Raw genomic sequence first — 57671 nt, forward strand, 5'->3', positions numbered from 1 at the left:
GAGGGGTATCGCGGGTACCGCCCAAAGCGGAACGGCTTGCCGGGGGCAGTCGGTCCCGGGTTCCGCTCGTTCCCGAGCGGCGCTCCGCCAACCCTCCTGCGGCTGCCCTTTTAACCGGTCAAGCCGTGCGCGAACGGGCGCCGGCGCGGACGCGCCCTCGCCTGGTATGCTCATTGTTTGGAGGAGCGTCCTTGCCGTGGCAGGCAGGGCGTCGACACGAGAATTCGACCGGCCAGGAGCAGCGCATGTCGATCGCTGCCATCGCTAAAACACCGGCTCTCGACGAAGGCAGGATCGGCCTGAGCACTCAATGGGATCTGTCGACCGGTATGTGCAGGAAAGCTCCCGCCTTTTCGGCGGCTGCTCGCAAGTGCTTGTCTCTTGTCCACAGCGTTGCTCGCTGCTCCAGGAGGATCGACGCCAACAAGTGGGCATCCGTGTAGCCAATACCCATGCTGAAAATGCCATGTCGATCGATCATTGTCATGACTTCGTCATGCGTGGCGACGATTGCTTTGCGCTGGGCCGCAAGAAAAGCTAGGACGCTGCGGCGATTCCGCAGGCTGCCAAGAGCCATTTCGCCGATGACGCTCGGGTGCAAAGTAGTCGTCATCTTCGATCACGCAGCGCAGCTCGGCATTCATATGGCGGAAGTGATCAATCCAAATCGAGGTGTCCGCGAGTATCACTTAGACGCCGGGCTCCGGCGGCGCGGAGCTGCCTCGGCGTCGGGCATGGTTCCTCCCAGCGCAATGAGGCGTTTTCCCGATTCCACGCGAACAAGTGTCTCCAACGCTTGGCGGATAAGCGCTGCGGTCTCCTTGGTGCCGGTCAAGGACCTTGCTTTGTCCAAGAGTGTGTCGTCGAGATTGATCGTTGATCGCATCATCCGCCTCCGTGACAGAGCACACAAAGTGGCACCATTTGATGATAAAATCTATGCATGGGAGCAGCCAAGGCGCGCGTCGGCCGTTCGCAGAAGGATGACGTCCTTGCCCTGGTCAATTCCAGTGGTCTCGTCGAGCCGAGGGACAGTGGACAGCCTACATCCCGCGTCAGCGCCTGCACGTGATTGGAACGCGCCGGCTGGGCGTCTGCGCCGTGGTAGCATCCGGTCCTGTTTCAAGGGCGGCGGGAAGCAACTCAATGAGCAGATGCGCTGAGGGCTGCTTTTGCCGTTGCCAGCGAGCTTGGCGCACCGGATCGACCGGCACGCCAGGCTCAAAGGTTCGTTTCACTTATTCAGCGCATCTTTTAAAGCCTTGGCCGGCGTAAACGCCAGCTTCTTGGCCGCGGCGACCTTGATGGTCGCGCCAGTTGCCGGATTGCGCGCCTCGCGCTCCGGCGTTGCTTTCACTTTGAACTTCCCAAATCCTGGCAGCGAGGTTTCGTTACCGTCCATCGCAGCTTGAGTGATCGAGGCAATCACGGCCTCGACGATCGCCTTGCCCTGTGCCTTCGTCAGGCTGTGGTCGCCTGCAATCTTGTCTGCGATTTCATTCGTGGTGGTCATTGTGCTTCTCCGCATCATTGTTCCTGCGGAATCCCTGACAGCGGATTGAGCATCTGTCATTGAGGCACTGCGGCATCGTGTGTTGAATTGCCCGGATTTCCACAGTTTCCGAACGTCGCCAGCCTAGCCCGCCTTATCCGTGCCGCTTCCAGGAAAGGAAGCGCAGCTTCCGTCCACCGCGGACACCTGTTCCTTCTCTGCGCCCGCTTTCCAATTCTGCCCGCGCAACTCTTAGCATCGCAGGAATGAGCGCGTTGATCGAATTCGTCTCGAAGCAAAACGTCTGGCGGCCTATACTATTGCCGATCTCGGAAATCAGCAGTCGCCTTGGCTTTGACGAAGCGACTAATTTGTAAAATTCTTTCGGCGAGAGACAGGTTCAACTCCGCGCATACTTCGCTGAGAGGCTATCCGAAACGCCGGATCTTTGACCTGTCGGACGCGTTGCATCGAGGCCGCAGGTGTCCATGCTGCCACACTGTCGGGCTGCGCTACGTCTAGCTCTCTGCCTTTAAGGCATGCTTGACGCGGAGGATGGTAATCACAACAGATCCTACAACCACCGGAACAGCGACGAGCATGATCATCGGATCGAAATGGAATCCTGCGTGGTCTGCTGTCTCAAATATAAATTTCAGCAAGCTCAGCAAGTAGTAGCTAATCGCGATCATCGAAAAGCCTTCGACCGCGCGCTGGATCTTGACCTGCGTCGCGGCCCGATCAGCCATCGCCTGGATCTGTGTAGAGTTCTGGAACTCAATCTCGACCTGGATTCGGGTTTGTAGCAGGTCGAGCAGGTGCATCGCAGCCCTTGATAGGTGCTCAAGCCTCAACGCGGTTGCTTCGCAGGTACGCACCGCAGGCTTGAACCGGCGCTCCACGAAGGTTCCGAAACGTTGAAAGCCGGGGACATGGGTTTCCCGTAAAAGCGCGATCCTTTCTTCAACGATTTTGGCATAGGCAGCGGTTGCGCCAAACCTGTTTCTGGTCTCCGCGGTGGCTGAAATGATATGCGAGGAGAGAACAGTAATTTCCTCGAGCAATTGTTTGTGCTGATGTGCAGGCGTACTCAAGTTTCGATTGGTCAGCCGAACGAGCTCCGCGTCATATCCGCCCAGAAGCGGGGCAAGACGACGCGCCTCCGGCAATCCGAGCAGCGCCATTGACCTATAGGTTTCGATCTCAAAGATCCGCCGTACCATGCGCCCCAGCCGATGTGCATTCAGGTCCTTGTTGAACAGGATGATCCTGCTTGAATTGTCCCCTCGAACGCGAAAATCGGAGCAAACTTGCGCCGCCCCGCCGCCGATTGATGACGCGGCGGTGTCGCCGAAGTCGAGGGATTTTAGAACCGTTCCCAGCTGGTCCGGAGGGTTTCCGAGGACAAGGATACTCACGTGGCAAACGAGGAGAGGAGAGCTCAACCCTGCTAGCCGCGCAAAATCACCTTCACAAAGGTCAGTTTCCGGCCAATCCTCGGGCTCGCTGGCCAATTTTCGGACCCGCGTGACAGTCACGAACTCAGTGTGCCGTTCCACTCTGACGGAAATTCCACCATCAGCTTGGAGACTATCGTGGAACTCCTTGATCACGCCATCCGACGGCATGAAAGCAAAGTGTTCGACGATCGCCGGACCGGTGAAATAAATCGACGGTCGAGCGTGAAGCTCCGAGTTGAAGTCTGCGGGCTTCTGTTCAAAAGCAGCTGGACGAGACACCTGTGGTGCGGAAGCAGACCCCGTTGGGAAGAATGCTTCCTCTGCGCCCTTTGAATTCATGTCTGTCTTCCCCATTGCCGAAAGCACACCAATCGGCAAGCCTATATGAAGCCAATGCAGTCAACTTGAAAAGCCCTGCGTGAGTGCAAATGATTTGGCGCCCTCGTCGAGGTGCGAGCTGTAGCGGTCGACTTGTGCGGCAAGCCAGGGGCGTTGCTTTCCTGTTAACAGGACTAGACACTCGGTCGGCTGACGCCGAGCGTGCCCCCATGCACACCTCCGAGCTTTTGAACGGACATACGGGAGGTAAGGCCGATAACACCTTCGTCAGGTCCGACGAACCGTTTCCTTGTTAACACGCGTCTTAAGCAACCATTCAGACGACATGCATTGTCATCTTCTAGTCTTTCCAGGCATCCTGCTCGGGCAGCTCAAAATGGCCGCAACATTGTGACGCGAGGTGAAGTTATGCTGACCGAACGCGAGGATCAGTTTTACATTGGTGGGAAATGGCAGGAATCTGGGGACGCAAACCGTCTGCCTGTTGTGAATCCCGCGTCGGAACGTGTTGTCGGGCATATTGCTGCGGGCGGTGCTGATCACGTCGATCTCGCGGTTGCTGCTGCGCGCGACGCGTTCCCAGCCTTTTCTCAAACAACGGTGGCTGAACGGCTCGGTCTGCTCGGCAGGATGCATTCTCTCCTGAAAGAAAGAGCAGAGACGTTCGCGGAGGCGCTTGTTATGGAAATGGGGGCGGCGATCAGCTTCGCGCGGGCTTCCCAGGTTCCTTTTGCTTCCGCGCACATCCGTGTCCAGATGGAAACTCTCGAGAAGTATCGCTTCGTAACGATTGATGGGCGTACCGCGACCGCCAAGGAGGCGATCGGGGTTTGTGCGCTGATCACCCCCTGGAACTGGCCACTTTACCAGATCACTGCGAAAGTCGCTCCCGCGATTGCGGCAGGCTGTACCGTCGTCCTCAAGCCCAGTGAACTATCACCTTAAAGAGGCGCCGGGCTGTTGCCGTTACAGCCGCGCAGCAAAAGCGGCCCTCGTCGCACTGGACAGACAGATCATATGTTTGGCATTCGCGACGGCAGCACGAGCCACGGATATCAGAAGCGCGGGCGCAAGCCGGGTAAAAGGAAGGATTTCATGAGCGATCCGGACTTGATTGCTAAGCGACAGAAAGCTCTGGCTCGTATGGAGGCTGCAGAATGAATGGTGGCGAGCATATCTCAAAGCTAAAGCCGAAGGCATCTCATCAGCCCCCGCTCCTCCCTAGCAACCCGGCCTAGCCGGTCGGATCGGGGGCTGATCCGAGGAACAAGTGTCGCGTTTCTAATTGGCTGGAACCGTCGCGGCTCTAACCAGCTTTGACAAGTCGAAATAGTGGGTCCGGCGTTCTGATCCTTTCAAGAGCACTAACGGGCGGGGCCTCGGCTCAGTCGCACCGATTTACAACGATTGCTTCGAGTCTTTCTCGCAACACCTGAGCGGGAACTGTAATCTTGGACAGATTTGGCTGGATTAGAGTGATTCAGTTACGGTATCCGTCGGACTGCGAAGCGATTTGCGCGAGCGGGACAGCGAGAGAAGGCACGTCCGCATCTCCTAAAGCAGGACCTTGATGAACGCGGATATGATAGTCGCCTGGGCGGTGGAAAATGGATTCCATGCGATGGATTCCGGGAATTATCGTCGCCATGACAATGCGGGCGTGATCACGATCGAGATAAAGAGGATGCCTCTCGCACTGTCCTCCAGCTCCTGAACCGGATGAGGCTGGACTTTGCCGTTTGTAGAGCGCCCCATTCTAACATTTTGGTGCCGACGCTTGGGAGCCTTTCAAGCGATCATCGCGCGATTGTGGATGCCATCCCACGCCTGCCATTCGCGCATGGTGAAAAAGGTTAGGCGCTTGTGGTAATCCCCGTTGACGATCTCACCAATCGCGCACCTTATCACGCTTTGATAGCGCAACGATACCGGAGCCAGTTCTTGATTGGACAGCCAGCTCCGATTACGAGTCCGATGGCGACTTGCAATAAAAAGGTAGCGATGTCACCAAATGAACCAGCAAAAGCCTAGAGCAACGCTACGAACCGTTGCCCAGCACCTACTTCGGCTTTCTGTTTGCGGCGGTCGTGATCTCCAGCCTGCCGCTGCTCGTCCTCTACCTTCTGTTCAGAAAGCACCTTCAGGCCGGGTTCTCCATGGGCGCGGTCAAGGGCCAGGCTCAGCCCGTGTCGTCACTAATTTGCAAAAGCAGGAGTAACGAACATTCTTTGTGTAGAAATCCTTGGACCGCGTCAGGCGCAGGTCTCCCAACGGCCGGAACCGCAAGCCTCCGGTGATATAGTCAAGATCCAGGTCCTGATCGCGCCCATGTGCACGGAATGGCAATCTTGGCGTTCTGGCAAGCTTTCGTGTGAGCTCGGTCATGAGGCGGTCGGCGTTGTTGTCGATGCCGCACAATCAAAGCGCCTGAAGGTCGGCGACCGCGTCATCGTCATGCCGCATGCCGGCTGTGGCGTCTGCCCGGCTTGCCGCTCGGGGGAACATATCCACTGCGCCTCGCAGCGCGATCTTTTGGACGAGACGGGTTCATCGTCCGGCATCGGCTGTTACGCCGAATTCCTGTTGAAGCCGGATTACCTGTTGCAACTTGTCCCTGACGACATCGAGACGCATCACGCCGCAATGGCGATTTGTGCCCTCGGTCCGAGCTTCACGGCGATGCACCGCATGCACGTAACCGCACAGGATACCATGCTGATTTCCGGCTGCGGCGCCGTCGGCCTTGGGGCGATCATCAATGCGCGAACAATTGGCGCGCGCGTCATCGCGCTCGAATTGAACCCATATCGCGCTGCACTGGCGCAGGAGTTGGGAGCAGAGCTGGTCATCGACCCCCGTGCGCCGGACCTTATCGAGCAGGTGCGGGCCGCAAGCGGCGGTTATGGCGTGGATGGGGCCCTCGACACCAGTAACAATGAGGGCGCTCCCGCAGTGGTCCTGGAGTTGCTGCGGGCGCGGGGGAGGCTTGCCTTCGTCACCTGGAGCGGTTCGCTACCGGTCAACCGCATCACGGGCAAGGGCATCGACATCTTTGGCGCTTGGCACTGGAACCATGACGTCTTCGCCGAAGAGTTGTTGCAGCGCGTGCGCGATGCCAGGCCGCTTCTCGACAGATTGACCACGCATCGTTTCGCCATGTCGGAGGTCGCGTCTGCCTTTGCTCTTCAGGAAACCGGCAATTGCGGAAAGGTGCTGCTCTATCCGGGCAAAATTCCTCAGGCTTGAAGGCCTCAGAGACAAGATGCGGCCGGGGACGCGTTGGCCGCCGCCCGCCAACAGAATCAATTTGGGAGACTATTCATGACGTTCAGACTCGGTGGCTATGGGATCGAATATGGGGGTGATCCCGAAGCCTATGCACGCGCACATGTGGAATTCGGGTACAACGCGGCCTACATGCCGACCATCAAGCTCGAGAACCGCCAAGAAATCGCCGATCTGGTGAAAAGCTTCGCCGCCGCCGATCTCGTCATTGCCGAGGGAGGTGCCTGGAAAAACCTCATTGCCCATGATGATGTGACGCGGAAAGCCAATCTCGAATATGCCGTGCATCAACTGGCTCTGGCGGACGAACTGGGAGCAGGCGCCATCGTCGCCTACCACGGAACCGTTGGCCATCCCGATGACCGGTGGCAGCTGAGCGACAATTACGACTATGGCCCGCATCCAGACAATCAAAGCGAGGCTGGATTCCAGCGCGCGGTCGATACGGCCCGCTATGTCATCGATATGGTGAAGCCCAAGCGCACCAAGTTCTCGTTGGAGATGGTGCCGTGGCTGGTGACCGATACCCCGGAAAACTATCTCAAATTGTTAAAGGCGATCGACCGGCCGCAGTTCGGAGCCCATATTGATGCGGCAAATATGGTCATCTCGCCGCGGCTCTATTTCAATACAGGAAAGATGATCCAAGATTGTTTCGCCCTTCTTGGACCCTGGATCGTTTCGTGCCACGCGAAGGATCTGGTGATGAAAGGCGGACCTGGAACGATCTCTTTCCATTTGGATGAAGTCGTGCCCGGCGAAGGTAATCTCGACTACAAGGCTTATGTCACCGAGATTGCCAAACTCGGGCGCGAAGTTCCGCTCATGCTCGAGCATTTCGATGTGCCCGGCTATCGGCGTGGCCTCGCGCACATCAAGACGGTCGCACGCAGCGCAGGGGTTGTTTAAGAGCGGTGACCAGCTACGAAACTCTTGTGACGATTGGACGGGCCGTGCGCCCCAGGCGCGTCACCGTTCGTTTATACTCCCGAACGCATCGAGCAGGCACGCTGAACGAGCCGCAGGCGAAACCTTTCAGGTGGAAGGGGTGTTCATCGGATGCGGAATGCCGCGAGCAAATGTCACGGCTTCCTCCTTCAGCCAGTCGGCAAACCGGACCGCGCTTTTCTTCTTGCCAAATGACGGGCCCTCGATCAGGCGATAGGCATAGCCGGGCAGAATGGGTCCCTCAATTCTGCGCAACGTTCCGTCGCGCAGTTTCTCATCGACGAGTACATTGCTCGTCAGCAATGGACCCAGGCCACGTTCGGCGGCGTGGAGCGCAAGTGTCTCTTCGCTGAACCAGGATATCTTGAAATCGCCGTCAAGCTCGTGGGGCGTCTCCGCCAGCCACGTTGACCACGTCGGGCAAAGGAATGCGGGGTTCTTCCACTTGTAGGCAAGCAGGGGTCGCTTGCGGTAGTCGTCGATCACGGGCTGCCGCTCGGAGTTCGATATCGATGAGGCGGCCACAGCCAGATAGACGTCCCGCAGAAGTATCATGGGCTTCGCCGCGAGATCGACCGGCCCGTACCGTATGGCGAGATCGATGCTTTCCGCCCGGAGGTCGACCACGTTTTCCGAGGCGTGGACGTTCACGATTACATCGGGAAAAGAGGAATGAAACCGGTCGAGCCTCGGCATGAGCCAGCGCTCGGCAAAAACCTTCGTCATCGAGACGGCGACGACATCGGCTTCTTTTTCTCCGGAAACCTGAGCAAAGGCTTCGGCCAACTGATCAAAGCCGTCACGCAATCTCGGATAAAACGCAGCGCCCGCCTCGGTTAGGACGACAGCCCTTCCCGAGCGTTCGAAGAGCTTCTTGTCGATCAATTCTTCCAGTTGCCGGATCTGGTGGCTCACGGCCGTGACCGTGACGAAGAGTTCCTTCGCCGCTGCGGTGAAGCTGCCGTGTCTTGCGGCAGCTTCGAAGGCCCTCAACGAATTCAGCGGGGGAAGTTTTCGCATTCCAGCTCCTCGACGTATGGATCGGCGGGTCTTCATAACACGGCTGCATCTCTTGGAAGGGCGATAGAACTATTCCATCCTTGTTGGAGCCGTTGAAGCCTTGATGCCGGCCGGACGCAACGTCCTGGGCGGTCCTGCTATCTGATATCGATACCCGCATCCATGGAAAGACAAAACCCGCCTGTCCGGCGGAGCGCGCCGTCTTCATCCGATTTTGAAATGCGCCTCGGTCGGGTCCATGTTGTTTACGGGTACCATGTCCTGGGGGCAGGCGGAGAAGACGATGATGAGATCCATCTCCGCCCTGAGGGCGATGTACTCGCCCGGCTTGCTGGCCGGAGGCTGGAATGAAAGGGCACCGTCGGCTTCGACCGGAACGTTCATGAACAAGTTGAGAGGGCTCGGGGTTCCCCCGGCCTTGAGCTGGATTGCCGCAAGCGCATTGTGGAGATTGTCGGTGCAATTGTCATGATAGCCGTGTGCACCGAGTTGTTCGTATCGGTGAATATCGCAGGCTGCCATCAACGTATCGTGGATACCGGGGGTCGTATCCTCGACGATGGTGAGAATTGGTTGGCGCCTGTTCGTCTTGAATACATTCCCGGCTTTCGGAAACAAGGTGAGCGTCGACGCCCGGCTGTGCTCCATCGACATGAATTCGGTCAGGTCGGTTGCGTTATAGGCCCACGTATCGACAACCTGGGATCCATGGGTGTTGATGACGGTGACCACGCGACCGGCGGCGACATGTGCGGCGATCCCTTTTCGGGCGGGAATCCGATACACCGAATTCGAATCCAGCTCTGTCTGCTTGTTCATTCCTCGAGACCTTCCGTCGTATCGTTGCGGATCAATTGAAGCAGAGTGGCTTAGCGAATTCCAATAATAATAACGGCATTCACTATAGCCAAAACCTATAATGAAATGAACCGGTCACAGGGCGACCGGTTTGGCGTAATAGGGCAGATCGTCGGTCCGCGCCCGATAGCGGCCGGCCTTTTCCAGCTCATCGACATAGGAAACAATTTCCTCCAGCGGAGCGAACCAGACATTTTTCGTGGAAAGGATGTGTTCGAGCCAGCGCTCGACAACGCGCCATCGGGCCAGACGCCCCGTCAGGAACGGGTGCCAGATGCCCATCCAGAATCCACCAGCCTCGTATTGCGCATCGAACTCCTCGAAGGAGGCCGCGAGACCTTCCGTCGGCGACTTTACGGGCATCATGTAGCCGATCTCCGCGAAATGCGCGAAGGGAGGCCAATCGTCCGAGCCCCAGTGCGGCGGCACCTCGAAAAGCGCGCCTCCCGCGGTTTTCATTCTGTAGGGAATGTCGTCCGCCATCAGGGATGAATCGTAGGTGAAGCCGTGTTCGATCAGGAGGTCGATCGTCGACTGAGTCGCGTTGTAGATGGGCGCTCTGTATCCCCGCGGTCTGCGTCCCGTCATCCTGACATGCACGTCGAGCGCCTTTTCGAACCAGTGGCGCTGTTCCTGCGGCGAAATCTCGCTCGGGTCCTCGTGGATGTATCCGTGATGGCCGATCTCGTGACCGCCCGCCAAGATGGCATCAACGATGTCGGGATACTGGTTCATCGTCCAGGCCGGGATGAAGAAGGACTGCTTCAGACCAAGGCGCCTGTAGGTCTCCAGAATGCGCGGGACAGCAACCTGATCGTACCTGCCCATGGTGATCGGGTACAAACGGTCGAAACTGTCTTTTGGTTTCGCGATATGGATGAGACTGTCCGCGTCGATGTCGAAGGAGATCGAGCAGGCGCATCGTGCTCCGTTTGGCCAGGGGATCGGGTTCTGGATCATGGTTATTTTCCTTGTGATCTGAGAATATGGTCGATGCGGACCGCCGATCGAAGCAGGCGGCCATCCTGGCCATTCGGTGCTGAGAACAGAGCCGAGGTATTGCCGCCGGAACCGTCCGTGCCGGTCGGGATCGCGAAGCCCGGCATGTCGAGAAAGCTTCCGATCATCGTCAGCGACAGGGTTTCCAGGTTGACCCGCGAGAACACGTCGTCGTCTTCCACATCGAGAAGGTGCGGAGCCGCATGTTTGACCGTGGGGATGACAAGTATCCGGCCTCTGAGTGCCTGTGCCGCGTCGAGCATGAGTTGTCGCCGCTCGCGGTAAAGCGTGGTGACCTGCTCCTGAGAAAACCCTGATGATGCGAGGAGCCGCGAACGGACCCTACGGTCCAGGATGATACCGTTCTTGCTTGTCACGACGTCCTTCAGAAAAATCCACGCCTCATGGGAACCCAACCAGCCGCTTGTGGCGATGAGGTCGCGCACCCGTGAAATGACATCGACGCGGCCGGAGGTCACTCTGGCACCGGCCCGCGCAACCGCTGCCAGCGCGATTTCCAGATTTTTCCTGACGTCGGGCTGGACATCCAGTTCATTGAGGATCGCGCTATCGATCACGAGATCGAGTTGGTCCGTCGGGAGGGGGCGGACAGGCTCCGGGGCGATCCCGCGCATGGCCTGATCGATCAGCAGGCAATCCGAAGCGGAGCGCGCGATGGGGCCAAGCGTATCGAAGGAGCTGGCAAGCGGATGGACGCCCCGCATGGGATATCGACCCGTGGAGGGCCGAAATCCGTGCAAGCCGTTGAAAGCGGCGGGAACGCGAATGGACCCGGCCGTATCGGAGCCGATAGCGGCGAGGACGACGCCCCGCTCGACCGCGATCGCCGAGCCTGAAGACGACCCGCCCGGGACGCGCTGTTCCGGGGCATAGCCGGGAATCGGAGTTCCAAAATGGGGGTTGATGCCAAGGCCGGAGAACGCAAACTCGCTGAGGTTTGTTTTTCCGATCGATATGAGCCCCACACCGTGGATCGAGGAGACAACCTCGGCATCCTCTCGGGCCGGTGCCAGATTTCTGCGGATCTCCGATCCCGCGGTCGTCACGGTTCCGGCAATGTCGAGGAGATCCTTGACCGCAATCGGAACACCGTCGAAGGCACTCAGCGGCTTGCCCTCCCGGTGGCGACGATCCGACGCTTCGGCCCGAACCAAAGCCTGATCGGCGTGGATGGATATGAAGGCATGGGGCGCGGAGACGGCCCGCGACAATGCCTCATCGACAAGCTGCATCGATGTTGTTCGACCGGTGGCAAGGGCCAGCGCGACTTCGGAAAGGCTTTGCATTTGGAGTTCTTTCCGGCTCACTCGGCAGCGATCGGGCAAACTTGGCCGATCAGCTGGTCGACGAGGCACGGCACCGCCTCAAAAGCCTCCCGGACCGATTTTTCATGCCTTTCGTCGCCGAATTCCTGATAGTCGATGGCAAGCACGTGGCTCTCTTCGACGCCGAGATAGTTGGCGCAGGTGACAATGTGCGTCTCCAGATGGTTCATGTGTTCGCGAACCCCACCGACGCCGAAGCCGAACTCGCCTCTCGCGCTGAGTATGACGAGCGTCTTGCCCGACATGATCGGTGCCAGGGGGTAGTCGCCTCTTTGAAGATCGAAAGTGAAGGTTTTCCCGATCCGGATGACTTTGTCGAACCAGGACTTGAGAGCCGCGGGCATTCCATAATTGTGCATCGGCGCGCCGATGACGATCAGGTCTGAACGGCCGACCTCGTCGATGAGGGTGTCGGAGAGCTTCAGTTCCCGCTGTTGAGCCGGAGTGAGCGTCTCGGCGGGCGTGAAGACGGCGGCGATCCATTCTTCGGTGATGATCGGCGGTGGAGACCGTCCGATATCACGCGTTATGACGACCGCCGACGGATCCTTTGTCTTCCAGTGATCGACAAAGGCCGCAGAAAGCCGACGGCTTAAGGATCGGTCGCCGCGAGGGCTCGCATCAATATGCAAAATCGTGGTCATGAATATGCCTTTCGCTGAAGATCTAAGACCGTTGGATCATCGCGCAGATCGGCATGCATGCGTTATTGAGGTTTCTTTTGGAACTCTTGAGTTAAACTTAAGAATAAATCCCGGCCAGAACGCAGAGGCAGCCATATAGGGCTGCCAAGCAATCCCGTCTTACATGTTTCTCCCCTACTTTCCACTTTGGCTCAACCCGGGTTGAGAAGTTTTCATTTTCATAAATCTGTCACACCTGCGGAAAGTGGCGTCCGGGAGTAGGAGCAACAACCTGACAGGGGAATCCAATGTCAAAATCCGCCAATTTCACCTCAGACGAACTGTCGGCATACGACGTCCATGGCATCGCGCCGGTTCCAGTGTCGCACCGAACGTCATCACCACTCGACCAATTCTGGATCTGGGCCGGCGCGAACGTCGCTCCGATCAACTGGGTTCTGGGAGCGCTCGGAATCCAGATGGGGCTTAGCCTCTGGGATACGTTTCTCGTCATTGCGATCGGCAATCTCGTGGGGGCAGCGCTTTTCGCCACATTCTGCCTCATGGGATACCGAACCGGCGTTCCGCAGATGGTTCTCACTCGCCTCGCCTTCGGTCGCCGCGGCGCCTACCTGCCGACTTTCGTGCAGCTTCTCATGGCGATGGGCTGGGTGGCGACGAACACCTGGATCGTACTCGATCTTTCGGTCGCTGCGCTCGATCGCATGGGAATTGGTGGTGGGATGGAGGTGAAATATGCGATCGCCCTCGTCATCATGGTGGTCCAGATCGGGATAGCCGCTTGGGGCTTCAATGCGATCAAGTATTTCGAGCGCTACACGATGCCGGCGATCCTGCTGATCATGGTCGCGATGACATTCATGGCGTCTTTTACGGTTGATATCCAATGGTCCACCTCAACAGTCACGGGTATCGCGCGGTGGTCCGCGATGAGCCAGCTGATGACGGCAATCGGTATTGGCTGGGGCATATCCTGGCTGGTCTATGCGTCTGACTACACGCGGTTTTCAAAACCAGGCTTGAAACCGTCCAGCGTCTTCAAGGCAACGTTCCTGGGAATGTTCGTGCCCACGGTCTGGCTCGCCACGCTCGGCGCGGCGATTGCTTCCGCCGGCGTCGGGTCCGATCCGGCCCAGCTCATCATCGCGGCGTTTGGCGTGATGGCCTTGCCGGTCCTGCTCGTGCTGGTTCACGGGCCGATCGCAACGAACATCGTCGTCATTTATTCCGCCGCGCTTTCAAGCCTTGCCATGGATATCAACAAGCCCCGCTGGGTCGTTTCGCTCGCTTGCGGCGTTGCGGGATCGATCATTCTCTACGGCTTCATGCAGTCGCAAGATTTCGCGCATGCGTTCGAAACGTTCATGGTGACGATGGTCGTCTGGATCAGCCCCTGGGCTGGCGTAACCGCTGCCGATTTCTTCGTTATGCGCCGCGGGTCGATCAATGTCGACGAATTGTACAAGCCGCACACGACGAGCCGGCTCGGTGACGTCAACTGGACCGGCGTCCTGTCATTGCTGGTCGGCGTCTTCGCTGCCTATCTCTTCCAGATGAGCGTCGTCGAAGTCCTTCAAGGCCCCCTTGCCCTTGGCCTGGGCGGAATTGATCTTTCCTGGCTGGCCGGCTTTGTCGTCGCGTTCATGGCCTACATCGTTTCTCACAAGCTCCGAAGGACCGCGGATGTCGGCGCGTCCGCACTGACGTTGCCTGTCCGTGGCGAATGAGACCGAAGGGGTCGCGGCAGCGCGACCATCTCTCCGAGAAAAGGAAATGCAATGACTATCGTTCTTCAACAGGACAGCGTCCTGAAGGCGCTTTCCGGCGGGGCTGAAACCGATTCTTTCCTCGGCAACGTGGTGGAATTGGCGATCGTCACGAGCGATCACAAACGTACCATGGACGGCCTGCTGAAGCTCGGCATTGGACCTTGGCGCGTTTACAAGTTCAGCCCCGAAAACACGGAAAACCAGACCTACAGGGGTGAAGCGGTTTCATTCGAGCTCACCGTCTGCTTTGCGCAGTCTGGCAATATGGTCTGGGAACTGATGGAGCCGGTCTCCGGCCCGACGATCTTCGCGGACTTCCTCAAGGCGCACGGCGAAGGCATTCATCACGTGGCCTATGACTGCAACAATATCCCCTTCGAGGAACGGATTGCGGAATTCGAGCGCCGCGGTTTCAAGAAGATACAATCGGGGTCGTGGATGGGGCGTAACCACTTCGCATTCTTCGCCACCGAGGAGGATACAACCACCTGCTTCGAGACATATGCGTTCCCGGATGACTGGGACTATCCGGAACCCGACTCCTGGTATCCACCGCTGCGGGATTGAGCCCGACTTAAAAATCCTGCCCGCCCTTTGAGGGGGTGGACAGGACCGACGGCTTCAAGGATGCCGAAATGGCTTGGTTTTATCTCGCGCTGGCGGGGTTTTTCGAGTGTGGGTCGGGGATCGAACCGAAATATACGCACGGCTTCACACAGACTCGGTAAACGTCCGGTGGCTCCGTTTCATGACCATACGCCCGCGTCGGGAAAACCTAGGCCGCTAATCCACGCGACCGTCATTGAAAGCCTTGCGCAGGATCTCCACGAAATCCAGTGCTACACGCGATAGCTGGTCGTGAATGGGGTAAAGAATGGCGATCTGGTATGTGATCGTCGGCTCGAAAGGGCGCAGTTCGACCTTGTCGGTAAAGGCCGCGCTGATCACAGGGTCGATAAGCCCGACGCCGTGACCGGAAGCGACGAATTCGCAAGCGCTCGTGAGGAATTCCGTCTCAACAATGACATTCCAGGCGGCATTCATCTTTGAAAAAGCAGCGGCGGTACTGAGGTAGAGGGGATCGCCCTTGAAAAGAGTCACGAAGGGAATTCCGTCGAGCTCTCGTGGCGTGAGCGTGTCGAAGCGACACAGCGGATGTCCCTTCGGAAGCATGCATACGCAATCGAACGAGAACACCTCCATATGCGAGATAGGATAATTCGTCGGAAGTTCGGAGATCGCGATGTCGAATGTATTCGTAGAGATTAGTTCCTTGACCGCCTGGGATGGCCGCGTGATGATCTTGAGTTGCAGGTCGGGCCTGTCCGCCGCGAACGATGACATGAGCCGTGGCAGCAAGCTTATCGAAACATTGGGATAGGCAACGATGCTGAGGGAACCGCGCCGGCCGGACCTGATCTCCCGCGCGGCCTGCGCAGTTCCTTCGATCGCGTCGAGGGCCTTGCTTGCTTCAACGTAAAATAGCTGGGCTTCGGGGGTCGGATGCAGCCGCGAACCACGTCTGACGAAAAGCGTCAGGCCAATCGAATGTTCAAGTGCGGCAATCGTGGTGCTGACGGCAGGCTGCGACATTCTAAGCATTTCCGCGGCGCGGGTCATGGTGCCGTGGAGCATGAGCGCGCGAAAGCATTCGAGTTGTCGTAATCTCATGCCTTCTGGTAATTTCTTCTTCGGCCAACCACAATCGTTTTTCTGCTGTCGCGGATTGATACCTTCAATCGGCATCGGCAGACCTGGTCGTCGGCGCTCCAGGTGCGGCTCGATGCATCATCGCGATCTTGCACGGCTATCTGTTCGGGAAAATATTCCGTGAAATCGAGCATGGAGGCTCAGGCGAATGAGCAGTATCAAGGTTCGGCCGCCTCTTCTGGCGATTTTTGTCATTGGCGTCGTGGGTGTCGGATTCGCGATCGGTCTAACCATCAGGCCGGGCGCGTGGTACGAGTCGCTCGAGAAGCCGTTCTTCACCCCTCCAAACTGGGTGTTCGGTCCAGTGTGGACAGTCGTATATTTGCTGATCGCGATAGCGGGCTGGCGCGTAGCGTTGAGCGAAGGTTTCAGCTCGTCGGCGTTCCGTCTTTGGGGATTGCAGATGGTGTTGAATTGGGCGTGGACCCCGATCTTCTTTGGTGCCCACTCTATCTCGCTGGGGCTGATAACGATCCTGAGCTTGTCGGCGGTTGCTATGTTTTTTATGGCCAAGGCTCGTGACGGGTGGGCGTTCTGGTGTTTCGCACCGTATATTGTCTGGCTGTGTTATGCTTCCGCATTGAACGCGGCAATCCTGGCGCTCAACTGAGATGGATTATTTCCGAGGTGCTCCTCAGGCAAACCGCAAACTATCCTTCGCGATCGCCTGGAGGACGAAGTGCTTCCCCATTTTGCCGAACGGAAGGCGATCGCAAGGCGGATGGATATATTGCGGCCACCGCCGTAGCGAACGGCCTTGCCGTCGCAACTCGCGACACAAGCCCTTTGAGGTCGCTGGGTTGAAAGTGATTAGCCCCTGGCTCCCATAAACATCCTGTGATTTTAGGTGCCGTGGGTTCGACTCCCATCAAGCCCGGCTATGCTCAGCGACTGATTGCATAGTTATTCATTCGGTATCTTCGAATTCCGGAGGACGGGATCTGCATTGCTTCACAGATGGTTGGTCTGGGCGGCAAGGCAGATAGCTTCACGAGATTCCTGATGGTTTCAGATAATTCTCACAGAAACCGGCGACCGGTGGACAACCTGTGTCCGGGATCAAGACGCTGTCACCAGGCATGATGACGGTGAGGAAAACCGACACCATAAGGCTTTGCCAGAAGACATTACCGCATCAAACGGCCCAACGAGCTTGCGCATCACATTCCATTCAAACGAGGAAGGCGTGAATTTTCAGGTGGTTCACCAAGTTCCGAACCATCCAGTCGCTTCGGGCGCGACCACTGCTCACGTGATACTTCGCTAAGAACAAGACCATGGCCTGGCCGATCGGGAGCATAGGCGAATCCATCGCGGATTAGGATCGGCTGCTCCACAAGGTGATCAAAATTCTGGAACGAGTATTCGAGCCACTCGACTTCCGGGAGTGCGACGGCCATGTGGACGCCTACTTCCAGGAACGTATTTCCCAAGCAAACCGGAATGCCAAGCTCGGCAGCCAGCCATCCGATGCGCATGACGTCCGTGACCTGGCCATGAACATTGAGCAGATCGGTTGCGAAGTTCTCCATGAGGAGACGCTTTCCACTGGCATCCAGATACTCTCCGCTGTTGATCTGCGTCCAGTTCACGGCGTGACGGAGCGTACGCAAGCCCTCGAAGTCATGGCGAAGAATTGGATCCTCTACCCACAGCAGGTCATGGCCCGCATCGCGGATCGCCGTCAATTTGACGAGCGCCTCCTTGGAATTCCAGGCTTCATTCGGGTCGATCATAATCTGCGACCCGGCGGGGACGACCTCTTTGAGCAGGTCGAGCCGGCGCATGTCCCGCCGGAAGTCGCGATGACCGACCTTGATTTTGAATGCCTGGTAGCCGAGGGCGGCGGCGTGCGAGAACAGCGCGCGGAATGCCTCGTCGCTGAGATGAAAGTCTAGACCGCTGGCATAGGCGCGGACCCGGTCACGGCGGCTTCCGAGCAGCTTATGCAAAGGCAATCCCACTTCCTTGGCCGCCAGGTCCCACAATGCGACCTGAAGAGCTTCGTGAAACGGCAGCGAGAAAGCCCGCTGATTGCCGCCTCGCGGGCGGTTGACGCGATGGACCAGCCCGATCGCTTCTTGCCCCGCGATCGCGGGCCATGCTTCATGCTTGAACACGGCTTCGATCTCTGCTTGATCCGGCAGGGGGTGAAAGAGCGTTTGAATAAAGCCGAGCCCAACCTTTCCGGTTTCGCCGATAAGTTCGAGAGCGGCCACGTTGACGTCATCTGCACGGACCTGACTGTCGCCGATTACCCTGTCGCGGGCGAATTGAAATCGGGTTATACGAAATCCGGATAGGGGCATGGAGCGTGCTCTCTGATCGCTTTATATTGATAACTGATCTATCAGAGGTATTATCGGACGGATGAAAAAATCGCAAGCGCGCAAAGCGAAGGCAACTGTACCGGAAGTCGCTGCCCCCCGGCTCAGCGATCTCGCCTATGATCGCATCCTCGAAAGCCTGTTTGAACGAAGGGTCCCTGTTGGCGCATTTATCTCCCAAAGCGAACTGTCCGAGATTGTCAGCGTGCCAGTTGCGCCGCTTCGCGATGCGTTGCGCATGCTGGAAGCCGAAGGCATTCTGACAATCCATCCTCGTTCCGGCATCCAGTTCGTGAGGCCCGGCCTTGAGCTAACGCGCTCGACGTACCAATTCCGCGCGATCATTGAACGCTCAGCGATTCGCGTGTTCGCCGAGGAAGCCGGAGAGGACTTGATGAACAGCTTGGAAGTCCGGCATTCCAGGCTTTTGCGAAAGCTCGAGAAGGATGGTCTAACGCCTGACCATATTGCGGAAATGGACCTCATCGAGCTCGATCTTCACGGTCAAATCATCGCCGCCTTGCGCAATCCACTCATCGATACCGCATACCGGCGCATGCACAACTATCTGCGTTTGCTGCGATTGGAGCGCAAGGTGACGCCCCCCATGCTTATTCGAACGCTGAAGGAGCATCTGGAAATCCTTGAAGCATGCTCTTCGAGAAACGCCGACGCGGCGGAGAAGGCGCTTCAAGCCCATTTCCAGGCGGCGATAAATCGCAATCTCGGCTTGGCTTGATCCCAGGCTATCTAGGTCAACTCTGGTGTTGCCGTACCTTCAAAAGGCTGCTATCTCCATCTGATCGATCAGATCGCCATTCTGATATCTGGGAGGATGAAGAGATGCAGATCACCAAACGCGAATTCCTTGTTGCGACAGCAGCGCTAGCGCTTGCCAGTGGTGTCCGCTCCGCAAGTGCTGCCACAGCGATCAATTATTGGCATCACTTCGCCAGCCAGTCGGAAATGGCCGGCCTGGTGAAAATCATCGAGCTGTTTGGGAAATCCCATCCAGGCATCACGGTCACACAAGAGAGCATTCCGAATTCGGAATATATGGCTAAGGTTTCATCGGCTGTCGTGGCCGGCGGGCGGCCCGACACCGGAATGGTCATTGCGGAACGCTTTGCCGATCTGACGGCGATGGGCGCGCTGACCGATATCACCGAGCGGGTGAAAGGATGGAAGGGAAAAGCCAATCTGCCGGAGAACCGGTGGGCTGGCATGTCTCAGGACGGCGCGATATACGCGGTTCCGGCCTATGCTTTCGTCGACTGGATGTACTACCGGAAAGACTATTTCGAAGAAGCGGGCCTTTCGGGCCCACCAAGGACTTTTGATGAGTTTGTCACCGCTTGCCGGAAGCTCACCGATCCGGCAAAGGGACGCTACGCTTTCGGAATGCGCGGGGGCGCGGGGGCGTTCAAATACGTCATCGACGTCATGGAGGCCTTTGGCTCGCCAATTGTAAAGGACGGTCAGGCGGCCATCGATAAGGCTGCCGCGGTGGAGGCGATCACCTTCTACTCAAGTCTGTTCTTGAAAGAGAAAGTCGTTCCTCCAAGCGTGCCGAACGACAGCTATCGGCAGATCATGGAAGGTTTCCGAACTGGCCAGACAGCCATGGTCTGGCACCATACCGGATCGCTGATCGAAATCTCGGCCGCCTTGAAGCCGGGAGAGCAGTTCGCCACCGCTCCAATGCCCGCGGGACCGAAGGCACATATCGCGCGTGTTGCCTACGCCGGCAACGGCATCATGAAGGACGACAATATCGACGCTGCCTGGGACTGGATCAGCTTCTGGGGAGAAAAAGACGCGGCGATAGCCTTGTTGGAAGCTACGGGTTATTTCCCGGCATCAACGGCAGCGCTTGAGGATGAGCGCATCAAGACCAATCCAATCTACCAAGCCGCTTCGCAGACGCTCGACTTCGGTCGTCTGCCGAACAGTTTCGTCGGCGCTGCGGGCTGGTCCGAAAATGTCGTCAATCCCACGTTCCAATCCGTTCTGACGGGTCAACTCAGCCCTGAGCAGGCCGTCGACCGAATGATCGAGGGCCTGGAAACCGCGCTCCGGTAGCGAACCGACGCGACGAGAAGTCGTCGCGTCCCAGAGGACGGCAAGCCGCCGTGAAAAAATGAAGCCAGCCTTGCACCGTGGTCCACTTACGCTTCTCGGCGACCTGTCCGAAACACGCTACTGGGTCTACTTTCTGCTGTTTCCGAGCCTGATCCTGCTTTTGCTGGTGGTCGCCTATCCGACCCTTTATGGCTTCGTCATCAGTGTACGTGAAATGCGTCTCACCCGACCAGCTCTCAACGGCTGGGTCGGGGCAAAGCACTACGTCGCGATGATGTCGGATCGGGTGTTTTGGATATCATTGAAGAACACGGCGATCTGGGTGGCCGCAGCCATCGCAATCGAGGTGACACTTGGCTTCATCGCCGCAGTCGCGCTGAACCGCAATGTTCCAGGCACGAAGCTATTTGGTGTGTTGATCCTGCTTCCCTACTTTTTGCCGAACGTTGTCGCAGGGCATATGTGGGCGCTTTTGCTCGACCCTCGTCTGGGTGTCATCAACGATCTGCTGGTGCGCAGCGGCGTGTTGAGCACCTACAAGGCATGGTTCGCCGATCCGGCCACAGCCCTGGCCGCGACTATCCTTGTTGAGGCATGGCATGGGTTTCCATTCTTCGCACTGCTGTTTCTGGCCGGTCTCAAAGGCATTCCCGAAGATCTTTACAAAGCCGCTGCTGTCGACGGCGCAGGGCCGGTTCGGCAGTTCAAACTGATCACCGTGCCGATGCTGAGAACGGTGATCACCGCGGCCGTTATCCTGCGCGTGATCAGCCTGGTGAACTCACCCGATTTGCTGCTTGTTCTGACAGGTGGGGGGCCAGGAAACGCCACACAGGTGCTGTCGCTCTATGCCTTCCAAACCGCCTATCGCGAATTCAATTTCGGATATGCCGGGGCACTCTCGGTCGTCATGTTCGTCATCCTCATGGTGTTCGCAACCCTCTACATCAAGTTCACGCGGGTCTCCAAGGAATGACGATTTTCAAAACCCGTCGCGGTCGCCGCCTCATGGCCGATATCCTGACCTATGCCGTGCTCTTGACGATGACGACTTTCTGCCTCGGACCCATCGTCTGGATGTTTTTGACGTCCCTGAAGAACGAAGCCGACATCGTGACCTCCCAGATGCAGTACATTCCCCGCACGATTACGTTGCAGAACTACCGCGCAATCTGGACGCAATCGAATTTTCCGGTGCTGATCACAAACAGCCTGGTGGTGACGACGATCACGGTGGCGATCTGCGTCCTGACTGGAACGCTTGCAGCCTACGCATTCTCGCGGCTATCGTTCAGGGGCCGCGACAGACTAATGCTCAGCTACCTCCTGGTGCGGATGTTCCCGGCCGTCATGGTGATCATTCCGCTCTTTGTGATGATGCGGACCGTTGGCCTCGTCGACAGCCGCTTCGGCTTGGCGCTTGCCTATACCAGCTTTCTGCTGCCGCTGTTCGTCTGGATGCTTAAAGGTTTCTTTGACGCGGCCCCGAAAGAGCTTGAAAGCGCCGCCCGTATCGATGGGTCCACCAGATTGGGCGCCATGGTGCGCATCGTCTTGCCGCTCGCGCGCAACGGTCTTGTCGCCAGCTCGGTGTTTATCGCGATCGCCGCCTGGAACGAGTTCATTTTCGCGCTGATGCTGACGACCGGACAGGGATCGAGGACCTGGCCGGTCGGTCTGCAACTGATGGTCGGCGAGTTTCAACTGCCCTGGGGCGTTCTTGCTGCGGGTGGCATGCTCAGTATTCTGCCAGTCGTCATTCTGTTTGCGTTCGTCCAGCGCGCGATGGTCCAGGGCCTCACCGCAGGCGCGGTCAAGGGTTAGGAGACGATCATGTCGAGCTTGTCCATCAGGGATGTTCAAAAGTCTTATGGCGCATTCAAGGTGCTGCACGGAGTAGACGTCGACCTCGAGGATGGTGGCTTTCTCGTGCTCCTTGGACCGTCAGGATGCGGCAAGTCGACCTTGCTAAATATCATTGCGGGATTGGATGAGCCGTCGTCTGGTGATATCGCGATCGGCGATCGATCCGTGACGGCCCTCCCACCGAAGGATCGAAACATCGCCATGGTATTCCAGTCCTACGCGCTCTATCCGACCATGTCGGTTGAGCGGAACATTGGCTTTGGCCTCGAGATGCGTGGTGTTCCGGAGCAGCAGCGCAGGGCGGAGGTGCAAAAGGCGGCCGAACTGCTGCAGATCGGCCACCTTCTCGATCGGCTTCCAGCCAACCTCTCCGGCGGGCAGAGGCAGCGCGTTGCCATGGGGCGGGCGATTGTTCGCAGTCCGGATCTGTTTCTCTTCGACGAGCCGCTCTCAAACCTTGACGCGAAGCTGCGCGTCGAGATGAGGACCGAGATAAAAAGGCTGCACGAACGCCTCGGCACGACTATCGTCTACGTGACCCACGATCAGATCGAGGCGATGACGCTGGCGACCAAAGTCGCGGTGATGAAGGGCGGCTATGTCCAGCAGCTTGCCGATCCCAGGACCATCTACGAACGACCTGCAAACATGTTCGTCGCCGGCTTTATCGGATCTCCCGCGATGAACTTCATCAGGGGCGAATTGATCTCGGACGACGGCGGCTCCCGGTTTGAGAGCGGTGGCGTGATCGTGCCTGTCAGTATACCAGATAGCGCAGCCAGACGCCGGGATTGTGTCCTTGGGGTAAGACCGGAAGAGCTTAAGGTCGTCGAGAGGGATAATGCCGCGATCCACGGAGTGATAGACGTCGTGGAACCAACGGGTCCAGACACAATGGTCACCGCTGTGGTTGGCGACCACGCGATCGTGGCCAGAGCTGAAGCGCGCTTCCAGGGACGCAGAAGCGATCAGGTTCGTTTTAGCGTCGATGCGCAGAGCATCAACCTGTTCGATGCTGAAACTCAGGATCGAATAGAAACGGGGGTTAACCCACAGCACTTGTGAATTATCGGACCGCGAGTCCGGTCTCTGTCGAGAGCAAGATGACATTGGATAAAGCCACCTCGACATTGCCCACCATCCCTCTTGCGAATGTCTTTCGCCGCGCCCAATCCCTCGCGGATTGACGAAGGTACAGCGCGAAAACGCCGCAGACAGGCCAGGAAAGCGGACGTCGTCGATGTCGTTTCGCGACCATCTCCACGCCTTGCCATCGTTTCCGACGATGCAATCAGGCTTGATGGAGAAATCAGGCTGCTCCGGGATCAACTGGCGGGGAAGCTTCGGCTGCAAAACGCACAACTGAAGAGCATGCTGGATCGGTTCGAACGCTGAACGCCGCATTATCCACTCTCCGGGTTTCGGCCTGAAGAACATATAGTCTTTAAGGCGTCGCCGAAAACGCGGCTTAGGGCTGACTAGCGACCGAAACAGTAACCTGCGCTCGCGCTCGGATGTCCGCTGATCAAAAGAACTGGCGCCGGTTCGTATCTCGCGATGACGTTTGAATCCACGCAGGCGCCGGCATTATAATCGGGCTCAAAATCGACGAGCATAATGTGTCCATCAATTTGCGTTGCTTCATCGATGGCGAGGAACATTGCGGCCTTTGCGACTTGCGGCTCACCAAGCGATGACGCTTAGTCGTGGATGTTTGTGTTTCGTTGCCTGCCTAAGACCTGCGCTGGTGCGGACCGGCAAAAGCAGGGCAACCGGGATGTTTGGAGTTCGCCCCATGACGGATCAGACCTATACGCTTAAGCAATTGGCACAGGGGCATCGACCGATCCGGATCGGCTTTTTCCTGGTGCCGGACTTCCCTCTGATGACCTTTGCAGCGGCGCTCGACTCGTTGCGGCAGGGCAATCGTCTGGCCAAGCGAAAGGCCTTTGAGTGGCTCATCCTGTCGGCGGATGGCGGCCATGTGAAGTCCAGCAGCGGACTAGGCTTCGATGCAGATGCGGCAATCGGCAGGGCGCCGCGCTGCGATATCGTCATCCTCTGCGCAGGCATCAATTATGCCGATGCCTATGATGCCAATGTCTTTGCATGGTTGAGGCGCATCCATTCGGAGGGGTGCGTGCTTGGAGCAGTCAGCACTGCGGTCTTCTTCCTGGCAAAGGCGCGATTATTGGAAGGGCGACGATGTGCCGTTCATTGGGAGTCGCTTGCAAGCTTTCGCAGCGAGTTTCCGAACTGTCTCGCCACCGACGACATTTTCGCGATCGACGGACGTTTTCTGACCTCGTCGGGCGGAACGGTTACATTGGACATGATGCTTTACCTCATCTCTGCAGTGGAGGGTCGGGAGTTGGCAGCACTCATCTCGGACCAGTTCAACCACGCGCGGATACGGCGCCAGGATGACGTTCAGAGGATGTCGCCCGAAGATCGTTTCGGCATCCGGAACGCCAAGCTCGCCTTCGTTGTTCGTCGGATGGAAGCCAGCCTCGGCGATCCGGTCGAAATTTCCGATCTCGCCAGTAGCGTGGCGCTTTCGCTTCGACAGCTCGAGCGGCTGTTTCACGCCAACCTCGGCAAGAGTCCTACCAATTTCTACATAGAGCTTCGCATGACACGCGCGAAAGAACTGCTGGTCTACACGGAATTGGCGATCGGTGAGATCGCCGAAATCTGCGGTTATCAGTCGGCTTCGCATTTCGGCCGTTCATACCGCACGCGGTTTCGCGAGAGCCCTGCCGCGACTCGAAAGGCGGAGAAACGGCGAGAGGAGCCAATGTCATGAACAATGTCGATTCGCGCAGAGAAGATGTCGGATCACCGCATGTCACAGAGGTCCATCCCGTCTTAACGTAAATCAAGACGGATGGGTGACGGACAAAAAGTCCGCTGCGACCGAGCCTGGGGCGAGTGTCTTGCCGGCCGGTCCGACCAACAAAAATTCGGAACAGTTAAAGCGCTAACCAGGAGATGACAACCGTGGACAAGTCTGAGCATTCCTATATCCCGACTCTGGTCGAACAGATGTCGAGCGGCTCGATCGGCCGCCGAGAATTTCTGCGAAAAGCGACGCTTCTTGGTATTTCGGCCGCAGCCGCATATTCTCTGGCCGGCGTTCCGGTGCCAGGCGGCGCCCGGGCCGACGATATGCCGAAGGGCGGAAACCTGCGCATCGGCATGCGTTGCATGGAAATCAAGGATCCGCATCTGGCCGATTTCGCCGAAAAATCGAACGTCATCCGCCAAGTCTGCGAGTATCTGACCCTCACCGATCGCCACAACATTACCCATCCTTATCTGCTGGAAAAGTGGGAAGTCAGCGACGACCTGAAGACGTGGACGCTCCATCTCCGCACGGACGTCAAGTGGCGCAAGGGCAGGCCATTGACCGCAGACGACGTGATCTGGAACCTGAAGCGCGTCTGCGATCCAGCAATCGGTTCGTCGATGCTCGGGCTCTTCACCGGTTATCTCGTGCAGGAATACGAAACCGGCGAAAAGGACGAGAAAGGCAATCCCAAGAAGTCGAGCAAGCTCTGGGCCGACAACGCCATCGAGAAAGTCAACGACCACACCGTCCGTCTCAACTGCTCCTCGCCGCAGATTGCCGTGCCCGAGCACCTCTATCACTACCCGATGTTCATCATCGATCCCGAAGAAAATGGCGCTTTCGGTCCTGACGCGAACGGCACGGGTCCCTTCGTTATCACCGAATACGTCGTCGGCAAGGGCGCCAAGTACAAAGCCCGCACCGACTATTGGGGCACCGGGCCTTATCTCGATACGTTCGAATATGTCGACCTCGGCGACAATCCGGGGGCCGGTATCGCGGCCATAGCTTCCAAGCAGGTCGATGGCCTGTCGGAAGCCGACGCGGTCCAGATCAATGCGATGAAGAATTTCCCGCATGTGGCGGTCCACCAGGTCGAGACGACCCAGACGGTCGTTGCCCGCATGCACCCCGATATCGAGCAGTTCAAGGACAAGCGCGTGCGCCAGGCGATGCGCTATTCGATCGACCGCGACAAGGTCATTCAGACGGCACTCCTCGGCGCCGGCATTCCCGCCGAAGACCATCACGTCGCGCCCTCGCATCCCGAATACGCGGCACTGCCGAAATATCCGCGCGACATCGAAAAAGCGAAGAAGCTTCTGGCAGATGCCGGCTATCCGGATGGTTTCGAATTCGACATGGTCACACGTCCCGATCCGATCTGGGAACTGAACACGGCGCAGGTCCTTGCCGAGCAGTTCAAGGACATCGGCGTAAAGATCAACATCAAGTCCCTGCCCAGCGCCCAATACTGGGAAGTCTGGACAACGGCGCCATTCAGCCTGACTGCCTGGGGTCACCGGCCGCTGGCGATCATGACATTGTCGCTTGCCTATCGTTCGAATGCCGCCTGGAACGAGTCCAATTATTCCAACGCGGATTTCGACAAGCTGCTGACCGAAGCCGAGGGCATCCTCGATCCGAAGCAACGCAGCAAGGTCATGGCGAAGATCGAGGCGATCATGCAGGATGACGGGCCCATCGTTCAGCCCTTCTGGCGCGTCTTCTCGACCGTCATGGACAAGAAGGTCAAGGGCTTCGAGCTCCATCCTTCTCAATACATCTTCGCGCATCAATACGCGATCTCGGCGTAACCTCCCGGCTGGCGCCTGGCCGCGTTCGCGCGGTCGGGTGCTGGGCTCGGACATTCGGATTCCTCCGGCTATGGCGAATTTCTTCCTCAAGCGCTTGGCGATGATGGTCGTGACGATGCTCTGTGCTTCGTTTCTCGTCTTCGCCGTTTGCGAGTTCACTCCCGGCAGCGTGGCGCGCAAATCGCTCGGTCCTTTCGCTACCCAGCAGCAGGTGGACCTGCTGTCCCAGAAACTGAAGGCCAATGATCCGCTGCTGGTACGCTACGGCCGCTGGCTCGGTGTGCTCGTCGGCGCAATTCCCGATCCGCTTCAGGATCCGACCACCGGGTTAAGCTTCAAGGATCCGCGCGGCGCCCAGTACTTCGGCAACTTCGGCTACTCCACCCTGAATAAGCTGCCCGTCAACGATGTCATCTGGGATCGTCTCGGCAATACCTCGATCCTCGCCGGGCTGGCGTTCTTGCTGATCGTCCCGCTGTCGATCATTTTCGGCATCCTGTCGGGGTTGAAAGAAGGTGGGGTGCTGGACCGGACGCTATCGGTCATCTGTATCACCTTCACGTCTATTCCGGAGTTCGCGTCAGGCGTCTTCCTGGTGACGCTTTTCGTGATCCTCTGGCCGATCCTGCCAGGCACCAGTCCGCTCAACAGCGATGGCGGCTGGGCTGTGCCGTATCAGTTCGTCCTGCCCGTCGCGGTGCTCGTCATCTATGACTTCGGCTATGTGGCCCGCATGATCCGGGTCTCGATGATCGGCGTCATGGAGCGGCCCTATATCCGCACCGCAATCCTCAAGGGCATGAGCACGCGCCGCATGGTTCTCGGCCACGCGTTGCGGAATGCGATGATCGCGCCGTTCACCGTGTTGCTGCTGCAAATTAACTTTCTGATCAGCGGCGTCGTCGTCACCGAGCTCGTCTTTGCCTATCCGGGCTTCGGCCGCCTGATCCTCGATGCAAGTCTGTTCGGCGATATCGCAACGCTCGAGGCCGCTACATTGATCACCGTCGCCATCGCCGTTGTCACGCAGCTGCTTGGCGACCTTGGCTACATGCTGCTCGATCCACGCATCCGGGTGAGGTAAATCATGGCTGTTCGAGGCAATATCAGTGGAGTGATCGCCGCACCGCCAAAGCGTGCTGCAAGGCCCAACTGGATGCGCATCCTTCATTCGCGCACGGCCGTCGTCGGGTTGTGCCTTGTTCTCTTCTGGGTGCTTGCAGCCCTTCTTGCGCCCGTCCTGCCGCTACCGTCGCCGACTGATTCCGATGTCATGGCGATGAGCAACCCCTATCCTTCCGCTGCCCACTGGCTGGGAACCGATATTCTCGGTCGTGATATGCTGTCACGGTTGATCTTCGGCGCCCGCACAGTGCTCTCCGTTGCGCCGCTGTCGGTGGCGGTTGCCATGATCGTCGGCATCACGATGGGGATGATTGCAGGCTATTATGGGGGCTGGGTCGACGTGTTGATCAGCCGCTTCTCGGACATCATACTGGCATTTCCGGTTCTCGTTATCTACGTCATCCTGATCGCCAATATCGGACCGTCGGTCCTGAACATCGTCATTGCGACGATGATCGCCTCGGCGCCGGGTATCGGTCGCATAACGCGCGGCCTAGTGCTGGGTCTGAAGCAGCAGGAATATGTCGCGGCAGCAAAGCTGCGTGCGGAAAGCACGCTCTACATCATGATCGTCGAACTGCTGCCGAACTGCCGCAGCCTCCTGATCGTCGATGCCTGTCTGCGCATCGGCTACACGATCATCACCATCGGCATCCTCGGTTTCCTCGGCCTCGGTTTGCCGCCACCGAACCCGGACTGGGGTGGCATGGTCAAGGAAAGTGTCACTGTACTGAACGTCTGGCCACACATGTCGCTTATCCCGTCTGCCGCGCTCGTCAGTCTGGTCCTCGGCTTCAACCTGCTCGCCGACGGCATGCGGGAGGCATGGAAACCATGAACATCATCGCGTCCAGTCTTCAAGGAGCGGCCATGTCCATCACGCCAATGATCGATCGCGAACCCCTTCTCGACATTCGAAACCTGCGCATCGAGTTTCGCGGCAAGAGCGAAACGGTGGTTGCGATCCCCGATCTCTCGTTCAAGGTTATGCCCGGCGAAAGCTACGGTCTCGTGGGTGAATCGGGCTGCGGCAAGAGCACGACGGCCATGGCGATCATGGGTTATCTCGGCGCGACCGGCGTTGTTGCCGGCGGCAGCATCCGCTTCAACGGCAAGCAACTGGTCGATGCCGCCCCCAAGGAACTGCGTTCCATCCGCGGGCGGCAGATTGCGATGGTCTACCAGGATCCGATGAGTGCGCTCAATCCGGTGAAGACGATCGGTGCGCAGCTTGCCGAAGTCCCCCTGCTTCACATGGGCGCCAGCAAGAAAGACGCGATGGCCATGGCGGAAGCGATGCTTGCCGACGTCCGCTTGCCGGACCCTGGTGACATGATGAAGCGATATCCGCATCAGCTCTCCGGTGGCCAGCAACAGCGCGTGGTCATCGCCATGGCATTGCTTGCTAAGCCATCCCTTCTGCTGCTCGACGAACCAACGACCGGCCTCGATGTGACTGTCGAGGCTGCGGTCATCGATCTGATCGAAGAATTGCGCCAACGCTATTCGACCAGCCTGCTGTTCATCTCGCACAATCTCGGTTTGATCGCGGAAAGCTGCGATCGTCTCGGCATCATGTATTCCGGCGAGATGGTAGAAGAGGGAACGACATCAGAAGTATTCCGCCGGCCGAAACATCCGTATACGCGCGGCCTTATCGATTGCATTCCCGACATTACCGGCGATAAGCGCAGCCGCACGCTCGCTGCCATCCCGGGTTCGATCCCGCTGCCGCAGGAACGGCCGCAGGGCTGTCTGTTCGGGCCGCGCTGTTCGAGTTTTGTCTCCGGCCTCTGCGACCGTCCGGACCTTGCTCTGGAGCCGGCGGCGGAAGAGCATCTGGTGCGCTGCGTCCGCTGGCCCGAAATTTCGGCAGGAGAAGCGACGGTTGCTCCGGTCGAGACACAGATGATTGCAAGATCGACGGCGATAACATTGTCTGATGTGAACCGTCTCTACCCCGTCGGCCGCCGGAAGACCGTCAAGGCAAACGAAGCGGTCAGTTTCGAAGCGGCAACAGCCGAGATCGTGGCGCTGGTCGGCGAGTCCGGCTGCGGAAAATCCACGCTGGCGCGCATCGTGACGGGTCTCGACAAGGCGACGTCGGGCGAAATCCGCATGGCTGGCGAGAATATCGCCGAACTGCAGGCCAGCGAACGTCCACGCGCGCTGTTGCAACAGATCCAGATGATCTTTCAAAATCCGGATAGTACGCTCAATCCCTCGCATTCGGCCGCTTTTTCCATTCGTCGTTCGATCAAGAAATTCGGTATCCGCAAGGGAAAGGCGGAGATCGAACAGCGCGTCCGCGAGCTCCTGGAAATGGTGCGTCTATCTCCAGCCGTCGCGGACAGAAAGCCGAACCAGCTGTCCGGCGGTCAGAAGCAGCGTATCGCCATCGCACGCGCCTTTGCGGCGGAACCTTCGCTCATCGTCGCTGACGAACCTGTCTCGGCACTCGACGTTTCGGTGCAGGCCGCGGTCGTGACGCTTCTTCTCGATATTCAACGGGAAAAGCATGCCACGATGCTGTTCATCAGCCACGACCTGGCGCTGGTTCGTCACGTAGCAGACAAGGTTGTGGTCATGTATCTCGGCAAGATCATGGAGCAGGGGACCGTCGAGGAAGTCTTCAGTGAGGGTGCGCATCCCTATACCGAAGCACTTCTCTCAGCGATCCGCAGCCCGCACCCGGATGAAGCGCCGCGCGAGCGTATTCGCCTGTCCGGCGAAACACCGAGCGCGGTCAACGTACCCGCCGGCTGCCGTTTTGCGACGCGGTGCCATCGCAAGCTCGGCAGCATCTGCGACACCGCTCCGCCCCCACTGCGCAAGATGTCCGATACGCACGAGATTCTCTGCCACATCGATCAGGCAGATCTGGCCGCCCGGCCTTCCGTCCTTGCTTTCGCCGAAAAGGCATAATGATGCGCGATCCCGATCGGATTGGTGAATTCTGGCGGAAAGCCGCAGGGCTTCGTGCAATCCTGCATGTCATGGCGAGCATCTGCATCGTCGCGACTGGCAATTCTCTTCTGACGACCACGGTTTCCCTGCACCTCAGTGACCCCGCAATCGATCCCCACATCGTCCAGTTGTTGCTGACGGCGTTTCCCGTAGGCTTCCTTGCCGGCTGCCTCTCAGCTCGTGTCATGGTCGTCCGCTTGGGACACGAGCGGGCTTTCCTGGCCGTCGCATTGCTCGCTGCTTTCGGCGCCTGCGGCTACATGCTGACGCAAGCCGCTCCGGTCTGGTTCTGCCTGCGTCTGATAAACGGTTTTTCCATCGCAACGCTGTTCGTCGTGTCCGAAAGCTGGATCAATCTCTACGCTGACCAGAAGAACCGCGGAGCTTATTTCTCGCTCTATATGCTGATGACGTCGCTGGCGACCCTGTTTGCGCAATTGCTTGTCGAAGCGGCCGGAGCGGACTCTCCCCATCTCTTTCAGATCGTGCTCGGCGTCATCCTTCTTGGACTGATCTACGCCCGCTTTATCGGTGGACCCTGGCCCACCTTGCGCCTGCCGCTGGCAGTAGCGGTCGAGGCCGGCAACGCCCACTCCGGGCATCGCTATGGCATCTGGCGGCTCGTCGCTCTCGCACCGGTGGCTGTCGTCTGCGTCTTTCAAGCGGGCATGACGAATATGAATGTCTATACGATGACGCCGATCTATGCGGAGCGGGTGCACCTCGACGCGGCGGTGGCGGTGACACTGGTAACCGCTTTCAGCCTGGGCGGCATGCTCGCTCAGGCCCCGGTCGGATGGTTGTCGGATCGTATGGACCGGCGCGTTCTACTTCTCGTTCAGGGATTGGCGGGAGCAGGACTGTGCGCAGCAATCGCCTGGCCCGGAAGCTATCCGCAGATGCTTCTCTACGGTCTGTTTTTCGCCTATGGCGCAATTGCGCTGACGATCTATCCGGTCGGTATCGCTTACGCTAACTCACAGCTCGATAGCCGCCATATGGTCTCGGCATCGGGTAGCCTGCTGCTCCTTTATTCGATCGGCAACATCATGACACCTGGGCTCGCCGCCCAGCTGATGGAGCTGTTTGCACCGCAGGCACTCTTCCTTCTGCTCGGGAGCGGCGCGTTCCTGGTTGCTGTCGCTGCCTGCTTCAATCTCTTTCGCCGTCCGATCGGCGCCACCAAACCTTGCCTTGTTTCGGGAGGAAGCGAATGACGCCCGCCAAGCCTTATGACCTCGTGATCCGTCGTGGCCGTGTGGTACTGCCGGATGCGACCAGACAGATCGATATCGGCGTTCGCGACGGCGCGATTGCGGCGCTCGGGCCGGATCTGCCCGAGGGGAAACATGAAGTCGTGGCTGAGGGGCGCATCGTGCTGCCCGGCGGCGTCGATAGCCATTGCCACATGGATCAGCAGCCCTGGGAAGGGAAGGCGACAGCGGACGATTTCAACACCGGCACGCTGTCGGCGATGTGCGGCGGCACGACAACTGTCGTGCCTTTCGCCATGCAGATGCGTGGCCAGTCGCTACGCGACATCGTCGAGGATTATCACGAGCGCGCCCGTTCGAAAGCGCGTATCGACTATGGTTTTCACCTGATCGTCGGCGATCCATCAGCCGAAGTGTTGCGCGACGAGATCCCTCAGCTGATTGCCGAGGGCTGCACTTCGATCAAGATCTACCTGACCTATGACGGGCTGAAGCTCGACGATTATGAGGTGTTGAATGTGCTCGACCTTGCGCGTGCTCAAGGCGCGATGGTCATGGTTCACGCGGAAAACGATGCCTGCATTCGCTGGTTGACCGAAAAGTTCATCGCCTCGCGCAAGACTGAGCTGCGCTATCACGAAAAGGCGCATTCGGCGATCGGCGACCGTGAAGCGACCTTCCGGGCGATCAGCCTGTCGGAGCTGATCGAGACGCCGATTCTCGTCAGCCATGTCGCTGCGGGCGGCGCCGTCGAAGAAATCCGCCGCGCCAAGGCGCGGGGGCTTCCGATCTACGCCGAAACCTGCCCCCAATATCTTTTCCTTTCGGCCGAGGATATCGACACCCATGATCTCTCAGGCTCCAAATGCGTCTGCACGCCGCCGCCACGCGACAAGTCGAACCAGCCTGCAATCTGGGCCGGTATCCTGGACGGCACGCTGGAGGTTTTTTCTTCGGACCATTCGCCGTGGCACTATGCGGATAAGATAGCGGGCGGGCCGGGGACACCGTTCCACCGTATTCCTAACGGTATTCCCGGTATCGAGACACGGCTCGCCTTGCTCTTTTCTGCTGGTGTGAACGGCGGCCTGATCTCGCTGCAGAAATTCGCTGACCTGACCGCCGGCGCCCCGGCGCGGCTGTTCGGTCTTCATCCGCGCAAGGGCAGGATTGCCGTAGGCGCAGACGCCGATATCGCGATTTGGGATCCGGATCGCAGCATGACGATCACCAATTCGCTCCTGCATCACGCGACTGACTACACGCCTTATGAAGGACAGGTCGTCAAGGGCTGGCCCATCATGACGATCTCGCGGGGCGATATCGTCTGGGACGACGGAAGAATCATGGCCGAGCCCGGGCGCGGCCAGTTCATTGCCCGACAGCGACCTTTCCCACCGCAGCAAGGTCTTTCGAAGGTCCTCGCATCATGACCGCATCGATGTCACGTCTTGACGGCAAGGTGGTCTTTCTGACGGGCGCTGCGAGCGGTATCGGCGCGGCAATTGCGCGCCGCTGCATCGATGAAAGCGCTTCGGTGATCTGTGCGGATCAATCGCCGGAGGGCGTCTTGGCGCTCGCGCAATCCCTTGGCCCCCGTGCTTTCGGCATCCAGTGCGATGTGACCGACAATATTTCGGTCGGTCGCGCGGTAGGGACCGGTACCAGACATTTCGGTCGACTCGACGGTCTTGTGCACAATGCCGCGGCACCTTCGATGGACGGCACGGTCATCGATCTTGCTGAAAAGCAATGGCGACTGGAAATTGATGTCATCCTGACGGGTGCCTTTCTAGTCGGCAAGCACGCGCTTCCGGCGATGATCGAAGGCGGCGGCGGATCCGTCGTCTTCATCGCATCGCAGTTCGCGCATGTGGCGACCGGCAAGGCCGTCGCCTATTGCGCGGCAAAGGCCGGGCTCGTGCATCTCGCCAGGGCCATGGCGGTCGATCACGCCGGCGATGGTATCCGCGTCAACAGCCTGTCGCCTGGTGCCGTGGCGACGCCGAGATTGCTGCAGCGGTGGCCGGACCTCGAGGCGGCCAATGCCGGGCTCGGGCCTGCGCATTTGCTCGGCCGTATCGCCAAGCCTGATGAAATCGCTGCCGCCGCCGCCTTCCTCTTGTCGTCGGATGCATCGTTCGTCACCGGAACTGACCTCCTGGCCGACGGCGGCTACGTTACCCGCTGATACCTGCGTTGAAGATCTTTTGGATGGATTTGAAATGACCCTTCTTGTCACCGGGGGAACCGGCTTCGTCATGAGCGTCCTTGCGCGGGAATGGCTCGAACGCGATGCCAAGGCGCGTGTCGTCATTCTCGATCGCGCCGGCCTTGATGCGATGGCGGAGCGCTATTTTGCGCCGGTCCGCGATCGACTGACCGTGATCACGGCCGACATTTGCGAGCCCGCCCAATGGGAAGCGACACTCGACGACCACGATATCCGCTACGTGGTCCACGGCGCCACCGTCACCCCCATCTCGCGCGGCAGTGCCGCCGAGGCAAAGCGCCAACCCGAAGCCGAAGATCCCGCCAGGATCGTCGATATCAATTTCATGGGCACCGTGCACATTCTCGAATGGCTGAGAAAGCGTCCGGGCTTTCAACGCCTCGTCTTCGTCAGTTCGGGCTCGGTCTACCGTCATCACGGGCCGGACTGGACGGGCGAACCGCTTCCCGAAGACGGCTATGTTGCACCGCTGACACTCTATGGCATCTCCAAATTTGCAGCGGAGATGGTGGTCAACCGCTACGCTGATCTTTTCGGCCTGTCGGCGGCCTCCGTCCGGCTTGCATCGGTTTATGGGCCGATGGATCGGGTCACCGGCAGCCGTAATTTCCGGCATGTTCCGAACCGCGTCGCCCATATGGCGCTTGCAGGGGAGACCGTGCGGCCGAATAGCCTGGAACCTGTTGGCGACTATGTCACTTCGACGGATGTGGCCGGCGCAATCATCGCGCTGCTTCTCGCAGAGCGCCTGCGTTATCGGCACTACAATATCGGAAGTGGCGGGACTTCGACCATCGGCGACATCATCGGCTGGGCAAAGGAGCGCGCGCCTTCCCTGCAGGTCGAAGTGAGCCCTGCGGAAACCGCCAACGTCATCCAGGACCTTTCACTGAAGGACGGCATGTGGGGAGCCTACGACATCGCCCGGATCGCGCGAGACACGGGCTGGCAGCCACGCAGCGCCAGGCAGTCGTTCCACGACTACATGGATTGGATCGTCGAGAACGAAAATCAGAGCGAGGGAAAGTGATGAGCGCTGGTGCAAAAGATCAATTGCGCGATTTTGTCGGCTATGGCCCGAACCCCCCGGTCATCTCCTGGCCAGGCGGGGTCAAGCTGGCGATCAACCTCGTGCTGAACTACGAGGAGGGCGCGGAGTATTCCTGGCTCGAGGACGGACGAAACGATAATTGGGGCGAGTACAATATTCCCAACAGCCCGCCGCTGCGCGACCTCGGCACCGAGACCCATTTCGAATACGGCAGTCGCGCAGGCGTCTGGCGCCTGGCTCGCATGTTCGACCGTTACGATATTCCGGTAACGATCTCGGCCTGCGCCGTTGCGCTGGAGAAGAACCCGGCTGTCGTCGATTGGATGAGTGCCCGCGGCCACGATCTGCTCGGCCACGGGCTGCGCTGGAGCGAATATTCCGGCATGCCGCGCGATGAGGAGGAGCGGCAGCTTCACGAAGCACTGGCCCTTTATGAGAAATTGACCGGCACAAGGCCGATGGGTTGGAATTGCCGATCCTTTCCAAGCGTCAACACCCGTGACCTGATCGTCAGGGAAGGCGGCTTCCTCTATTACTCGGACCCCTGCAACGACGATCTTCCGTATTTCCTCGATCACGAGGGTACGAAGCTTCTCGTCGTGCCCTATTCGAAGACGCTGAACGACAGCCGCTATCTGATCGCGCCCGGCTACAGCAATCCGCGCGATTTTGCCGAGGATTGCCGATCGGCGATCGACTACATGATCGGCGAAGCCGACGAGACAGGCGGGCGTATGCTGACGATCGGCGTGCATGCCCGCTGGATGGGCCAGCCTAATCGCGCCTCGGGTCTGCGTGACGTGATCGAGCACGTCAAGAAAGCGCCAGGTGCGGCCTTCATGCGGCGCCAAGATATTGCCCGTTACTGGATCGATCATCATGGCTGACGGCACGCATGCACTGCCGAATGACCATTTGCCCGCCGAGGCGAAAACGATGAGCGGCGCCGAATATGTTGCAGGGGTCCTGAAGGAGGAAGGCGTCAAGCAGATCATTGGCTTTCCAGCAAGCGAGCTTTTCGATGCCTCAGCGGCGCTTGACATTCCGCCGCTCATTGCGCGGACGCAGCGTGTCGCCGTCAATATCGCAGAGGGCTATGCCCGGGCGACGGCCGGCAGGGAGCTTGCCGTTGTCACTGTGCAATATGGCCCGGGAGCCGAAAGTGCATTTGCCGGCATTGCCCAGGCTTTCAACGACCGCGTACCGATGCTGTTCTTGCCGACCGGCTACCCGCGCGGATCAGAAGCCATCGCCCCGAATTTCGAATCCCGCCGCAACTTTCGGCACATTACCAAATGGTGCGAGGCGGCAACGCAGGTCGATGATCTGCCCAAGCTCATGCATGCGGCGATATCGCGTGTCAGGAATGGGTCGCCGGCGCCGGTCCTGCTCGAATTGCCTGTCGATCTGCTGGCCGAAAGGCTTGATGCTCTGCCGGCGGATCATCGCCGACCGCGCCGCAGCGTACCGCAGGCCGGTGATCGTGAGGTGGTCGATCTGGCCAAGAGCCTGCTGGCCGCCAAAAATCCCGTTATTCTCGCGGGGCAGGGAGTGCTGTCAGCCTCGGCGACGCCGGAACTGATCGAGCTTGCCGAACTCTTGAACATTCCCGTCATGACGACGCCGAACGGCAAGAGCGCTTTTCCCGAAGACCATCCGCTTGCTCTCGGAACAGCCGGGCGTGCCCGACCCGCGACCGTCGACCATTTTCTAGCAAAGGCCGACGTGGTGTTCGCGCTCGGCAGCAGCCTGACGCGCTCCTACTACATCCTGCCGATCCCCGAAGATAAAACCATCCTTCATGTCACGCTCGACGATGCGGATCTCGGCAAGGACTATGCGATCGCCCAGGGTGTGGTCGCAGATGCCGCCTCGGTCCTGAAACAGATGATCGCACTGATCCGTCGCGATCACCTGCCTCTCGGCGAACGTCAGCAGCCGGCGGCGGAAATCGCTGCCGTTCGCGCGGCTTTCATGGAAAAATGGATGCCGCTCCTGACGTCGGGCAGCACGCCGATCTCACCTTACCGTGTCGTCTGGGAGATCATGCAGGCGATCGATCCGAAGACCTCGATCGTCACACACGACGCCGGCAATCCGCGCGACCAGTTCTGCCCATTTTATGTGGCAAGCACACCCGGCGGCTACATCGGTTGGGGAAAGACCACCCAACTCGGAAGCGGCCTAGGCTTTGCGATGGGGGCCAGGCTTGCTCGCCCCGATGCGACCGTCGTCAATCTGATGGGAGAGTCCGCGTTCGGAATGGTCGGCATCGACTTCGAAACTGCGGTCCGCTGCAATCTGCCTGTCTTGACCATCGTGCTGCGCAACAACGTGCTCGGCGGCTACGCGAAAAGCATGCCGATCGCCACCACGAAATACGGCGCGAATCGGGTAACAGGCAGTTACGCACCGATCGCGGAAGCTCTCGGTGGTTACGCGGAATGCGTCGTGGATCCGGAAATGCTGCGCCCCGCGTTGCTGCGTGCCCTCGACAAGGTCAAGGCCGGGCAGGCGGCGCTTATCGAGGTCGTCACGCACGAAGAGCCGCGGCTCGCGGGTCTATGGTAGGGGAGGCGAGGGCGACTATGTTCGACACGCTGATCACCGGCGGCATGGTCGTCAACGCAAGCGGTCAACTTCCTGCGGATATCGGCATTCTCGACGGAAGCGTCGCGGCCGTCCTAGCGCCTGGCGAGCCCGCCATGGCGCGCGGCTTCGTCAATGCGAGCGGCAAAAAGGTGCTGCCCGGCCTGGTCGATGCGCATGTTCATCTGCGCGAACCGGGAATGACGCAGAAGGAGGATTTCGAAAGCGGCACACACGCAGCGGCGCTCGGCGGCGTGACGACCATTCTCGACATGCCGACGGACGATCCCTGGACGGCGACTGCGCAGCAATTGTCGGATAAGATGGCGAGCGCGGCGGGCAGAATTCATGTCGACGTCGGCTTTCAGGCCGTGGTTTCAAAGAGTTATGACAGCCTGGAGGCCCTGCTTGCTTTGTCGCCGGTCTCTCTTGAACTGTTCACGGCTGACGTACCCGTCAACTATCGGTTCGATAGTCTGGATGCTGTCACTGAGACGCTGCGCCGGCTGGCGGGTACCGGCGCGGTGATAGGCGTTTCCCCCGGCGACCAGTCGATCCTCGAGGGAGCCGGCGTGCGGGAGCGCAGTGTTGGCGTTCCGGCATTTTTGGCCAGCAGACCGCCGCTCGCCGAAGCCGGCGGTATTGCACGCGCGGTACTGGCGGCGGCTGAGACCGGCGCGCGCGTGCATGTGCGTCAAATTAATTCGAGGCTCGGCGCCGAGACCTGGAGCCGTCTTCGGAGCATGGCTGATGTCACCGTGGAAACGACACCGCAGAACCTGTTCTTCACATCCGACGACTACGAGACGGAAGGTGCCCGGCTGAAAGGATCGCCTCCGTTTCGCGGTCGCGACGATGTCGCGGCCTTGCGCCGAGCGGTCTCTGAGGGCCTGATCACAATCATGGCGACGGATCATGCGCCGCACACCCCGGCCGAAAAGTCGGCAGTCTATGGATCTTTCGCAGATATTCCCGGCGGGATGCCGGGTCTTCAGACATTGCTCTCGGTGATGCTGGACCTTGTGGCGGAGAAGGTAATAGGGCTTTCGGATCTCGTGCGGATCTGCGCCTACAATCCCGCTCATCGCTTCGGACTTGGACGTTCGAAAGGCTCGATTGCCGTCGGCAGCGATGCCGACATTCTAATTGTCGATATGGACCGACCGACTGTCATCACCAATACCGAGCAGGCCTCCCGTGCCGCCTATTCACCATTTCACGGCAGGCGCACGGCCGGCCGGTTGACCGACGTCTTCCTGCGCGGCGCACGCATCGTCAAAGACGGAACGCTTATTAATCCCCGTCGCGGCCAAGTCGTCCGCAGGACTGCATAAAGGAATGCCGATGCCTTTGCTCGACAGGAAAATTGCGATTGTCACCGGCGCGAGCTCCGGCCTCGGCCGGGCGATCGCACTTCGCTACGCCGAAGAGGGCGCGGTCGTCGTGATCGCCGACGTCTGCGAGGCTCCGATCGAGGGGGGTGAAACGACCCTTTCCTGCATCGTTGCGGCAGGCGGAGAGGGCATGTTCGTAAGGACCGACATCTCCAACTGGGCTGACGTCGATGGGCTGGTCTCACAAACGGTGAAAGAGTTCGGTCGGCTCGACATCATGGTCAACAATGCCGCGATCTATACCTCGACCAATCTCCTTGAAACCTCGCCCCAACAATGGGATAGGGTGATCGCCGTCAATGTCACCGGGTTCTTTTATTGCTGCAAGCGAGCCGCGCAGCAATTTCTGGCGCAGGAGCCGACCGGTGAAACGCGTGGCCGCATCATCAACATTTCATCGCAGCACGGCATGGTCGCTTGCCCTGGTGATTTCCCATACGGCGTCAGCAAGGGTGCAGTCGTACAAATGACCCGGCAAATTGCCGTCGACCATGCTGCGACAGGTATCGTTTGCAATGCGATTGCCCCCGGCAAGATCGTCACCGGCAAACCGGGTGTCGCCAACGATCCCGACGCTCTCGATTATTCGCGCCGTCGCACCCCTTGGCCGCGGCTCGGCGAGCCACACGATGTCGCGAGTGCCGCGCTTTTCCTCGCCAGCGACATGGCGAGCTACATGACCGGCGTTAACCTGATGGTCGATGGCGGCTGGATGGCGGGCTGATGATCACAGCGTATGAAGATCGCCAATAACGGAAAGGAAACGGACCATGGATCTCGGATTGAAAGGCAAGACTGCCCTGGTATTGGGCGCCGGCGGCGGGCTTGGCGGGGCAATTGCTAAAACGCTCGCCGTCGAAGGCGCGCGGATCGCGGTTGCAGATATCGACAGGGAATCAGCGGAAAAAAGGGTTGCCGATATCCGCACGGCTGGCGGCTTAGCGATGGCGCTTCAATGGGACCTTGCCGAACTCGGCGTGATCGAGCCCAATCTCGCCGCCATCGACGAGCAGCTCGGCTCGGTAGACATTCTTGTCAATATCACCGGCGGCCCGCCGCCGACGCTCGTTTCCGGTCAGAGTGCCGAGAGCTGGCGTAAATACTTCGACAGCATGGTTCTGTCGGTCATAGCAATCTCCGATGCCGTACTTCCCAGGATGCGTGAAAAGAAGTGGGGACGCATCATCACCTCGACATCATCTGGCGTCGTCGCGCCCATTCCCAATCTTGGCCTGTCGAATGCCCTGCGCATGTCGCTTCTCGGATGGTCGAAAACACTGGCGGGCGAGGTCGGTCGTGATGGCGTGACCGTCAATGTCGTCTTGCCAGGTCGTGTCGCCACACAGCGTATCGCCTTCCTCGACGAACAGAAGGCGAAGCGCGAAGGGAAGGCCGTCGAGGAGGTTTCAGCGGCAAGCACTGCATCGATCCCAGTCGGGCGCTATGGTGATCCGCAAGAATATGCCGATGTCGTCACGTTCATGGCAAGCAGGCGCGCCTCCTATCTGACCGGATCGGTGATCCGGGTGGACGGGGGGCTAATCTCAAGCGTGTGATTGCGCCCTGCCTTCGATTTCTGTTGACAAGCAGGGCCTTTGACTGAAATTTCGACTGCCTTGACTGCGAGAAGAAGCCATCGGTTGACCAGCGATGTTTGCTATGGCTTTAACTCTCAGTCATGGGCGGAGCCATTGAATTTCCAATGGACAGGCGCGGCTAACATATTTGATTGGCCGCATGCTCGCCGGGCGAGAGGCCGCTCCTCCGATGGCCTGTTGTCGCGAACGATGCGCCGCGCAGGCGCTGATTTGCATCACTTTTCAAGCAAGAGTGTTCTGACGCCAAACGATATGGGTCTCGGCCGTCTTTTTCAAAAGCTGCGTGACGCGATCAAATACAGCGTCGCCTGCAGCCTTCGGTCCTTGCGCTCGAGTGCCAGCACCATCTTTTCGAGTTCGACAATCTCGGCGACGTCCGGCGTGTAGCCGCCAAACCCGTCTCCGACAGATCGGACAACCCGTTTGCCGTACGAGCTCGGCCCAGCACGTCGTCCGCGCGGATTTAGCGGAACTCGCTTCCGCCGTCGAAAAAACTTTCGCCAGCGACGAGATCGACTTTGCGTTGCGTTTGGCCGAAGCGAAGGATCGAGCTGACATTGCGCGAGGCCGTGAGCCTAATCGTCAGCGGTTCGCCATCCTCCCAATCAAGGTCGAGCAGCATGCCGCCGCGAAGGCGCAAGCCACGGATACTGCCGCCCGGCCATGCCGTCGGCAACGCAGGGAGTAAATGGATTTCCCCCGGACGCGACTGCACGAGCATTTCCACGATGCCTGCCGCACCGCCGAAATTTCCGTCGATCTGAAAGGGCGGATGAGCGTCGAACAGGTTTTTGTAGCTTCGTTCCGGTGTGAGAAGCAGTTTCAGTACGTTATGAGCATGGTTGCCATCGCGCAGCCGCGCCCAAAGGTTGATGCGCCAGCCGATGCCCCACCCCGTCGCCTCGTCCCCGCGGATCTCCAGTGAACGGCGGGCGGCGGCGGCGAGGTCGGGCGTTCTGTCCATGTCGATCTGCCAGCTCGGGTAAAGGCCGTAGAGATGCGAGACATGGCGGTGATGCATCTCCGGCGCCTGCATGTCCCAGTCTTCGAGCCATTCCTGCAACTGGCCATTCGCGCCGATCCTGTCGGGCGCAAGGCGCGGCAGCACACGATCGATGTCGGCGACAAGCTCGGGCTCTCCACCGATTGAGACCGCGAGAGGGCGCAGGAGACCCAAAAAATCGCGGATGAGTTGGCTGTCCATCGCCGGACCGGCGCAAATCGACGCTCCGTACGGGTGGGCGTTTTCGGGTGAAAGCGATGGGTTCGTCACCAGATAATCCGTGCCGGGGAACGGAACAAGCACGTCGAAGAGGAAGTGCGCCGCCTCCAGGGCGATCGGAAATAGTCGACGTCGCATCGCTTCGGCGTCATCAAGGTAGTCGCATGCGTCCAGCAGCTGCGCCATCAACCAGATACCGCCCATTGGCCAGAGTCCCCACTTGGCGCCGTCGATCGGTCCCGTTGCGCGCCAGAGATCGGTATTGTGATGCATGACCCAGCCGCGGGCGCGATAGTGTACGTGTGCCATCACCTTGCCGGTCTCGGCAAGCTCTTCGGCCATTTCGACGAGCGGCTCGAGACACTCGCGCAGATTGGCCGGCGCCGGCAGCCAATAGTTCATCTGGAGATTGATGTTGGCTGTGTATTTGCTGCCCCAGGGTGGATCCGTTTGCGCATTCCAAATGCCCTGCAGATTGGCCGGTTGCGTCCCGGGACGCGACGAGGCAATCATCAGATAGCGGCCGAACTGGACATAAAGCGCTGCCAGCGCCGGATCATCGCCGCCAGCGAATCCAGCGATACGTTGGTCGGTTGGAAGCGACGCCGCAGGCGTCGATCCGAGATCAATGGCGAATGCGCTAAACAGTCGCCGATGCTCCGCGATATGGTCGTCGCGCAACGATACGAAATCGCGCGAAGCGGCTCTTTCAAGTCTATCGATGATATCGCGCTCGGGATGTCCCAACACGTCGTCGTAGCGCCTGAAGCTCGTCGCCGCGTCGAGAAAGACCAGAACCTCGTCAGCGCCTTCTACCGACAAGCCTCCCCCAGAAGCGTTCACCGTTCCACCGCTGTTGATAAGCCGGACGCCAAAGGCGAACCGGAGAGCGGCGGCAATGCCGGATTCCGCTTTGCCCTTCCCCGAAAAGCTCAACTGCGATCCCTCTCCTATGCTCATCTCTCCCTGCTGCGGACTGTCGATGGAGATCCGGCAGCTGATCGCGCGTTTCCGGTCAGCCGAGAGGCGTAGGACGAGCACACCGTCGACCGGCGACACGAAGGCTTCGCGCAGGTAGGCGATGCCGTTGGCGGTGTAAGACGAGGTAGCGATGGCGGTATCGAGATCGAGCGCACGCCGATACCCGGAGACACTCTCGGCGAACTTGAATTCGAGGCGGAGATCGCCGATCGGCTGGTAGGACATCTGCTTGATCGGCCGTGCCATCAGACGTTTTTCGGCCAGCGCCTCGGCGTCCGCATAATGGCCGTCGAAAATCAGCTGCCGCACGGTTCCCAGATGACCAAAAGCGTCTGGATTAACGGGCTGATAGGGACCGCCGGCCCAGAAGGTGGATTCGTTGATCTGCAGGTGTTCGCGCAGGGGATCGCCGAAGACCATGGCCCCGAGCCGGCCGTTGCCGAGCGGCAGCGCGTCCGTCCATAGCTGTGCGGGCGCATCGTACCAGAGAAGATGAGACGTCATGACTACCCCGCCGGAAGGGTGTTTGCCGGGCGCGCCCCGCGGATGCGCTCACCGTCCCCACCGAAGAGCAGGGCCCTTCGTGCGGGGAAGCCGGCGGTGACGCTTTCCCCGGGGCGGCGGATGGTCTCGGAGCGGTCCTCGATGATGACGGCCTGCCCGGAACTCAGCGTGCCATAGATGAAACGGGTGCCGCCGAGATTTTCCACCACGTCGACCTTGAGGTCAATTGCGCCGCCGGCATCGTCGTGTCCGGTGAAGTGCTCGGGCCGAATGCCGGCCTTGATCAAGATGTCGCCTTCGCCGTGCAAAAGGCCCGTCTTGAAGACAGCGCCGCAATCGAGCCTGACAACGCCATTGGGGTCCAGCGTGCCATCCAGGAAATTCATCCGCGGGGAGCCGATGAAACCGGCGACGAAGAGGTTGTCGGGGTCGGCATAGAGCGTATCCGGTGTCCCTGTCTGCTCGATCTTGCCTGCTCGCATGACGACGATCTTGTCGGCCAGCGTCATCGCTTCCGTCTGGTCATGGGTGACATAGATCATCGTTGCGCCGATGCGCCGGTGCAGTTTCGCGATCTCGACACGCATGGACACCCTGAGTTCAGCGTCGAGGTTCGACAGCGGCTCGTCGAACAGGAAGACGGCGGGATTGCGCACGATCGCCCGGCCGATGGCGACACGCTGACGCTGACCACCGGAGAGTTGCGCCGGCTTGCGCTTCATCAGCGGTTCTATCTGCAGTGTTGCCGCCGCAACGGCAACGCTGCGCTGGATCTCGGCCTTTCCAAGGCCCGCCATGCGTAGCGAGAAGCCGATATTCTGCTCGACGGTCATATGCGGGTAGAGCGCGTAGTTCTGGAAAACCATGGCCACGCCGCGCTCGATCGGATCGGCTTCGTTCATCCGCCGCCCGTCGATCTTGAGGTCGCCTGCCGTGATCTTTTCGAGGCCGGCGATCATCCGTAGCAGCGTCGATTTTCCACAGCCGGAAGGGCCGACGAACACCGTGAACGAGCCATCGTCGACGCTCAGATTGAGATTGCCGATCGCCTCAAAGCTCCCATAGGTTTTGTCGATATTCTGCAATTCTACGCTGGCCAAAATTTCCTCCCTTTGACCGCTTGGCAAGCAGAGCGCGTCAGGTGATCCGTCGCGTCGAGCCTCGCAGGATGATGTCGCATTCGAGAACGATGCTGTGCGTCGCGCCGCTCGAGGATTCCGTCAGGCGTTCCACGAGAATGTCCGTGATCTTTTCCGCAATGCCGGCGACCGGCTGGGCGACCGCGGTAATGCCAGCTTCGTAGAGCCGGAAGACCGCTACGTCGTCGAAGCTCGCCAGCGAGATATCGTCGGGCACGTGACGGCCGTTCTCCTTCAGCCAGCTGAGTGCCCCGACCGCCATGCCGTAATTGGCGGAGAAGATAGCTGTGGGTGGGCGCTCCAGCGACATCAGTCGCTTGGTCGCCTCGTAGCCGCCATCCATGCGCCAGTTGCCGCGCACTGCCAGGGAAGCATCCACGACGATGCCCCGCTCACGCAGCGCCTGCTCGTATCCGGCCAGGCGTTCGATGCCCGACGAATTGCGCGGGTCACCCGTCAGCATGCCGATGCGCGTATGGCCGAGATCGATCAAATGACTGATTAGGCGGTAGCTCGCGCGGTGGTTTTCGACCATCACCCGGTCAGCCGCGAGCCCACGCACGTCGTTATTGTAGAAGATGATCGGCACGTCATGTTCGATCAGGTCGTCCACCCGGTCATAGACTTCGGCCGTACCATCCATGATCAGCGCATCGACGCGCTGCGCGGCGAAAAAGTCCAGCGCTTCAGCAACAACGCGCGGATCGCCGCCATGGCAATAGGTCAGGAGCGCGCGACCAGTCGAGCGGACCGAAGTGGCCAGGTGCTCCAGCATGCGGGCATGAAACTCATCGAAGGTCGGGACCAGAAAGCCGATCATATGGGTTAGATCGGTACGGATAGACGCAGCCGCCGCATTTCGCCGGTAGCCGAGCTCCTGGATCGCCCGCTCGATCTGCTCGCGGTTCGAGCGACGGACCGTCTCGCCGTTGAGATAGCGCGACACGGTGCCGACAGCGACGTCCGCCACCCTGGCAACGTCGATGATCGTGGCTCCCCGCCGCCTTCCGGCCGTCCGATCCGTTTCATGCATTTCAAGCGGGCTCCTGCAGTTATTCATCGGATTGTGACGCGTTTTCGCGTCCATCTCCCTCGTATAGCCCGGCGCCTGGCCGCTCACCAGCATTGAGAGCGGCGGTGCGAAGTCTGACGCATGGAAGGCGTCGATCCTCATCACGCGCCTTCGAAGACCACGGCACTATGGATGCGCAGTCGTGGTACCGTGATGCTGATGGCGCCGTCTGGGCCGGCTTCCCAGGCCAGATCCTCTCCGGTCATGGCATCGAAAACCCGCTTCGGCTTTGCCGGCAACCGCACGCTGGCGTTAACCGGGCCGATCGCCGGGATGTCCTCGATCATTTCCATCACCCGTGTCGAGCCGTCATCGCCACGAACATCCTTGCCGCGGATCTGCGGCGGTCCGTAGAGAAGATGCAGGATGTGGCGATTGTGCCCAATCTGTCGGGTCAGCGTTGCCCGGCCGGATGAGGGAAGATCGGTAACCATCGCCGGATCGGGAACGAGACGATCGAGAAGCCCGCGAACAACATATTTATAGAGCGGCTGACCGATGGCCCGGTAAAGCCGAAAGATCGGGTAGGCGATATAAGCGGTGCCCCCATGCTCGGTCACGGCAGCGCCAAGCATCTCAGCGGCTGTATCGTCCGGAGCATGCTGGTGCGAGCAGAAATGTTTGTAAGACCGGTTGAAGTAGGAGGGGTAGATAGCGGCCAGCACCGTTGCGTCGACCGGGCGGACGGTTTCGGCTTCATCGTAGAAAACGAAAGCCGTTTCCGGCATGGACGGATCAAGGTCCTTGCCTGCCTTCACATAGCTCGGTTTGAACGCGACTGGCGTTGGCTGCCGCTCGATGCCGAAATCGACGGCAAACGCACCATCATCCCCGATGCCCGAATGCCAGGAGGCGATGATCTTGCCGCCACTGGCGAGATAGGCTTTCAGCCGCGACGCAAGCGCGGCATCGACCGGGATTTCGTCCGGCAGGATCAGCAGCCGGTATTCCTCGAAACGAGCGGAACGGTCGAGCACGTCGAAGGGCCGCTTCAGTTCCTGCAGCATCTGTGCCGCGCCATCGTCGCTCGGATGGTTGCGCGCGCCCTTGGGGTTCATATGCTCGGCCGACAATATGGCGATCTCGGAGACCTGCTTGGCTCCATGCAGAAACGGCTCCAGCTTTTCGACGCGTCGATAGGCCGGCGCGATCGAGGCATAGGTATCAGGATTGATGGCGCCGTTCGGATGCAGCTGGTCGCCCACCAGGCACTTCGATCCGAGCGCGATCATCTGCGCACATTCATATTCCAGTGCGTCAGGGTGCTTGAAACCGCCGAACTCGCCCCACGAAGTGTGGAACTTGCCTGTATGAGCCAGGAAATCCATGCCGAGCGTTGCCGCGTAGCGCGCGCTGGACGGAAAGTGATCGTAACCCCAACCGCCGGTCGGCAGGCTTTCGAGCTCGAGATGAGAATAGGTGGAAAAGCGCTTCGGGCCCTGCTTGTGGATATGTCCGCAATTGTAGAAGACGCGAAGATTGGGGAACTCCTTAAACAGCGCCTCGCTCGTTTCGCGGCGGAACTGTTCGTTGACGGCCTCGTCGTTCTTCAGCCGGTCCGCCGAATTTTCCGGATCGAGACCCTCGCACTGCATGCGCTCGATGCAAGCCGGGCAGACACAATCCGGCGTGAGGATGATATCGAAGAACAGACCCTGCGTGGGATAGCTTTGCGCGACTTCGCGCGCCTGGTCGAGAATGTATTTCCGTAGGCCGGCATGGTTGAGGCAGAGCGTATGCCACGCCGGGCTGAGCTGCTTACCCGCCGAAGGGTCGTCCGGACGGTCGTGGTGGTATTGGTTCGACGCGGTCATGGCGCGCCATTCGGGATGTTCGCGCGCCGTCAGCTCGTCCCATTGTACCGATATATAGATCGGGCTTTCGATATCGGCTGCCGACAGCGCCTTCACCATGTCGCCGAGGAGGTCCGGGCGGGCCAGCCGCGGATGCGGCTTGCCGACCTTGGTCGGATAGTAGGACCAGCCGTGATGGCACTTGGCGAAGATCGTAATCGAGTCGACATGCGCCGCCTTCAGCGTTGAAACGAAGATATCCGGATCGAAGTCGGCGCCGATGCCGGGAATATGTTCCGACGTATGGAAGTCGAGATGGATCTGGCGGTAGCGCAACGGCTTGTTTGTGGTGTTCGGCATGGTCCTATTCCTTTGCGCCGGTGCGGGTTTGAGAGCCGGCGGCGAACTGACGTTGGAAGACAAGAAAGACGAGGAGGGGAACGATTGTCGTGATGATCGCCGCCACCGAGCGCAAGTCCCAATTGATCTCGTAGCTGCCGGAGATGCGGGCAAGCAGCACGGGCAGGGGTATGTCGTTGCGCAGGAAAAGCATCGGCAGCAGCAGGGCGTTCCAGGTCCAGAGGAACTGCAGGATTCCGACGGCGAAGATCGGCGACAGGCTGTTCGGCAGTACCACATGACGGAAAGTCGCAATCGGTCCGCAGCCGTCAATCTTGGCGGCTTCCACTAGTTCGCGCGGGAAATCCTCGAAGAAATTTTTGACGAGGAAGATCGACCAAGCAAAGGACATCCCGACATAGGGAATGAGAACGGAGAGAATGTTGTCGATCAGCCCGAGATCGCGCCACAGCGTGAAGAGCGGAATGATGACAACCTGCTGCGGCAACACGAATGCGTTGATGATGATGATCAGCAAGATGCGGCGGAACGGGAAATTGAGGAAATGAAAGGCGTAGGCCGCCGCCGGCGTCAAAAGCATCGTCAGCGCCGTCGCGATCCCCGCTGTTTTCATCGTCACCCACATGGATTGGGACAGCGGATATTTGTCCCAGACGCGGTGCCACGCGTCGAAGGTCAGATCGAAGCGCTCGAAGTGCCACCAGCCAAGCGAGACGCCCTCGGGAGGACGCAGGGAGGTAACAACGATACCGACGATTGGGATGACCCAGATGCAAGCGATGATGCCGACGAAGATGACAATCCAGCGGGGAGCCTTGCCGATCATTTCGCACCTGCCGTTCGCTGGATGATGGCGGGGATCGAGACGATGAGCACGGCCAGCAGCAGGATGACGGTCGCGGCGGCGCCATAGCCCAGTTTGAACTGGGTCATGGATTCCCGGTACATGAAATAGCCGACCGTCTCGGTTGAGCGCACCGGTCCGCCGCCCGTCAGGATGTAGATGATGTCGAAGGCGCGCAGCGAACCCAGAAGATTGATGAAAACCGCGACACGCACGCCGGGCATCGACAGCGGCATCATGATATGGCGCATGGTCGAGAGCGGCTTGGCGCCGTCCATATAGGCTGCCTCGAGCACGGATTTCGGGATTGCCTGGATGGCGGCGAAGATCAGCATTAAGGGCAAGCCCACGCCGCTCCACGATGCGGCTATGATGAGCGCCCACAGTGCGGTATTGGCGTCACCGAGCCAAGCATGCGAGAAGCCGGAAAACCCGAAAAGCTGAATCAGCGAATTGAGCAGGCCGCCGGCATCGGCCCTGTAGATGCCGATCCACATGTAGCCCGAAACTGCCTCCGAAATACCGAAGGCGGCAAAGATCATCACGCGGAACGGCAGCGTCTGTCGTGGCGCGAACGCGCACGTCATTGCCAGAGCCCAGCCAATCGAGACGGAAATCACCGTCGTCCCGATCGTGAAGATCAGGGTCGTTAGCAGCGTGCTGCGAAAGGCGGCGTCCGAAAACAGCCGCACATAATTGCCGAAGCCGATGAAGGAAGGCTTCCGCAGGCCCTGTATGTCCCAGAAGCTCAAGCGGATAGTCTCCACCAGCGGATAGACGACGGCGACGGCAAAGAGCACGATGACGGGTGCGATCAGGATCAATGCGGCGGGCGTGTCCCTGAGCAGACGCCGACTGCCTTGAATGCTGACCGCCAGCGGGGAAACCTGCGTCACGCCCGCCGCCTCCCGCGCCGGGGAAGCGGAGGTGCCGGCCATCAGTAGGATCCCTGGGCCTTGGTTTCGATTGCCGCAAGGACGGTATCGATATTGGCAGCCGAGGGATCCTGGAGAAATTTCTGCAGTTGCACCCGATATTCATCGACGAGATCGCCGGGCAAGAGATCTCCGAGCACGAATTGCAGCTTCGAGCTTGCGACCGCTGATGTCGCCACCTTCTGCGTCTCGCCATAGAGCGACGTGTCGGTATTGCTGCTTGGTGACGCATAGCCGTTCTTGGCAAGAATGTTGGCGGCCTCGGCGCTTGTCCAGAAATCGAGGAAGGCGTCTGCTGCCTTCGGATTGGGGCCGTTTGCCGTGACGAGCAGTTCCTTAGTATCGACGCTCGACGTGTCGTCATGACCCATCCCGAGGGCGGGGAACTGGAAGAGACCGTAATCCTTACCTTCGGTGAGTTTGTAGTCGTTCTTGGCGCGGTTATTCATCCACATGCCGATCAGCAGGTAATTTTTGGCATTCGCCTGGAAGATTTGGTCGGCTTCCCCGTCCCAGTCGTTGGCGAGCATGCTGTTCGGCGCTCCGCAGCAGCCCGCGGTCAACATTTCGGCATATTTTGTAAGCGCATTCTTCACGGCCGGATCGGTCCACGAAATTTCGTGCGCGCCTAGCTTCGAAGCCGTCTCGACGCCTGCCGTTCTCAGCAGCAGCGTTTCAAACCATTCGGCATGCGCCCAGTATTTGCCGGGAATAGCGACCGGAGCCGCGAACCCAGCTTTCGTAAGCTTCGCAAAGCTGGCGACGAACTCGTCCCAGCTCCTCGGCGGCTCGGTGATGCCCGCCTTGGCAAGGTGCTCCTTCTTGTACCAGATGCCGGAGCGGTCGCCGAAGGTGTAGGTCAGGCCATAGGTCTTGCCGGCTATAGCGCCGAGATCCTTCCAGGATTGGCTGATGAGCCTGTCCCAGCCGAAGGACTTCCATTGGTCGTCGATCGGCCGCAGCATGCCGGCATCGAGCAATTCCTTCCGGAAGGCCGGCCAGGTGTTGTAGAGAACATCGACCACTTCGCCGCCCATGAGTGCCGTGCGGATGCCACCGCGCATGTCTCCTTGGCCGGTAATGGCAACTTCCCTGATCGTCACTTTCGGATATTTCGCGGTAAATGCAGTCTGGATCTTATGCATCATGTCGAGCTCGGAACCGCCGAGCCAATTCAGCACCACAAGTTCGCCACTGACGATATCCTGCGCTTTGGCGCTGCCCGCCAACGCCATCAATGCGGCACCTCCCGCACCCGCAAGCAGGGTGCGGCGACGTATCTCATGCGTGAATCCACTGCTGTTGGTCATGTCACATCCTCCCAAACGTTGACTTTGCCATTCGCACTCAATTTAGTTGAAACGTTATCATCTATCTTGAAACTAGCAAGGGTTTATCTGATAGTGCTGCAAAACATAGGAGCATAAAATGACCCGGCTTAAGCACAGTGTAGCGGTCGTCACCGGTGGCGGTAGAGGAATCGGTCGGGAGATCGCCCTTTGGCAGGCGCGAGAAGGCGCCAAGGTCGCAGTGCTTGCGCGAACCGCCACTGAGATCGAGGAAACAGTCTCGCTGATCGAAGATGAGGGCGGGCAAGCGATCGCTGTGACGACCGACGTCACCCAATACAGCGCCGTCGAAAACGCTTTTGTCCGGATCGCATCTGAGTTCGGTCCGGTTGATACGTTAGTCAACAATCACGGTTCCTTCCAGGCTTTCGGACCAATATGGGAGTGTGATCCTGTTGCCTGGTGGCGGGATGTGGAGATCAACTTGCAAGGGACGTTTCACACCTCCCGCACGGCTTGTTCGACCATGTTGGCGCGCGGCAGAGGCCGGATCATCAATCTCGTTGGCGGAGGGACGGGCAACAGTTTCCCGCACGGTTCTGGATACGCATCGAGTAAAGCAGCGATCATGCGGCTGACCGAGTGTCTCAATGATACGACGATCGCTCATGGCGTACGCGCCTTTGCCGTCGACCCGGGGCTCGTACGCACCGACATGACGGAAAAGCAGTTGTTTTCGGAGGCAGGCAAAACTTATCTGCCCGCCATCCAGCAGCTCTTCGACGATGGCATCGATATCCACCCTTCTCGAGCTGCACTTCTTATCGCGGACATCGCCGCCGGCCGTTTCGATGTGCTTGCTGGTCGCCTGTTGCGCGGCGTCGACGATCGAGATGTGCTCGAAAAGGAAATGGACGCTTTGGCTGAAGCCGATGGAAGGGCATTGCGCTTCAGCGCGATAGAGCAACAGAAACTCTGATGGCGATGAAACGGCGCCGAGCAGCAGCAGCGCTACCTCCGCCGGCAGCCCGGAGCGCCGGCGATCTGTGCGTTGGGCGGCCGCCGAGACAGCGAGAGGATAGACCGCGTGCAGCCGGCGCCCATCAAGGCAAAGCCCGCCAGCGCGACATAGGGATGCGGCGCCGCCGACACGGCGCAGATGCCGATGGCCGAAAGAACAAGCAACATCGTGGCGACGGGGCGCGCGCCAAACCGATCGACCAGCGGATCGACGAACAGGCGCGCCAGCGCCATGCAGAAGATAAAGAGCGTCAATCCCAGTCCGCCAATGAAGGGCTCGACCGAAAACACATCGCGCATATAGATCGCCGACCAGTCGATCCCGGCGCCTTCGACGAGAAAGGCCGCGATGCCGATCACGCAGAGCGGCATGAGGCCCCAGGTGGGAAGCGCAACCAGCGGTGCCTTGCCTTCATGCAACGCGATCCGCGCCAGCGTATGCCGAGGACAACAACCCCGACAAAGGTCACGGCGAGATGGAGTTCCATCGAAATGCCCGCGGACGACCGATGAGAAAAGCGCCGTGACGAGGCGAACCGGACGGCGGCTCGGCCACCGTCCCAGTCCACGAACTACCGCCCACCCTCGATCTTGCGATGGCGCTGGTTGATGCCGCCCTTGCCGTAGGGATAGTCGAGTGGCTGAGGCGCGCTCACCTCGTTCAGTCTTGCCATCTCGTCGTCGGAGAGTTTGAGCTTCATGGCGCCGAGATTGTCGGCGAGCTGTTCCGGTGTGCGGGCGCCTAGGATCACGGAGGTGATCGCCGGCTGCGCCGCCGTCCAGGCGAGCGCCACCTGCGCCATGCTGACACCATGCACCTTGGCGATCTCTTCGACGACAGCGATGATCGCCCAGGTTCTCTCCAGCGCATTGCGCGGCGCATAGGATTCGCCGCCGCGATTGGGGTTTTCACCGAGGCGGGTGGCGCCGGTCGGCATCTCGTCGCGCTTGTACTTGCCGGTCAGCCAGCCGCCGCCGAGCGGTGACCACGGCAACAGACCCATGCCGGCATCCTGGCAGGCCGCGACGATCTCGAGTTCGATGTCGCGCACCAGCAGGTTATATTGCGGCTGCAGCGTCACCGGACGGGTATAGCCGCGCGCCTTGGCGATCTCCGAGGCCTTGGCAATGTGCCAGCCGACATAATTGGAGAAGCCGTAATAGCCGATCTTGCCGGAGGATACCGCATCATCGAGGAAACGCAGCGTCTCTTCGATCGGCGTCAGCGCGTCCCAGGCATGCATCTGGTAGAGGTCGATCTGCTCGAGGTCGAGGCGGCGGAGCGAATCGTCGAGCGCCTGGCTAAGATGCCGACGCGACAGGCCGATATCATTGGGTCCGTTGCCCATCGGAAAGCGTCCCTTGGTGGCGACGATCGCTTGGCGGGCCTCGGTCGGGCGGGCCTTCAGCCAGCGTCCGATGATCTCTTCCGACTTGCCGGCGCTGTAGACATCGGCGGTATCGATGAAATTGCCGCCCCAGGCGAAATAATCGTCGAGCAGCTTGTGCGAGGCGGCCTCGTCGGCCTCCGCGCCGAAGGTCATGGTGCCGAGGCAATAGGCGGTGACGACGGTCCCGCTGGGACCGAGCTTGCGATAATCCATTTTTTCCTCCTCTTTGAACACAACCGCGGCATCAATGGCGGCTGTCATTTCGATGTCGACGGCGGTGAATGAACGAGCAGCGAACTGCCTTCACACGTCCCAAACGGGCACCAACCGCCGTAATGCAGCAAAATGCTACAATGTCGTTTGCGTCTCTGAAAAGCCGCGCGGCGTTGTCGTCAGAACCCGGCGACGTGCAGCGATTTGTAGGGGGCTTCGAGCGCCTTGACGTCATCACCGGTGAGTTCGAAGCCGACCGCAGCGATCGCATCCTCGAGATGGCTCATCTTGCTGACGCCGACGATCGGCGAGGTAACGACCGGCTTCTGCAGCACCCAGGCCATCGCGACCTGCGCCATGGACGTCTTGCGCGCCTTGGCGACGGCTTCGACGGCCTCGACGACGTCCCGATCGCCGGTCTTCTCATACATGCTCTTGTTGTAGCGGTCGGTGGTGGCGCGCTTGGTCTCGGTGCCCCAGGGACGGGTCAGCTTGCCGCCGGCAAGGGGGCTCCAAGGAAGGACGGCGATACCCTGATCGCTGCAGAGCGGCAGCATTTCGCGTTCTTCCTCGCGATAGGTGAGGCTGACCTGGTTCTGCATCGAAACGAACTTCGTCCAGCCGTTGACCTCGGCTGCATGCTGGAGCTTGGAAAACTGCCAGGCCCACATCGAGGATGCGCCGATATAGCGGGCCTTGCCGGCGCGCACGACGTCGTTCAGCGCCTGCATGGTTTCTTCGACCGGGGTGAACGGGTCGAAGCGGTGGATCTGGTAGAGATCGACATAGTCGGTGCCGAGGCGGCGCAGGCTGTTGTCGATCTCGCTAAGGATCGCGGCGCGGGAAAGACCCTGGCCGTTCGGCCCGGGACGCATGCGGCCGAAGACCTTGGTCGCCAGCACGATCTCCTGGCGGGGCGCCAGTTCCTTGAGCAGGACGCCGGTGATCTCTTCGCTGGTGCCCTGCGCATAGACATTGGCCGTATCGAAGAAATTGATGCCGGCGTCCCATGCGCGCTTATAAAGTGGCCGCGCCTCTTCGAGCCCCAGAACCCACGGGCGTTCGTCGGTCTGCTTGCCAAAGGACATGCAGCCGAAGCAGATGCGGCTGACTTCAAGCCCTGTCTTGCCAAGTCTTGTGGTCTTCATGGTCTTTCCTCAAAGTTGTTGATCGGCGGTGCCGGAAATGCGCCTCGCGGCATCATGCGCCGGTAACGTATTTTCGCCAGTTGTGTTCTTCCTTGAAACCGAGAACCTCCCGGATCTTCCGGTTCGAGAGCGGCGCTTCGAATTCGCCGAGCTCCCGGAGGATCGGCGTGTTCGGCGCCCATTTGCCGAGGAAATCCCGCGTTGGCTCGCTTGCCGTGATCGTGTCGTTGACGGCATTGAAGACCTGGAAACCGAGGCCGTCAGCCCGCAGGCAAAGATCGACGATCTGCCCGAGATCGCGGGCATCGATGTAGCTCCAGGCGTTGCGCTTGCGCGATGGCGGATCGGCAAGAAAGCCCGGAAAACGCTCATATTCATGCGGTTCGATGACGTTGGCGATCCGCAGGGCGTAGATGTCGATGCCGCTGCGCATCGCAAAGGCGCGGGCCGTCTTCTCGTTGACGACCTTGGAGAGCCCATAGCTGTCCATCGGGTCGATGTCATAGTCTTCTTCGAGCGGAAACGAATGGAAATCCTTGTCGCCCTCGGCAAAACAGACGCCGTACGTGGTTTCGCTCGACGCGATGATCACCTTGGGAATACCGAGCTTCACCGCCGCTTCGATGACGTTGTAGGTCGAGGCCGCATTGACCAAAAAAGTCTGGTTGTCGGGCTTGAGCAGCAGGCTCGGTATAGCGGCGAAATGCACGACGGCATCGACCTTGGCCGGTCCGCCCGGCGCCTGCAGATCCTCGCCGCTGAAATGCATCGACAAGGCGTTGAAGGTCTGGCCGCTATCGCTGAGATCGGTGATCAACGTCTGCACGCCGGGGCAGTTCAAGGGAACGAGGTCGAGGTTGCGGACCTTGTGTCCTTTCCCCACCAGATATGGAACCGCATGGCGGCCGGCCTTGCCGCTACCGCCGGTAAAGATGATCCGCTTGCTCATGTGATGTGTCCGCTTCCTGATGAAGGTTCGATGGAAGCGGTACAAACGCGGGAGAGCGATGAATCAATAGAGTGGAAATCACTGTACCGATGAATCAGGCTCATCGATTTGAAACAGTCGCTAAAATCCGTTCAAGCCGCGAACGATCTTGATCAGCGCGTCGACGCCGAAGGGAAGCTGCCGCCGGCTGGAATAATACATCGAAAACGGCGGGCCCATCGACGCCCATTTGGGAAGGACGACTTCCAGGCGGCCTGCGGAAACGTAGGGGCTTGCCAACCGTTCCAGGCAATAGCACAACCCGGCGCCTTCCAGAGCCGCATTGATGGCAAGATCGGTTTCGCCTGATATCAGCGCTCCGGGAACGTCGATCTCGCGCCGGTCATCGCCGCGTTCGAATTCCCACTTGTAGATCTGGCCGCGGCCCGTCCGTATCCGGATGCAGTGGTGGGAATTGAGGTCCTCCGGCATGACAGGGCGACCATGACTTCTGAGATAATCAGGAGCAGCAACCGCGACCCACTTTAAAGGAGGAGTGAGAGGAACTGCGATCATGTCTTCCGGGATGGTGCCGCTGTACCGGATACCGGCATCGAACCCGTCCGCGGTGACATCGATGAACTGGTCATCCACGGCGACCTCAAGCTCGACATTCGGGAAGCGTTGCTGGAACACCGGAATGGCTGGCCGCAAAAGCAGAACGGCGGCATCTTTCAGAACATTGATGCGAATGCTGCCGGCGCCACCTTGATAATGTCCGTTCAAGTCCTCCAATCCGGAGTTGATAAGCTCGAGCCCGGCAGAGATCTTCTCGGCGAGGGCTGTTCCGGCGGCGGTTGGTGCAACGCTGCGGCTGGTTCGATTAAGGAGGCGCACGCCCAGCCTTTGCTCAAGCGCCTTCATGCTGTGGCTCAGGGCGGAAGCTGTTACTTCTAGGTGATCCGCCGCTTTGCGAAAACTACGGTATTGGACTATCGCGAGAAAGATCGACAGCTCGTGAATTTCATTGCGCTTGAACTGCATTATTGATCTCAGGAGGCTAATTTGGCGATACTTCGCAACCGGTCTTAAAGGCTCTAGCTCGTTCGGTGCAACTCAGCACCCGGATCCTGCTTTACCGGCTCGGATTCTCCACTGCTGATCACAGAATTACCCTGTATCATAGAGCCTTTCAATCTCCGGCCATGGTATCGAAAGCGTGAGGGCGCTCTACGACCTGATGTCGGAGCGCCCTGAGCTGCGTTGGCCAATGTTGCGATGGTTCCGTGGGTTCTTTCCGAGGCGCGGTCATTGTCGAGCACGTCCCGACCACGTGCCCTGCAGCTCGGGATCCTATTTGCAATTTGGATGCCACGAGGTGGCGCGACAACGCGACGGCAATGGCCGCGCTATTGCCTAATGGCGGCGAATGGCGCCAAGTCGAACTAACAGGTATCCCGCACCGCTGATCTCAATCAAAAGATCTGCTCTCATTTCCCTGTCGGTTACGACCTTGATTTTGGTCCATTTGTCGACGTCAGCATCAAGAGGAAAGGGCAAACCCTCTCGCAGCATGAGGGTAAGCTCAGGCGCTCTGTCCGACTTATAGATGCAGATCCTCATCGCACGGCGCCCAATTGCACGAGTTCATGACGGTTATATTGCACTGCGTCATGATCTATTGCAACGCCGCAAAATCCTTTTCCGCAATGCCCTCGTCGACGGCAGTTCCCTTGTCGCTAACCCCGCTGACTTCCCCCACTGACCTGGGTCACAAAAGGTTAACCACGCAGAATGCCGCCGACCGTTTCAAGGCCGAACGGGTGTTCGCCGATGCTTCGATGGTCG

General features: G+C 59.4%; 47 protein-coding genes and 7 pseudogenes (1 of these 54 running past the window's edge). 30 read left to right on the plus strand and 24 right to left on the minus strand.

The window, feature by feature from the left end:
* Positions 1 to 307: 307 nt before the first annotated feature.
* The 5 genes and pseudogenes from AC25BC_RS31715 to AC25BC_RS31735 all read right to left on the minus strand — a co-directional run bounded on the left by AC25BC_RS31715 (position 308) and on the right by AC25BC_RS31735 (position 3291).
* Positions 308 to 689 (minus strand): annotated as a pseudogene (locus AC25BC_RS31715) (type II toxin-antitoxin system VapC family toxin).
* On the minus strand, positions 686 to 886 hold the full coding sequence (locus AC25BC_RS31720) for a type II toxin-antitoxin system VapB family antitoxin (RefSeq protein ID WP_012760413.1): 201 nt from the start codon (positions 884 to 886) through the stop codon (positions 686 to 688). Before AC25BC_RS31720 ends, AC25BC_RS31715 begins: the two are co-directional and overlap by 4 nt.
* A 107-nt stretch (positions 887 to 993) precedes the next feature.
* A pseudogene (locus tag AC25BC_RS31725) lies at positions 994 to 1092 on the minus strand (LysR family transcriptional regulator); the annotation flags it as partial.
* A gap of 142 nt (positions 1093 to 1234) precedes the next feature.
* Complete coding sequence (locus tag AC25BC_RS31730; RefSeq protein ID WP_012760412.1) at positions 1235 to 1513, minus strand: HU family DNA-binding protein; 279 nt, start codon at positions 1511 to 1513, stop codon at positions 1235 to 1237.
* Between the two features lie 497 nt (positions 1514 to 2010).
* Positions 2011 to 3291: a DUF3422 domain-containing protein gene (locus AC25BC_RS31735; RefSeq protein ID WP_012760411.1), complete on the minus strand. Its 1281-nt coding sequence runs from the start codon at positions 3289 to 3291 to the stop codon at positions 2011 to 2013.
* 408 nt (positions 3292 to 3699) lie between these two features.
* On the opposite strand from AC25BC_RS31735, the pseudogene AC25BC_RS31740 reads away from it, so the two are divergent.
* From AC25BC_RS31740 to AC25BC_RS31755, 4 genes and pseudogenes are all read left to right on the plus strand, one after another.
* Positions 3700 to 4233: pseudogene (locus AC25BC_RS31740) on the plus strand (aldehyde dehydrogenase family protein); the annotation flags it as partial.
* A 27-nt stretch (positions 4234 to 4260) separates the two neighbouring features.
* Positions 4261 to 4452: pseudogene (locus tag AC25BC_RS31745) on the plus strand (ISNCY family transposase); the annotation flags it as partial.
* Between the two features lie 1077 nt (positions 4453 to 5529).
* Positions 5530 to 6537: a zinc-dependent alcohol dehydrogenase gene (locus tag AC25BC_RS31750; RefSeq protein ID WP_432431584.1), complete on the plus strand. Its 1008-nt coding sequence runs from the start codon at positions 5530 to 5532 to the stop codon at positions 6535 to 6537.
* Positions 6538 to 6612: 75 nt separating this feature from the next.
* Positions 6613 to 7485 (plus strand): sugar phosphate isomerase/epimerase family protein, encoded by an 873-nt coding sequence (locus AC25BC_RS31755; RefSeq protein WP_012760408.1) that lies wholly within the window; start codon positions 6613 to 6615, stop codon positions 7483 to 7485.
* A 126-nt stretch (positions 7486 to 7611) separates the two neighbouring features.
* Here the strand turns inward: AC25BC_RS31755 and AC25BC_RS31760 are convergent, their stop codons facing one another.
* From AC25BC_RS31760 to AC25BC_RS31780, 5 genes are all read right to left on the minus strand, one after another.
* The gene (locus tag AC25BC_RS31760; protein ID WP_313903140.1) at positions 7612 to 8580 is read right to left on the minus strand and encodes a LysR family transcriptional regulator; all 969 of its coding nucleotides are present in this window, start codon (positions 8578 to 8580) and stop codon (positions 7612 to 7614) included.
* A 168-nt stretch (positions 8581 to 8748) separates the two neighbouring features.
* A complete protein-coding gene (locus AC25BC_RS31765; protein WP_128439536.1) occupies positions 8749 to 9363 on the minus strand; it encodes a DUF1989 domain-containing protein in 615 nt (204 codons plus the stop codon).
* Positions 9364 to 9477: 114 nt separating this feature from the next.
* A complete protein-coding gene (locus tag AC25BC_RS31770; protein ID WP_128439537.1) occupies positions 9478 to 10362 on the minus strand; it encodes a polysaccharide deacetylase family protein in 885 nt (294 codons plus the stop codon).
* Between the two features lie 2 nt (positions 10363 to 10364).
* Positions 10365 to 11708: an amidase family protein gene (locus tag AC25BC_RS31775; RefSeq protein ID WP_128439538.1), complete on the minus strand. Its 1344-nt coding sequence runs from the start codon at positions 11706 to 11708 to the stop codon at positions 10365 to 10367.
* Between the two features lie 17 nt (positions 11709 to 11725).
* Complete coding sequence (locus AC25BC_RS31780; protein WP_003555084.1) at positions 11726 to 12391, minus strand: FMN-dependent NADH-azoreductase; 666 nt, start codon at positions 12389 to 12391, stop codon at positions 11726 to 11728.
* 287 nt (positions 12392 to 12678) lie between these two features.
* Here AC25BC_RS31780 and AC25BC_RS31785 point away from each other — a divergent pair, with 287 nt between their 5' ends.
* Both AC25BC_RS31785 and AC25BC_RS31790 read left to right on the plus strand, forming a co-directional pair.
* Positions 12679 to 14118 carry a purine-cytosine permease family protein gene (locus AC25BC_RS31785; RefSeq protein ID WP_003555083.1) on the plus strand — a complete coding sequence of 480 codons (1440 nt, stop codon included), beginning with the start codon at positions 12679 to 12681 and terminating at the stop codon, positions 14116 to 14118.
* A 51-nt stretch (positions 14119 to 14169) separates the two neighbouring features.
* A complete protein-coding gene (locus AC25BC_RS31790; protein ID WP_003555081.1) occupies positions 14170 to 14727 on the plus strand; it encodes a VOC family protein in 558 nt (185 codons plus the stop codon).
* A gap of 216 nt (positions 14728 to 14943) precedes the next feature.
* Here AC25BC_RS31790 and AC25BC_RS31795 read toward each other — a convergent pair whose 3' ends face one another.
* Complete coding sequence (locus tag AC25BC_RS31795; protein ID WP_003555080.1) at positions 14944 to 15906, minus strand: LysR substrate-binding domain-containing protein; 963 nt, start codon at positions 15904 to 15906, stop codon at positions 14944 to 14946.
* A gap of 112 nt (positions 15907 to 16018) precedes the next feature.
* On the opposite strand from AC25BC_RS31795, the gene AC25BC_RS31800 reads away from it, so the two are divergent.
* Positions 16019 to 16480 carry a TspO/MBR family protein gene (locus AC25BC_RS31800; protein WP_012760403.1) on the plus strand — a complete coding sequence of 154 codons (462 nt, stop codon included), beginning with the start codon at positions 16019 to 16021 and terminating at the stop codon, positions 16478 to 16480.
* Between the two features lie 24 nt (positions 16481 to 16504).
* Positions 16505 to 16700, plus strand: a pseudogene (locus AC25BC_RS31805) (PIN domain-containing protein); the annotation flags it as partial.
* Between the two features lie 330 nt (positions 16701 to 17030).
* Here the strand turns inward: AC25BC_RS31805 and AC25BC_RS31810 are convergent.
* Positions 17031 to 18179, minus strand: coding sequence for a mandelate racemase/muconate lactonizing enzyme family protein (locus AC25BC_RS31810; RefSeq protein WP_164903019.1), 1149 nt, complete (start codon positions 18177 to 18179; stop codon positions 17031 to 17033).
* A 61-nt stretch (positions 18180 to 18240) separates the two neighbouring features.
* Between AC25BC_RS31810 and AC25BC_RS31815 the strand changes: the two genes are divergently transcribed.
* The 20 genes and pseudogenes from AC25BC_RS31815 (at position 18241) to AC25BC_RS31910 (ending at position 40942) form a co-directional block, all read left to right on the plus strand.
* Positions 18241 to 18936 (plus strand): GntR family transcriptional regulator, encoded by a 696-nt coding sequence (locus tag AC25BC_RS31815; protein ID WP_012760401.1) that lies wholly within the window; start codon positions 18241 to 18243, stop codon positions 18934 to 18936.
* 104 nt (positions 18937 to 19040) lie between these two features.
* Entirely contained in the window at positions 19041 to 20279 is a 1239-nt protein-coding gene (locus tag AC25BC_RS31820) for an ABC transporter substrate-binding protein (RefSeq protein ID WP_128439563.1), read from the plus strand.
* Between the two features lie 58 nt (positions 20280 to 20337).
* Entirely contained in the window at positions 20338 to 21255 is a 918-nt protein-coding gene (locus AC25BC_RS31825; protein ID WP_017997327.1) for a carbohydrate ABC transporter permease, read from the plus strand.
* Complete coding sequence (locus tag AC25BC_RS31830) at positions 21252 to 22103, plus strand: carbohydrate ABC transporter permease (protein WP_206642395.1); 852 nt, start codon at positions 21252 to 21254, stop codon at positions 22101 to 22103. Before AC25BC_RS31825 ends, AC25BC_RS31830 begins: the two co-directional genes overlap by 4 nt.
* A 9-nt stretch (positions 22104 to 22112) precedes the next feature.
* Complete coding sequence (locus AC25BC_RS31835; protein WP_012760397.1) at positions 22113 to 23210, plus strand: ABC transporter ATP-binding protein; 1098 nt, start codon at positions 22113 to 22115, stop codon at positions 23208 to 23210.
* Positions 23211 to 23306: 96 nt separating this feature from the next.
* A pseudogene (locus AC25BC_RS31840) lies at positions 23307 to 23540 on the plus strand (hypothetical protein); the annotation flags it as partial.
* Positions 23541 to 23940: 400 nt separating this feature from the next.
* Complete coding sequence (locus AC25BC_RS31845) at positions 23941 to 24951, plus strand: GlxA family transcriptional regulator (RefSeq protein WP_012760395.1); 1011 nt, start codon at positions 23941 to 23943, stop codon at positions 24949 to 24951.
* 185 nt (positions 24952 to 25136) lie between these two features.
* Complete coding sequence (locus AC25BC_RS31850; RefSeq protein WP_245459858.1) at positions 25137 to 26813, plus strand: ABC transporter substrate-binding protein; 1677 nt, start codon at positions 25137 to 25139, stop codon at positions 26811 to 26813.
* A gap of 70 nt (positions 26814 to 26883) precedes the next feature.
* Positions 26884 to 27897, plus strand: a complete 1014-nt coding sequence (locus AC25BC_RS31855) for an ABC transporter permease (protein ID WP_128439540.1) — start codon at positions 26884 to 26886, stop codon at positions 27895 to 27897.
* Positions 27898 to 27900: 3 nt separating this feature from the next.
* Positions 27901 to 28776, plus strand: coding sequence for an ABC transporter permease (locus tag AC25BC_RS31860; RefSeq protein WP_012760392.1), 876 nt, complete (start codon positions 27901 to 27903; stop codon positions 28774 to 28776).
* Positions 28773 to 30863, plus strand: a complete 2091-nt coding sequence (locus tag AC25BC_RS31865) for a dipeptide ABC transporter ATP-binding protein (RefSeq protein ID WP_017997319.1) — start codon at positions 28773 to 28775, stop codon at positions 30861 to 30863. Before AC25BC_RS31860 ends, AC25BC_RS31865 begins: the two co-directional genes overlap by 4 nt.
* Complete coding sequence (locus tag AC25BC_RS31870) at positions 30863 to 32122, plus strand: MFS transporter (RefSeq protein ID WP_017997318.1); 1260 nt, start codon at positions 30863 to 30865, stop codon at positions 32120 to 32122. Before AC25BC_RS31865 ends, AC25BC_RS31870 begins: the two co-directional genes overlap by 1 nt.
* Positions 32119 to 33552, plus strand: coding sequence for a dihydropyrimidinase (hydA, locus tag AC25BC_RS31875; RefSeq protein WP_012760389.1), 1434 nt, complete (start codon positions 32119 to 32121; stop codon positions 33550 to 33552). The genes AC25BC_RS31870 and hydA overlap by 4 nt, the downstream gene beginning before the upstream one ends.
* Positions 33549 to 34310 carry an SDR family NAD(P)-dependent oxidoreductase gene (locus tag AC25BC_RS31880; RefSeq protein WP_012760388.1) on the plus strand — a complete coding sequence of 254 codons (762 nt, stop codon included), beginning with the start codon at positions 33549 to 33551 and terminating at the stop codon, positions 34308 to 34310. The genes hydA and AC25BC_RS31880 overlap by 4 nt, the downstream gene beginning before the upstream one ends.
* Positions 34311 to 34344: 34 nt before the next feature.
* Positions 34345 to 35382, plus strand: coding sequence for an NAD-dependent epimerase/dehydratase family protein (locus tag AC25BC_RS31885; protein ID WP_128407790.1), 1038 nt, complete (start codon positions 34345 to 34347; stop codon positions 35380 to 35382).
* A complete protein-coding gene (locus AC25BC_RS31890) occupies positions 35382 to 36290 on the plus strand; it encodes an allantoinase PuuE (protein ID WP_128439541.1) in 909 nt (302 codons plus the stop codon). Before AC25BC_RS31885 ends, AC25BC_RS31890 begins: the two co-directional genes overlap by 1 nt.
* Entirely contained in the window at positions 36283 to 37974 is a 1692-nt protein-coding gene (locus tag AC25BC_RS31895) for a thiamine pyrophosphate-requiring protein (RefSeq protein ID WP_128439542.1), read from the plus strand. Before AC25BC_RS31890 ends, AC25BC_RS31895 begins: the two co-directional genes overlap by 8 nt.
* 17 nt (positions 37975 to 37991) lie before the next feature.
* Complete coding sequence (locus tag AC25BC_RS31900; RefSeq protein ID WP_128407789.1) at positions 37992 to 39326, plus strand: dihydroorotase; 1335 nt, start codon at positions 37992 to 37994, stop codon at positions 39324 to 39326.
* A 10-nt stretch (positions 39327 to 39336) separates the two neighbouring features.
* Entirely contained in the window at positions 39337 to 40110 is a 774-nt protein-coding gene (locus AC25BC_RS31905) for an SDR family NAD(P)-dependent oxidoreductase (protein ID WP_012760383.1), read from the plus strand.
* Positions 40111 to 40156: 46 nt separating this feature from the next.
* Positions 40157 to 40942, plus strand: a complete 786-nt coding sequence (locus AC25BC_RS31910; protein WP_128439543.1) for an SDR family oxidoreductase — start codon at positions 40157 to 40159, stop codon at positions 40940 to 40942.
* A 505-nt stretch (positions 40943 to 41447) separates the two neighbouring features.
* Here the strand turns inward: AC25BC_RS31910 and AC25BC_RS31915 are convergent.
* The 7 genes from AC25BC_RS31915 to AC25BC_RS31945 form a co-directional block, all read right to left on the minus strand.
* On the minus strand, positions 41448 to 43691 hold the full coding sequence (locus AC25BC_RS31915; protein ID WP_128439544.1) for a glycoside hydrolase family 95 protein: 2244 nt from the start codon (positions 43689 to 43691) through the stop codon (positions 41448 to 41450).
* Positions 43692 to 43693: 2 nt separating this feature from the next.
* The gene (locus tag AC25BC_RS31920) at positions 43694 to 44791 is read right to left on the minus strand and encodes an ABC transporter ATP-binding protein (RefSeq protein WP_012760380.1); all 1098 of its coding nucleotides are present in this window, start codon (positions 44789 to 44791) and stop codon (positions 43694 to 43696) included.
* A gap of 37 nt (positions 44792 to 44828) precedes the next feature.
* Positions 44829 to 45863 carry a LacI family DNA-binding transcriptional regulator gene (locus tag AC25BC_RS31925; RefSeq protein WP_003554807.1) on the minus strand — a complete coding sequence of 345 codons (1035 nt, stop codon included), beginning with the start codon at positions 45861 to 45863 and terminating at the stop codon, positions 44829 to 44831.
* A 140-nt stretch (positions 45864 to 46003) separates the two neighbouring features.
* On the minus strand, positions 46004 to 48055 hold the full coding sequence (locus AC25BC_RS31930; RefSeq protein WP_128439545.1) for a beta-galactosidase trimerization domain-containing protein: 2052 nt from the start codon (positions 48053 to 48055) through the stop codon (positions 46004 to 46006).
* A 4-nt stretch (positions 48056 to 48059) separates the two neighbouring features.
* Complete coding sequence (locus tag AC25BC_RS31935; protein ID WP_003554805.1) at positions 48060 to 48881, minus strand: carbohydrate ABC transporter permease; 822 nt, start codon at positions 48879 to 48881, stop codon at positions 48060 to 48062.
* Positions 48878 to 49837: a carbohydrate ABC transporter permease gene (locus AC25BC_RS31940; RefSeq protein WP_017997307.1), complete on the minus strand. Its 960-nt coding sequence runs from the start codon at positions 49835 to 49837 to the stop codon at positions 48878 to 48880. Before AC25BC_RS31940 ends, AC25BC_RS31935 begins: the two co-directional genes overlap by 4 nt.
* Entirely contained in the window at positions 49837 to 51144 is a 1308-nt protein-coding gene (locus AC25BC_RS31945; RefSeq protein WP_017997306.1) for an extracellular solute-binding protein, read from the minus strand. The genes AC25BC_RS31940 and AC25BC_RS31945 overlap by 1 nt, the downstream gene beginning before the upstream one ends.
* Before the next feature lie 118 nt (positions 51145 to 51262).
* Here AC25BC_RS31945 and AC25BC_RS31950 point away from each other — a divergent pair, with 118 nt between their 5' ends.
* Entirely contained in the window at positions 51263 to 52102 is an 840-nt protein-coding gene (locus AC25BC_RS31950; RefSeq protein WP_012760375.1) for an SDR family NAD(P)-dependent oxidoreductase, read from the plus strand.
* Between the two features lie 60 nt (positions 52103 to 52162).
* On the opposite strand, the pseudogene AC25BC_RS31955 reads toward AC25BC_RS31950, so the two are convergent.
* The 5 genes and pseudogenes from AC25BC_RS31955 to AC25BC_RS31975 form a co-directional block, all read right to left on the minus strand.
* Positions 52163 to 52671 (minus strand): annotated as a pseudogene (locus AC25BC_RS31955) (MFS transporter); the annotation flags it as partial.
* Positions 52672 to 52715: 44 nt separating this feature from the next.
* The gene (locus tag AC25BC_RS31960) at positions 52716 to 53747 is read right to left on the minus strand and encodes an aldo/keto reductase (RefSeq protein ID WP_017997305.1); all 1032 of its coding nucleotides are present in this window, start codon (positions 53745 to 53747) and stop codon (positions 52716 to 52718) included.
* A 179-nt stretch (positions 53748 to 53926) separates the two neighbouring features.
* Positions 53927 to 54895, minus strand: a complete 969-nt coding sequence (locus AC25BC_RS31965) for an aldo/keto reductase (RefSeq protein ID WP_003554800.1) — start codon at positions 54893 to 54895, stop codon at positions 53927 to 53929.
* A 52-nt stretch (positions 54896 to 54947) separates the two neighbouring features.
* The gene (locus tag AC25BC_RS31970) at positions 54948 to 55844 is read right to left on the minus strand and encodes an NAD-dependent epimerase/dehydratase family protein (protein WP_003554799.1); all 897 of its coding nucleotides are present in this window, start codon (positions 55842 to 55844) and stop codon (positions 54948 to 54950) included.
* A 120-nt stretch (positions 55845 to 55964) separates the two neighbouring features.
* Entirely contained in the window at positions 55965 to 56867 is a 903-nt protein-coding gene (locus AC25BC_RS31975; protein WP_012760372.1) for a LysR family transcriptional regulator, read from the minus strand.
* A 605-nt stretch (positions 56868 to 57472) separates the two neighbouring features.
* On the opposite strand from AC25BC_RS31975, the gene AC25BC_RS31980 reads away from it, so the two are divergent.
* Positions 57473 to 57671, plus strand: partial view of a hypothetical protein gene (locus tag AC25BC_RS31980; RefSeq protein WP_017997302.1) — the 5' portion only. It continues 185 nt past the right edge of the window; 199 of the gene's 384 nt are visible here — the first part of the coding sequence; the start codon lies at positions 57473 to 57475; its stop codon lies off the right edge, out of view.

Source organism: Rhizobium sp. WSM409 (genome assembly GCF_057653825.1).

Bases quoted from the DNA above. Each gene is read 5' to 3' on its own strand.
- AC25BC_RS31780 (WP_003555084.1), bottom strand. From the start codon at position 12,391: ATGACCACGATTTTGCATATTGATGCGAGCCCTCGCGGCGACCGATCC.
- AC25BC_RS31765 (WP_128439536.1), bottom strand. From the start codon at position 9,363: ATGAACAAGCAGACAGAGCTGGATTCGAATTCGGTGTATCGGATTCCC.
- AC25BC_RS31730 (WP_012760412.1), bottom strand. From the start codon at position 1,513: ATGACCACCACGAATGAAATCGCAGACAAGATTGCAGGCGACCACAGC.
- AC25BC_RS31900 (WP_128407789.1), top strand. From the start codon at position 37,992: ATGTTCGACACGCTGATCACCGGCGGCATGGTCGTCAACGCAAGCGGT.
- AC25BC_RS31970 (WP_003554799.1), bottom strand. From the start codon at position 55,844: ATGAGCAAGCGGATCATCTTTACCGGCGGTAGCGGCAAGGCCGGCCGC.
- AC25BC_RS31785 (WP_003555083.1), top strand. From the start codon at position 12,679: ATGTCAAAATCCGCCAATTTCACCTCAGACGAACTGTCGGCATACGAC.
- AC25BC_RS31720 (WP_012760413.1), bottom strand. From the start codon at position 886: ATGCGATCAACGATCAATCTCGACGACACACTCTTGGACAAAGCAAGG.
- AC25BC_RS31795 (WP_003555080.1), bottom strand. From the start codon at position 15,906: ATGCCGATTGAAGGTATCAATCCGCGACAGCAGAAAAACGATTGTGGT.
- AC25BC_RS31800 (WP_012760403.1), top strand. From the start codon at position 16,019: ATGAGCAGTATCAAGGTTCGGCCGCCTCTTCTGGCGATTTTTGTCATT.
- AC25BC_RS31775 (WP_128439538.1), bottom strand. From the start codon at position 11,708: ATGCAAAGCCTTTCCGAAGTCGCGCTGGCCCTTGCCACCGGTCGAACA.
- AC25BC_RS31885 (WP_128407790.1), top strand. From the start codon at position 34,345: ATGACCCTTCTTGTCACCGGGGGAACCGGCTTCGTCATGAGCGTCCTT.
- AC25BC_RS31820 (WP_128439563.1), top strand. From the start codon at position 19,041: ATGCAGATCACCAAACGCGAATTCCTTGTTGCGACAGCAGCGCTAGCG.
- AC25BC_RS31835 (WP_012760397.1), top strand. From the start codon at position 22,113: ATGTCGAGCTTGTCCATCAGGGATGTTCAAAAGTCTTATGGCGCATTC.
- AC25BC_RS31825 (WP_017997327.1), top strand. From the start codon at position 20,338: ATGAAGCCAGCCTTGCACCGTGGTCCACTTACGCTTCTCGGCGACCTG.
- AC25BC_RS31760 (WP_313903140.1), bottom strand. From the start codon at position 8,580: ATGAAGACCCGCCGATCCATACGTCGAGGAGCTGGAATGCGAAAACTT.
- AC25BC_RS31845 (WP_012760395.1), top strand. From the start codon at position 23,941: ATGACGGATCAGACCTATACGCTTAAGCAATTGGCACAGGGGCATCGA.
- AC25BC_RS31960 (WP_017997305.1), bottom strand. From the start codon at position 53,747: ATGGATTATCGCAAGCTCGGTCCCAGCGGGACCGTCGTCACCGCCTAT.
- AC25BC_RS31965 (WP_003554800.1), bottom strand. From the start codon at position 54,895: ATGAAGACCACAAGACTTGGCAAGACAGGGCTTGAAGTCAGCCGCATC.
- AC25BC_RS31890 (WP_128439541.1), top strand. From the start codon at position 35,382: ATGAGCGCTGGTGCAAAAGATCAATTGCGCGATTTTGTCGGCTATGGC.
- AC25BC_RS31830 (WP_206642395.1), top strand. From the start codon at position 21,252: ATGACGATTTTCAAAACCCGTCGCGGTCGCCGCCTCATGGCCGATATC.
- AC25BC_RS31975 (WP_012760372.1), bottom strand. From the start codon at position 56,867: ATGCAGTTCAAGCGCAATGAAATTCACGAGCTGTCGATCTTTCTCGCG.
- AC25BC_RS31945 (WP_017997306.1), bottom strand. From the start codon at position 51,144: ATGACCAACAGCAGTGGATTCACGCATGAGATACGTCGCCGCACCCTG.
- AC25BC_RS31865 (WP_017997319.1), top strand. From the start codon at position 28,773: ATGAACATCATCGCGTCCAGTCTTCAAGGAGCGGCCATGTCCATCACG.
- AC25BC_RS31950 (WP_012760375.1), top strand. From the start codon at position 51,263: ATGACCCGGCTTAAGCACAGTGTAGCGGTCGTCACCGGTGGCGGTAGA.
- AC25BC_RS31770 (WP_128439537.1), bottom strand. From the start codon at position 10,362: ATGATCCAGAACCCGATCCCCTGGCCAAACGGAGCACGATGCGCCTGC.
- AC25BC_RS31855 (WP_128439540.1), top strand. From the start codon at position 26,884: ATGGCGAATTTCTTCCTCAAGCGCTTGGCGATGATGGTCGTGACGATG.
- AC25BC_RS31870 (WP_017997318.1), top strand. From the start codon at position 30,863: ATGATGCGCGATCCCGATCGGATTGGTGAATTCTGGCGGAAAGCCGCA.
- AC25BC_RS31930 (WP_128439545.1), bottom strand. From the start codon at position 48,055: ATGCCGAACACCACAAACAAGCCGTTGCGCTACCGCCAGATCCATCTC.
- AC25BC_RS31880 (WP_012760388.1), top strand. From the start codon at position 33,549: ATGACCGCATCGATGTCACGTCTTGACGGCAAGGTGGTCTTTCTGACG.
- AC25BC_RS31915 (WP_128439544.1), bottom strand. From the start codon at position 43,691: ATGACGTCTCATCTTCTCTGGTACGATGCGCCCGCACAGCTATGGACG.
- AC25BC_RS31735 (WP_012760411.1), bottom strand. From the start codon at position 3,291: ATGAATTCAAAGGGCGCAGAGGAAGCATTCTTCCCAACGGGGTCTGCT.
- AC25BC_RS31850 (WP_245459858.1), top strand. From the start codon at position 25,137: ATGACAACCGTGGACAAGTCTGAGCATTCCTATATCCCGACTCTGGTC.
- hydA (WP_012760389.1), top strand. From the start codon at position 32,119: ATGACGCCCGCCAAGCCTTATGACCTCGTGATCCGTCGTGGCCGTGTG.
- AC25BC_RS31895 (WP_128439542.1), top strand. From the start codon at position 36,283: ATGGCTGACGGCACGCATGCACTGCCGAATGACCATTTGCCCGCCGAG.
- AC25BC_RS31860 (WP_012760392.1), top strand. From the start codon at position 27,901: ATGGCTGTTCGAGGCAATATCAGTGGAGTGATCGCCGCACCGCCAAAG.
- AC25BC_RS31910 (WP_128439543.1), top strand. From the start codon at position 40,157: ATGGATCTCGGATTGAAAGGCAAGACTGCCCTGGTATTGGGCGCCGGC.
- AC25BC_RS31815 (WP_012760401.1), top strand. From the start codon at position 18,241: ATGAAAAAATCGCAAGCGCGCAAAGCGAAGGCAACTGTACCGGAAGTC.
- AC25BC_RS31940 (WP_017997307.1), bottom strand. From the start codon at position 49,837: ATGGCCGGCACCTCCGCTTCCCCGGCGCGGGAGGCGGCGGGCGTGACG.
- AC25BC_RS31935 (WP_003554805.1), bottom strand. From the start codon at position 48,881: ATGATCGGCAAGGCTCCCCGCTGGATTGTCATCTTCGTCGGCATCATC.
- AC25BC_RS31905 (WP_012760383.1), top strand. From the start codon at position 39,337: ATGCCTTTGCTCGACAGGAAAATTGCGATTGTCACCGGCGCGAGCTCC.
- AC25BC_RS31790 (WP_003555081.1), top strand. From the start codon at position 14,170: ATGACTATCGTTCTTCAACAGGACAGCGTCCTGAAGGCGCTTTCCGGC.
- AC25BC_RS31755 (WP_012760408.1), top strand. From the start codon at position 6,613: ATGACGTTCAGACTCGGTGGCTATGGGATCGAATATGGGGGTGATCCC.
- AC25BC_RS31810 (WP_164903019.1), bottom strand. From the start codon at position 18,179: ATGCCCCTATCCGGATTTCGTATAACCCGATTTCAATTCGCCCGCGAC.
- AC25BC_RS31925 (WP_003554807.1), bottom strand. From the start codon at position 45,863: ATGCATGAAACGGATCGGACGGCCGGAAGGCGGCGGGGAGCCACGATC.